The sequence below is a fragment of the Thalassobaculum sp. genome (assembly GCF_040219615.1).
Classification (GTDB): Bacteria; Pseudomonadota; Alphaproteobacteria; order Thalassobaculales; family Thalassobaculaceae; genus Thalassobaculum_A.
Window position 1 is genome coordinate 53,365 of the sequence record NZ_JAVJSE010000033.1, and the last position, 55,258, is coordinate 108,622.

Annotated in this window: 55 protein-coding genes and 1 tRNA gene (2 of these 56 running past the window's edge); 35 read left to right on the forward strand and 21 right to left on the reverse strand. The window is 71.1% G+C overall.

Annotated elements, in window-relative coordinates; genetic code table 11:
• On the reverse strand, positions 1–331 hold the 5' portion of the coding sequence (locus RIC31_RS17565; protein ID WP_350110618.1) for a cupredoxin domain-containing protein. Its footprint begins 65 nt before the window's first position; the window shows 331 of its 396 coding nt (coding positions 1–331); its start codon is at positions 329–331; the stop codon falls past the left edge of the window.
• A gap of 133 nt (positions 332–464) precedes the next feature.
• Here RIC31_RS17565 and RIC31_RS17570 point away from each other — a divergent pair, with 133 nt between their 5' ends.
• Positions 465–1,952 (forward strand): tetratricopeptide repeat protein, encoded by a 1,488-nt coding sequence (locus RIC31_RS17570; protein ID WP_350110621.1) that lies wholly within the window; start codon positions 465–467, stop codon positions 1,950–1,952.
• Here the strand turns inward: RIC31_RS17570 and RIC31_RS17575 are convergent.
• Entirely contained in the window at positions 1,949–2,401 is a 453-nt protein-coding gene (locus tag RIC31_RS17575; RefSeq protein WP_350110624.1) for a VOC family protein, read from the reverse strand. The genes RIC31_RS17570 and RIC31_RS17575 overlap by 4 nt on opposite strands.
• A gap of 173 nt (positions 2,402–2,574) precedes the next feature.
• Between RIC31_RS17575 and RIC31_RS17580 the strand changes: the two genes are divergently transcribed.
• The 3 genes from RIC31_RS17580 to RIC31_RS17590 are packed head-to-tail and all read left to right on the forward strand — an operon-like array spanning position 2,575 to position 6,305.
• Positions 2,575–3,579 carry a thiamine pyrophosphate-dependent dehydrogenase E1 component subunit alpha gene (locus RIC31_RS17580; protein ID WP_350110627.1) on the forward strand — a complete coding sequence of 335 codons (1,005 nt, stop codon included), beginning with the start codon at positions 2,575–2,577 and terminating at the stop codon, positions 3,577–3,579.
• Positions 3,579–4,553: an alpha-ketoacid dehydrogenase subunit beta gene (locus tag RIC31_RS17585; RefSeq protein ID WP_350110630.1), complete on the forward strand. Its 975-nt coding sequence runs from the start codon at positions 3,579–3,581 to the stop codon at positions 4,551–4,553. Before RIC31_RS17580 ends, RIC31_RS17585 begins: the two co-directional genes overlap by 1 nt.
• Positions 4,554–4,571: 18 nt before the next feature.
• Positions 4,572–6,305 carry a thiamine pyrophosphate-binding protein gene (locus RIC31_RS17590; protein ID WP_350110633.1) on the forward strand — a complete coding sequence of 578 codons (1,734 nt, stop codon included), beginning with the start codon at positions 4,572–4,574 and terminating at the stop codon, positions 6,303–6,305.
• Positions 6,306–6,461: 156 nt separating this feature from the next.
• On the opposite strand, the gene RIC31_RS17595 is transcribed toward RIC31_RS17590, so the two are convergent.
• Positions 6,462–7,004 (reverse strand): hypothetical protein, encoded by a 543-nt coding sequence (locus RIC31_RS17595; protein WP_350110636.1) that lies wholly within the window; start codon positions 7,002–7,004, stop codon positions 6,462–6,464.
• 19 nt (positions 7,005–7,023) lie between these two features.
• Entirely contained in the window at positions 7,024–7,563 is a 540-nt protein-coding gene (locus tag RIC31_RS17600) for a PAS domain-containing protein (protein ID WP_350110639.1), read from the reverse strand.
• Between the two features lie 114 nt (positions 7,564–7,677).
• On the opposite strand from RIC31_RS17600, the gene RIC31_RS17605 reads away from it, so the two are divergent.
• From RIC31_RS17605 to RIC31_RS17615, 3 genes are all read left to right on the forward strand, one after another.
• A complete protein-coding gene (locus tag RIC31_RS17605; protein ID WP_350110642.1) occupies positions 7,678–7,983 on the forward strand; it encodes a hypothetical protein in 306 nt (101 codons plus the stop codon).
• A gap of 76 nt (positions 7,984–8,059) precedes the next feature.
• On the forward strand, positions 8,060–9,511 hold the full coding sequence (locus RIC31_RS17610) for an amidase (protein ID WP_350110645.1): 1,452 nt from the start codon (positions 8,060–8,062) through the stop codon (positions 9,509–9,511).
• An 86-nt stretch (positions 9,512–9,597) separates the two neighbouring features.
• Positions 9,598–10,518: a polysaccharide deacetylase family protein gene (locus RIC31_RS17615; RefSeq protein ID WP_350110648.1), complete on the forward strand. Its 921-nt coding sequence runs from the start codon at positions 9,598–9,600 to the stop codon at positions 10,516–10,518.
• Between the two features lie 12 nt (positions 10,519–10,530).
• Here the strand turns inward: RIC31_RS17615 and RIC31_RS17620 are convergent, their stop codons facing one another.
• Positions 10,531–12,021 carry a tetratricopeptide repeat protein gene (locus RIC31_RS17620; RefSeq protein ID WP_350110651.1) on the reverse strand — a complete coding sequence of 497 codons (1,491 nt, stop codon included), beginning with the start codon at positions 12,019–12,021 and terminating at the stop codon, positions 10,531–10,533.
• Positions 12,022–12,210: 189 nt separating this feature from the next.
• Here RIC31_RS17620 and RIC31_RS17625 point away from each other — a divergent pair, with 189 nt between their 5' ends.
• A complete protein-coding gene (locus RIC31_RS17625; protein WP_350110654.1) occupies positions 12,211–14,658 on the forward strand; it encodes a S8 family serine peptidase in 2,448 nt (815 codons plus the stop codon).
• A 6-nt stretch (positions 14,659–14,664) separates the two neighbouring features.
• Here RIC31_RS17625 and RIC31_RS17630 read toward each other — a convergent pair whose 3' ends face one another.
• Complete coding sequence (locus RIC31_RS17630; RefSeq protein ID WP_350110657.1) at positions 14,665–15,207, reverse strand: hypothetical protein; 543 nt, start codon at positions 15,205–15,207, stop codon at positions 14,665–14,667.
• Between the two features lie 95 nt (positions 15,208–15,302).
• Entirely contained in the window at positions 15,303–15,860 is a 558-nt protein-coding gene (gene greB, locus RIC31_RS17635) for a transcription elongation factor GreB (RefSeq protein ID WP_350110660.1), read from the reverse strand.
• A 116-nt stretch (positions 15,861–15,976) separates the two neighbouring features.
• On the opposite strand from greB, the gene RIC31_RS17640 reads away from it, so the two are divergent.
• Complete coding sequence (locus RIC31_RS17640) at positions 15,977–16,465, forward strand: CinA family protein (RefSeq protein ID WP_350110663.1); 489 nt, start codon at positions 15,977–15,979, stop codon at positions 16,463–16,465.
• Positions 16,462–17,112: a GNAT family N-acetyltransferase gene (locus tag RIC31_RS17645; protein ID WP_350110666.1), complete on the forward strand. Its 651-nt coding sequence runs from the start codon at positions 16,462–16,464 to the stop codon at positions 17,110–17,112. The genes RIC31_RS17640 and RIC31_RS17645 overlap by 4 nt, the downstream gene beginning before the upstream one ends.
• Before the next feature lie 24 nt (positions 17,113–17,136).
• On the opposite strand, the gene RIC31_RS17650 is transcribed toward RIC31_RS17645, so the two are convergent.
• A complete protein-coding gene (locus tag RIC31_RS17650; RefSeq protein WP_350110669.1) occupies positions 17,137–18,423 on the reverse strand; it encodes a GGDEF domain-containing protein in 1,287 nt (428 codons plus the stop codon).
• 164 nt (positions 18,424–18,587) lie between these two features.
• Positions 18,588–20,489: a molecular chaperone HtpG gene (gene htpG, locus RIC31_RS17655; RefSeq protein WP_350110672.1), complete on the reverse strand. Its 1,902-nt coding sequence runs from the start codon at positions 20,487–20,489 to the stop codon at positions 18,588–18,590.
• Positions 20,490–20,756: 267 nt separating this feature from the next.
• Here htpG and RIC31_RS17660 point away from each other — a divergent pair, with 267 nt between their 5' ends.
• The 10 genes from RIC31_RS17660 to RIC31_RS17705 all read left to right on the forward strand — a co-directional run bounded on the left by RIC31_RS17660 (position 20,757) and on the right by RIC31_RS17705 (position 32,942).
• Positions 20,757–22,022, forward strand: coding sequence for an MFS transporter (locus RIC31_RS17660; RefSeq protein ID WP_350110675.1), 1,266 nt, complete (start codon positions 20,757–20,759; stop codon positions 22,020–22,022).
• Positions 22,023–22,053: 31 nt separating this feature from the next.
• Positions 22,054–22,575, forward strand: coding sequence for a putative pterin-binding protein (locus tag RIC31_RS17665; protein WP_350110678.1), 522 nt, complete (start codon positions 22,054–22,056; stop codon positions 22,573–22,575).
• Between the two features lie 47 nt (positions 22,576–22,622).
• Positions 22,623–25,319 carry a PAS-domain containing protein gene (locus RIC31_RS17670; RefSeq protein ID WP_350110681.1) on the forward strand — a complete coding sequence of 899 codons (2,697 nt, stop codon included), beginning with the start codon at positions 22,623–22,625 and terminating at the stop codon, positions 25,317–25,319.
• Between the two features lie 151 nt (positions 25,320–25,470).
• Positions 25,471–25,869 carry a response regulator transcription factor gene (locus tag RIC31_RS17675; protein ID WP_350110684.1) on the forward strand — a complete coding sequence of 133 codons (399 nt, stop codon included), beginning with the start codon at positions 25,471–25,473 and terminating at the stop codon, positions 25,867–25,869.
• A gap of 83 nt (positions 25,870–25,952) precedes the next feature.
• On the forward strand, positions 25,953–26,603 hold the full coding sequence (gene folE, locus RIC31_RS17680) for a GTP cyclohydrolase I (RefSeq protein ID WP_350110686.1): 651 nt from the start codon (positions 25,953–25,955) through the stop codon (positions 26,601–26,603).
• A gap of 17 nt (positions 26,604–26,620) precedes the next feature.
• Positions 26,621–27,244 (forward strand): hypothetical protein, encoded by a 624-nt coding sequence (locus RIC31_RS17685; RefSeq protein WP_350110689.1) that lies wholly within the window; start codon positions 26,621–26,623, stop codon positions 27,242–27,244.
• A 94-nt stretch (positions 27,245–27,338) separates the two neighbouring features.
• Positions 27,339–30,128, forward strand: coding sequence for a helicase-related protein (locus RIC31_RS17690; protein ID WP_350110692.1), 2,790 nt, complete (start codon positions 27,339–27,341; stop codon positions 30,126–30,128).
• Entirely contained in the window at positions 30,125–30,568 is a 444-nt protein-coding gene (locus RIC31_RS17695) for an RNA-binding S4 domain-containing protein (protein ID WP_350110695.1), read from the forward strand. Before RIC31_RS17690 ends, RIC31_RS17695 begins: the two co-directional genes overlap by 4 nt.
• 57 nt (positions 30,569–30,625) lie before the next feature.
• A complete protein-coding gene (locus RIC31_RS17700) occupies positions 30,626–31,807 on the forward strand; it encodes an aminotransferase class V-fold PLP-dependent enzyme (RefSeq protein ID WP_350110698.1) in 1,182 nt (393 codons plus the stop codon).
• A 199-nt stretch (positions 31,808–32,006) separates the two neighbouring features.
• Complete coding sequence (locus RIC31_RS17705) at positions 32,007–32,942, forward strand: IS110 family RNA-guided transposase (RefSeq protein ID WP_350110702.1); 936 nt, start codon at positions 32,007–32,009, stop codon at positions 32,940–32,942.
• 129 nt (positions 32,943–33,071) lie between these two features.
• On the opposite strand, the gene RIC31_RS17710 is transcribed toward RIC31_RS17705, so the two are convergent.
• Both RIC31_RS17710 and RIC31_RS17715 read right to left on the reverse strand, forming a co-directional pair.
• Positions 33,072–33,869, reverse strand: a complete 798-nt coding sequence (locus RIC31_RS17710; RefSeq protein WP_350110705.1) for a DUF547 domain-containing protein — start codon at positions 33,867–33,869, stop codon at positions 33,072–33,074.
• Positions 33,870–33,942: 73 nt separating this feature from the next.
• Positions 33,943–34,392, reverse strand: coding sequence for a hypothetical protein (locus RIC31_RS17715; RefSeq protein ID WP_350110708.1), 450 nt, complete (start codon positions 34,390–34,392; stop codon positions 33,943–33,945).
• Positions 34,393–34,528: 136 nt separating this feature from the next.
• Between RIC31_RS17715 and RIC31_RS17720 the strand changes: the two genes are divergently transcribed.
• From RIC31_RS17720 to RIC31_RS17735, 5 genes are all read left to right on the forward strand, one after another.
• The gene (locus RIC31_RS17720; protein WP_350110711.1) at positions 34,529–35,485 is read left to right on the forward strand and encodes an AEC family transporter; all 957 of its coding nucleotides are present in this window, start codon (positions 34,529–34,531) and stop codon (positions 35,483–35,485) included.
• Between the two features lie 27 nt (positions 35,486–35,512).
• Entirely contained in the window at positions 35,513–36,175 is a 663-nt protein-coding gene (locus RIC31_RS17725) for a GmrSD restriction endonuclease domain-containing protein (protein ID WP_350110714.1), read from the forward strand.
• 24 nt (positions 36,176–36,199) lie between these two features.
• A complete protein-coding gene (locus RIC31_RS27820; RefSeq protein ID WP_502990133.1) occupies positions 36,200–36,379 on the forward strand; it encodes a hypothetical protein in 180 nt (59 codons plus the stop codon).
• Positions 36,325–36,645 (forward strand): type II toxin-antitoxin system RelE/ParE family toxin, encoded by a 321-nt coding sequence (locus RIC31_RS17730; RefSeq protein WP_350110717.1) that lies wholly within the window; start codon positions 36,325–36,327, stop codon positions 36,643–36,645. The genes RIC31_RS27820 and RIC31_RS17730 overlap by 55 nt, the downstream gene beginning before the upstream one ends.
• Positions 36,646–36,753: 108 nt before the next feature.
• Complete coding sequence (locus RIC31_RS17735; protein WP_350110720.1) at positions 36,754–37,965, forward strand: MalY/PatB family protein; 1,212 nt, start codon at positions 36,754–36,756, stop codon at positions 37,963–37,965.
• A gap of 22 nt (positions 37,966–37,987) precedes the next feature.
• Here the strand turns inward: RIC31_RS17735 and RIC31_RS17740 are convergent, their stop codons facing one another.
• Entirely contained in the window at positions 37,988–38,416 is a 429-nt protein-coding gene (locus tag RIC31_RS17740; RefSeq protein ID WP_350110723.1) for a CBS domain-containing protein, read from the reverse strand.
• A 466-nt stretch (positions 38,417–38,882) separates the two neighbouring features.
• On the opposite strand from RIC31_RS17740, the gene RIC31_RS17745 reads away from it, so the two are divergent.
• The 7 genes from RIC31_RS17745 (at position 38,883) to RIC31_RS17775 (ending at position 44,418) form a co-directional block, all read left to right on the forward strand.
• The gene (locus RIC31_RS17745; protein WP_350110726.1) at positions 38,883–39,773 is read left to right on the forward strand and encodes a fatty acid desaturase; all 891 of its coding nucleotides are present in this window, start codon (positions 38,883–38,885) and stop codon (positions 39,771–39,773) included.
• 67 nt (positions 39,774–39,840) lie between these two features.
• Positions 39,841–40,632, forward strand: coding sequence for a class II glutamine amidotransferase (locus tag RIC31_RS17750; protein ID WP_350110729.1), 792 nt, complete (start codon positions 39,841–39,843; stop codon positions 40,630–40,632).
• Between the two features lie 156 nt (positions 40,633–40,788).
• On the forward strand, positions 40,789–41,829 hold the full coding sequence (locus RIC31_RS17755) for a hypothetical protein (RefSeq protein ID WP_350110732.1): 1,041 nt from the start codon (positions 40,789–40,791) through the stop codon (positions 41,827–41,829).
• A 4-nt stretch (positions 41,830–41,833) separates the two neighbouring features.
• On the forward strand, positions 41,834–42,244 hold the full coding sequence (locus RIC31_RS17760; protein WP_350110734.1) for a hypothetical protein: 411 nt from the start codon (positions 41,834–41,836) through the stop codon (positions 42,242–42,244).
• Positions 42,241–43,251, forward strand: coding sequence for a hypothetical protein (locus RIC31_RS17765; protein WP_350110737.1), 1,011 nt, complete (start codon positions 42,241–42,243; stop codon positions 43,249–43,251). Before RIC31_RS17760 ends, RIC31_RS17765 begins: the two co-directional genes overlap by 4 nt.
• 21 nt (positions 43,252–43,272) lie before the next feature.
• The gene (locus tag RIC31_RS17770; protein WP_350110740.1) at positions 43,273–44,283 is read left to right on the forward strand and encodes a hypothetical protein; all 1,011 of its coding nucleotides are present in this window, start codon (positions 43,273–43,275) and stop codon (positions 44,281–44,283) included.
• Between the two features lie 58 nt (positions 44,284–44,341).
• A tRNA-Arg gene (locus tag RIC31_RS17775) sits at positions 44,342–44,418 on the forward strand.
• Positions 44,419–44,440: 22 nt separating this feature from the next.
• Here the strand turns inward: RIC31_RS17775 and hpnE are convergent.
• The 5 genes from hpnE to RIC31_RS17800 form a co-directional block, all read right to left on the reverse strand.
• The gene (hpnE, locus tag RIC31_RS17780; protein ID WP_350110742.1) at positions 44,441–45,712 is read right to left on the reverse strand and encodes a hydroxysqualene dehydroxylase HpnE; all 1,272 of its coding nucleotides are present in this window, start codon (positions 45,710–45,712) and stop codon (positions 44,441–44,443) included.
• A complete protein-coding gene (hpnD, locus tag RIC31_RS17785; RefSeq protein WP_350110745.1) occupies positions 45,709–46,569 on the reverse strand; it encodes a presqualene diphosphate synthase HpnD in 861 nt (286 codons plus the stop codon). Before hpnD ends, hpnE begins: the two co-directional genes overlap by 4 nt.
• Positions 46,566–47,459, reverse strand: a complete 894-nt coding sequence (gene hpnC, locus RIC31_RS17790; protein WP_350110748.1) for a squalene synthase HpnC — start codon at positions 47,457–47,459, stop codon at positions 46,566–46,568. Before hpnC ends, hpnD begins: the two co-directional genes overlap by 4 nt.
• Positions 47,460–47,533: 74 nt before the next feature.
• The gene (locus tag RIC31_RS17795) at positions 47,534–48,427 is read right to left on the reverse strand and encodes an FkbM family methyltransferase (protein WP_350110751.1); all 894 of its coding nucleotides are present in this window, start codon (positions 48,425–48,427) and stop codon (positions 47,534–47,536) included.
• Positions 48,428–48,539: 112 nt separating this feature from the next.
• Positions 48,540–49,175 (reverse strand): CGNR zinc finger domain-containing protein, encoded by a 636-nt coding sequence (locus RIC31_RS17800; protein WP_350110754.1) that lies wholly within the window; start codon positions 49,173–49,175, stop codon positions 48,540–48,542.
• A 120-nt stretch (positions 49,176–49,295) separates the two neighbouring features.
• On the opposite strand from RIC31_RS17800, the gene RIC31_RS17805 reads away from it, so the two are divergent.
• On the forward strand, positions 49,296–49,673 hold the full coding sequence (locus RIC31_RS17805) for a VOC family protein (protein ID WP_350110759.1): 378 nt from the start codon (positions 49,296–49,298) through the stop codon (positions 49,671–49,673).
• A gap of 25 nt (positions 49,674–49,698) precedes the next feature.
• On the opposite strand, the gene RIC31_RS17810 is transcribed toward RIC31_RS17805, so the two are convergent.
• Both RIC31_RS17810 and RIC31_RS17815 read right to left on the reverse strand, forming a co-directional pair.
• Positions 49,699–51,267 (reverse strand): DHA2 family efflux MFS transporter permease subunit, encoded by a 1,569-nt coding sequence (locus RIC31_RS17810; protein WP_350110762.1) that lies wholly within the window; start codon positions 51,265–51,267, stop codon positions 49,699–49,701.
• An 8-nt stretch (positions 51,268–51,275) separates the two neighbouring features.
• Positions 51,276–52,460: an HlyD family secretion protein gene (locus tag RIC31_RS17815; protein ID WP_350110766.1), complete on the reverse strand. Its 1,185-nt coding sequence runs from the start codon at positions 52,458–52,460 to the stop codon at positions 51,276–51,278.
• Positions 52,461–52,692: 232 nt separating this feature from the next.
• On the opposite strand from RIC31_RS17815, the gene RIC31_RS17820 reads away from it, so the two are divergent.
• Positions 52,693–53,733 (forward strand): hypothetical protein, encoded by a 1,041-nt coding sequence (locus tag RIC31_RS17820; RefSeq protein ID WP_350110769.1) that lies wholly within the window; start codon positions 52,693–52,695, stop codon positions 53,731–53,733.
• 15 nt (positions 53,734–53,748) lie between these two features.
• Here RIC31_RS17820 and RIC31_RS17825 read toward each other — a convergent pair whose 3' ends face one another.
• Positions 53,749–54,420, reverse strand: a complete 672-nt coding sequence (locus RIC31_RS17825) for a rhomboid family intramembrane serine protease (protein ID WP_350110772.1) — start codon at positions 54,418–54,420, stop codon at positions 53,749–53,751.
• Between the two features lie 42 nt (positions 54,421–54,462).
• Positions 54,463–54,963: an acyloxyacyl hydrolase gene (locus RIC31_RS17830; protein ID WP_350110775.1), complete on the reverse strand. Its 501-nt coding sequence runs from the start codon at positions 54,961–54,963 to the stop codon at positions 54,463–54,465.
• A gap of 207 nt (positions 54,964–55,170) precedes the next feature.
• Between RIC31_RS17830 and RIC31_RS17835 the strand changes: the two genes are divergently transcribed.
• The coding region annotated (locus RIC31_RS17835; RefSeq protein WP_350110778.1) for a flagellar motor switch protein FliG crosses the window boundary (this coding region is incomplete at its 3' end): on the forward strand, positions 55,171–55,258 show 88 of its 819 nt. The annotated region continues 731 nt past the right edge of the window.

A 55,258-nucleotide genomic window follows, 5' to 3' on the forward strand; every position in this document is an offset into this window, starting at 1 on the left:
CGATGCGCTGCTTGTCGCGCTCCATGATCGACAGCAGGGTGCCGCAGTTCTGCTGGCCGATGGTGATGTCGTACCAGCCGGCGCGGCGGATGCCGGCCTCGTCCCTCGTGAGCTGCGGCGGCCCCAGTTCCTCGACACCGTCGGCGATGCTCCAGTCCTCGACCTCGTCGCCGATGTCGCGCAGGGAAATCCCGCGGGTGGTTTCGCCGCAGGCCTCGCGCGGCTCGGCGCCGTAGGGGGCAAGCCGCGCGAGTTCGGCGCGGTTGGAACCGCAGCCGGCGAGCATGCCGGCCGCGAGGGCCAGGACGGTGAACGAGCGGATCGGCGGCATCGTCGGTCTCCGGTTGTCGGCGGCGTTCCCCGCCATCACTCAAGCGCTTCCGGCCCCGGCGGGCAAGCTTCGGCCTTAACGTCACCCGACGGCTATGGCATCAGGAAGGCGAGATTCCCCACCGGCCCGTTAGATGACTGCCACCGCACCCGTTCCCCCGACCGTCGCCGCCGCCTACCGCCAGTACCGCGACGGCCGCCCGGCGGCCGCCCTGGCGGCGCTGGCGGCGGCCGGCGACGACGCGCTCGGCCATCCGGCCGGGCCGTTGCTGCGCGGCGCCCTGGACCTGGACGAGCGCCGTCCCGAGTCGGCGCTCCGGGCGTTCCAGCACGCGGCGGTTCTCGATCCCTCGCTCGGCGGGACCTACGGCAATGCCGCGGTCGCGCTCCGGCGGGTGAACAGCCTTGAAGCGGCGCTGCGGTTGGCCCGCCGGTCGGTGGTGCTCTCGCCGACCGGCGCCGTCGCCCGCAACGCGGTGACGGCGGTGCTGCTCGACCTGGACCGTCCGGCCCCTGCGCTGGCGGTCGCCGAGGCGGTGCTGTCCGACCATCGAGGCGATGCCGAGGCCGACCTGAACCGCGGGCTCGCGCTGCAGCGCCTGGGCCGGCTGGACGAGGCCCGGGCGGTGCTGGATGCGGCCGTGCGCCGGCGGCCGGGCGATCCGGCGCCGCTGCACGCCCGCGGCTACCTGCGGCTGCTGCAGGGCGACTTGCCGGCGGGCTGGCGCGAGCGCGAGGCGCGCTGGTCGCTGCCGAACCAGATGGCGATGCGTACCGAGCCCGGCATTGCGTTGTGGAACGGCGAGCCGCTGGACGGCCGGCACCTGCTGGTGATCGCCGACGAGGGCCGCGGCGACATGATCCAGTATGTCCGCTTCCTGCGCCGGCCGCCGCTCGCCGAGGCCCGGCTCACCCTGCTTGCCCGGGCCTATATGGTTCGGCTGTTCGCGCCGGCCTTGCCGCGCGTGGATGTGCGCGCCGCTCCGCCGGAGGCGCCGGCCGACTTCCAGACACCGCTGTCGCGTATCCCAGCGGTGCTCGGGACCGGTCTCGCCGAGATTCCCGCCGATATCCCCTATCTCGCCGCCGAGCCGGACCGGGTCGAGCGCTGGCGCGCCCGGATCGGTGACCGGGGTTTCCGGATCGCTGTGTGCTGGCAGGGCAATCCGGGCACTCCGGTCGACCGCGGCCGCTCGATCCCGCTGGCCGCGTTTGCGCCGCTGGCCGCTGTCCCCGGGGTTCGATTGATTGCGCTGCAGGCCCGCCACGGCACCGAACAGCTCGTCGACCTGCCCGCCGGCATGACCGTCGAGACCCTCGGCCACGACTACGACCGCGGGCCGGATTCCTTCGTCGACCCGGCGGCGGTCGCCTGCGCCGTCGACCTGGTGGTCAGTTCAGACACCGCGCTGGCCCATCTCGCCGGGGCGCTCGGCCGGCCGGTCTGGCTGGCGCTCCGCAAGATCCCCGACTTCCGCTGGTTGCTCGGGCGCGAGGACAGCCCCTGGTATCCGACCGCCCGGCTGTTCCGGCAGCGTAGCGAGGGCGACTGGGCCGAGGTCATGGCGCGGATCGCCGAGGCGGTGCGGCAGCGCATGGCCGCCGCCGGCACGCCGGGCTAACGGGAAGCGCCCGGTCCGTACAGCGCGTCGTAGCGGCGCTGCATCTCGGCCGGCTCTACCTCCTCGATGGAATGCCCGATCATCCAGTCGTAGCCGAACGGGTCGCGCACCGTCCCGGACCGCTCGCCGTAGAAATGGTCCCGGGGCGCGCGCACCACCGTCGCGCCGGCGGCGACCGCGGCGGCGATGGTGGCATCGGCGTCGTCGACATGCAGGTGCAGGGCGAAGCCGCCGGCCGCCTGCGGGTCCGATGCGCGGATGCCGTGCTCCGGGAATTCCGCCGAGAGCATCAGGATCGCCGGGCCGATCTGCAACTCGGCATGGCCGATCCGGCCGCCGGGCTCGACCAGCCGGAATTTCTCGGTGGCGCCGAAGGCCTCGGCGTAGAACGCGATCGCAGCTTCGGCGTCGGCGGCGCGCAGATAGGCGAACAGTTCGTGGACGGCCATGGGAGCCTCCCTCGGTTTCGGGTACCCCCGCAGGATCGGGCCGCCCGGGCCGGCGGTCTTGTAAGAATGATACCGGCCGGTCGCTTGACCCCCGGTCGCGAGGGTTCCTAGACTTCCGCCGCCCGCATCCCAGAACAACAGATGCAATCGAGCGCGGGTCAGGAGGAACGCCCTTGCCCGCGACACAAGTGCCGCGCAACCTCGACGTCGACCGTCTGCTCTCCCACCATCGCCTGATGTGGCGGATCCGCGCCTTCGAGGAGGCCGCCCTGCAGGCCAATACCGAGAAGCTGGTGCTGGGGGCCATCCACCCGTCGATCGGGCAGGAGGCGATCGCCGTCGGCGTGTGCGGCAACCTGAACCGCGACGACATCCTGTCCTCGACCCATCGCGGGCACGGCCACACCCTGGCCAAGGGCGCCGACGCCAGGGCCATGATGCGCGAGCTGCTGGGCCGCGAGGGCGGCACCAGCCACGGCAAGGGCGGCTCCATGCACATCGCCGACTTCGCGGTCGGCATGCTCGGCGCCAACGGGGTGGTCGCCGCCAACATCCACATCACCGCCGGCGCCGCCCACGCCATCAAGCTGCGCGGCGAGAACCGGGTCGCCTGCTCGATCTTCGGCGACGGCGCGATCAACCGCGGGCCGTTCCTGGAGGGCCTGAACTGGGCCAAGGTGTTCGACCTGCCGGCGCTGTTCGTGTGCGAGGACAACGGCTTCGCGTCGACGACGCGGACCGCGGCGATGACCGGCGGGCCGGGACCGGCGGCCCGCGCCGAGTCGCTGGGCGTGCCGGCGGTCGAGGTGGACGGCAACGACGTGCTGGCGGTCGACGAGGCGGCGCGCGAGGCGGTGGCGGCGATCCGCGCCGGCGGCGGCCCGCGCTTCATCGTAGCCAAGACCTACCGGCTGACCGGCCACACCGCCGCCGATGCCGCTCCCTACCGCCCGCAGGACGAGGTGACCGAGGCCTGGAAGCGGGAGCCGATCGCCCGGCTGGCCCAGGCGCTGGCCGACGCCGGCGTGAAGGGCGAGGTGCTGGCCGGGCACGAGCGCGACGCCCGCGAGGAGATGGACGCCGTCTACGCCGATGCCAAGGCGGCTCCCTGGCCGCCGTTGAGCCGCGGGTTCGAGGACGTGCAGGACGCGGGCGACCCGCGGGAAGGGGCGTTCTGATGGCGACCATGACCTATGCCGAGGCCGGCAAGCAGGCGCTGGCCGAGGAGATGCGGCGCGACCCCCTGGTCTGGGCGGTCGGCGAAGACCTGGGCCGCGGCGGCGTGTTCGGCCAGTACAAGGGGCTGGTCGAGGAGTTCGGGCCGCTCAGGATCTCCGACGCGCCGATCTCCGAGGCGGCGATCCTGGGGGCGTCGGTCGGCGCCGCCATGACCGGCACCCGGCCGGTGGTCGAGATGCGGTTCGCCGACTTCGCGCTGTGCGCGGTCGACGAACTGATCAACCAGGCCGCCAAGGCGCGCTTCATGTTCGGCGGCCAGACCAAGGTGCCGTTGGTGGTGCGCGAGCCGATGGGCATGTGGCGGTCGTCGGCCGCCCAGCACTCGCAGTCGCTGGAGGGCTGGTACACCCACATTCCCGGCCTGGTGGTGGTCTGTCCCGCGACTCCCGCGGACAACAAGGGGCTGCTGAAGACGGCGATCCGGTCCGACGACCCGGTGGTGTATTTCGAGCACAAGAACATGTGGGCGCTCGAGGGCGAGGTGCCGGATGAAGACGTGACCATCCCGTTCGGGGTGGCGCGGACCGCGCGCGAGGGCCGGGACCTCACCATCGTGTCCTGGTCGGCGACCGTGCACGCCGCCACCGAGGCCGCCGGGACCCTGGCCGGGGAGGGCATCGAGGCCGAGGTCATCGACCTGCGGACGCTCTGGCCCTGGGACCGGGACGCGGTGTTCGCCAGCGTCGCCAGGACCGGCCGGCTGCTGGTCGCCCACGAGGCGGTACAGGTCGGCGGCTTCGGGGCGGAGGTCGCGGCGACCGTCGCCGAGCACTGCTTCAAGGCGCTGCGCGCGCCGGTCAGGCGCCTCGGCTCGCCCCGGGTGCCGATCGCCTACGCCCCACCGCTCGAGGATCTGCTGCGGGTCACCCCGGACAAGATCGCCGAAGCCGCCCGCGCGCTGGTCGCGGCCTGAACGCACAAGAGGAACACCATGCCGACCAACGAGATGACCGGGGGCGAGGCGCTCGCCCGGATGCTGCAGGCCTTCGAGGGCGGGCCGATGTTCGGCATGGGCGGCTTCCAGCTGCTGCCGTTCTACGACGCCGCCCGCCGGCTCGGCCTGAAGCACTACCTGATCAACGACGAGCGCTGCGGCGCCTTCGCCGCCGACGCCTATGCCAAGGTGACCGGCCGGGTCGGGCTGGTCGACGCCACCCTCGGACCGGGCGCCACCAACTTGGTGACGGCGCTGGTCGAGAGCCTGAACGCCGGGGTGCCGATCGTCGCGATCGTCGGTGACAGCCACCGCATGCACTCCTGGAAGAACATGACCCAGGAGAGCCGGCAGCTCGACATCCTGCGCCCGGCGGTCAAGGAGGTGCTGCGTGTCGAGTATATCGAGCGCATCCCCGAGCTGGTGCGCCGGGCCTTCGCGGTCGCCACTTCCGGGCGGCCGGGCCCGGTGGTGCTGGACGTGCCCGAGGACGTCTGCCACGCCACCTATCCGTTCGACGAGGCGGAGTTCGTCGTCGACCCGATCCACCGTGCCGCCCCGGCGCTGCGGGTGCGGCCCGACGCCACCGCGCTCGACACCGCGGTCGACATGCTGAAGTCGGCGCACCGGCCGCTGATGCTGTGCGGCGGCGGCGTCCACATCAGCCGGGCGGCCGAGGCGGTCACCGCCTTCGCCGAGGCCACCGGCATGCCGGTGGCCCATACCATGAGCGGCAAGGGCGCGGTCGCCTGCACCAGCGCGCTGTCGGCCGGGCTGTTCGGGCGCTACGACCGGATTGCCAACAAGCTGATCGACGAGGCCGACCTGCTGTTCGTGGTCGGCTGCAAGCTCGGCGAGATCGCCACCAAGCGCTACACCATCCCGCCCAAGGGCAAGACCGTCATCCACCTGGACATCGTGGCCGAGGAGATGGGCCGCACCCTGACCCCGGCGCTCAGCCTGTGGGGCGACGCCCGCGCCACCCTCGACGAGCTGCGCGCCGCGCTCGCCGGCTCCGGGATGAAGGAGCGGCTGGCCGGCTGGGCGGCCGAGGTGCCGAAGCGGATGGCGGCGTGGCGCCAGGACGTCGACGCCCGCCTGACCTCCGAGGAGCGGCCGATCAACATGGCGCGGCTGATGCACGAGCTGAACCGCAACCTGCCGGCCGACGCCACCCTGGTGGCCGACGGCGGCTTTGCGGCGCATTGGGGCGGGCTGCTGTACGACACCAAGCAGCCCGGCCGCGGCTTCGTGCCGGACCGCGGTTTCGCCTCGATCGGCTACGGCGTGCCGGGCGGCATCGGCGCGACGCTCGGCGCCGCCCACGACAAGCTCGGCCCGGTGGTGGCGCTGACCGGCGACGGCGGCTTCAACATGGTGATGGGCGAGCTGGAGACCGCCCGCCGGCTCGGCCTCGCCTTCACCGTGGTCGTCGTGAACAACGCCGCGTCCGGCTACGTGAAGGCGCTGCAGCACCTGATGTACGGCGAGGGCGCCTACCAGTCCTCCGACCTGGCCGAGACCAACTACGCCAACGTGGTCGAGGCGTTCGGCTGCAAGGGCATCCGGGTCGAGCGCCCGGAGGATCTCGCCCCGGCGCTGCAGGCGGCGATGGCGGAGAAGGGCCGCCCGACCCTGCTGGACGTGGTCGTCACCCGCGACCCGGCGAAGATGCTGCCGGCGGTCGACAACCGCACGGTGCAGGTGAAGAAGGGCGACCGGGTGGCGTGAGTTCCAGGCGGCGGCCCGTCGCATCGTGGGTCCCGGAGCCGACCGCTGGCGCGGTCCCTCCGGGATGACGGAGGTGCTGGGCCGGACTCCTATCCTTTCGTCATTCCGGACGGTCGCGCCGTCCTCGGCGGGGCCGAGCCGGAACCCACCCGCCGCCTACGACACCAGGCAGTTCTCCCCCCGCCCCGTGTCCGCCGTGCTGTCCGTCTCGAAGGTCGCCGAGCGCTCGACCTCGTCGCCCTCGCGGGTGAACACCGCGTGCACCCGGCCGCCGGCGATCTCGGCGCCGTCGACCCAGGTCTGGGTGCCGCCGGGCAGGGTGTCGTCCAGGTCGATGGTGAACAGGAAATGCTCGCCCGGGCCGAACCGCGCGAAGCCGATGTTCAGCAGGCTGTCGCCGTCGGTCACCTCGGTGCGGGCGACCGACACGGCGGTGCCGCCGGCCTCGGCGTAGGACCGCCAGCCGCTCACCCCGGCGCCGCTCTCGGTCACGTCGAAGATCAGCCGGCCGGCGCTGTCGCGCAGGTCGATCTCGACCCGCTGGACCGACCAGCCGGGCTCGCTGGCATTGCGCAGCTCGAAATAGTCCGCCGCGTCCTCGACGAATGCCACGGTCAGCCGGGGCCCGCAGGCGTCGGCGCGGACGCCGGACGGCGCCAGCATCGCCAGTGCGATCAGGACGGCGGGAACCAGGCGCATGCCGTCCTCCTCTCCGCAACTACCCGCAGCTGCGCTCGGCGCCGGCGACGACCGGCGGCGCGCGGTGCACCTCGATCATGCCGCCGTCGTCGGCGCGTGCCGAGATCGCGTCGGCGATCCGCGCCACCATCATCCCCCCGTACACGAACCGCACCGTCCCGTCGGTATCGGCCACCGGCAGCAGCAGCCGGCCGCTCTCCCGGTGGTCGTGGCCGATCACGCCGAGCCGGGCCCGGTAGTACAGCGCCCGCGGGGCCTCCACGCATTCGGCGAACAGCTCGATGCGGCGCCGGCCCGGCCGAGTGTCGAGCCGGCTGTCGATGTAGCGGCCGGTCGGCTCGTAGCCGAGTTCCTCGGCGAACCGGGTGCCGGCCAGCCGGCACTTGAAGCGACCGTGGGCCTCGCGCTCGTAGATGAAGGCGTGCGGCAGCAACCGCGTCGGCCAGTCCAATACGTCGAGGTCGGCGCGCCGGGGCAGGCGCCGGCCGTCCTCGCTGCGTGCCCGCCAGTGCGCGTAGAGCGCCCGCAGCGGCTCCTCCCGGATGAACCCGGTCAGCATCTCCCCCTCCCGCGATTTCTTCGCCGGACCTCCGAGGCTAGCGTATCTTCGATCCCGGTACCACGCGCCGCAGGTCATGAGCCGGCGCGCCGGGCGGCGGGGCTGGAGGAGGGGATGCGCTTCGGAACGCTGATCGCGATCGCCGTGGTGGTGGTCGGCCTCGGTCTCGTCCTGCTCGACGTCCTGGCCAACGGCTTCGGGTGGGAGCCGCTGCGCTACCTCCTCCTCTACATCTTGATGGCCGGCGGCATCGACCTGCTTGACCAGGGCCTGCGCTCCGGCTCGCTGGTGGTGCCGCACGGAAGGTTGAGCCGGGAGGCCCAGCCGGTCGCCTACTGGAGCTTCGCCGTGTTGCAGCTCGTCGTGATCCTGGCCGCGATCCTGGGTGCCATGGGCATGCAGGCGGAAACGCTGTTCTGAGGCTGACCGTCGCCGACCGCGATTGACCGCGCCCCGCCGCCTTGCTTGAGTTCGCCTGGGCTTCACGGAGGGTGACATGGCACGCGGCGAGGAACTGACGCGGCTGACGGCGCGCGAGGCGGTGCGGCTGCTGGCGGCGGGCGAGGTGTCGCCGCTGGAACTGATCGACGCGGCGGCGGCGCGGATCGCCGCGGTCGAGCCGGCGATCAACGCGCTGCCGACCCTGTGCCTGGAGCGGGCGCGGAACGCCGCCAAGAACCTGCCGGCGACGCGCCCCGACGGCGGCGGCGGCTGGCTGGCCGGGCTGCCGGTCGCGATCAAGGACCTGATGGACGTGGAGGGGGTGCGCACCACCTACGGCTCGCCGATCCACGCCGACCACGTGCCGACCGCCTCGCACCCGCTGGTCGGGCGTATCGAGGCGCGCGGCGGCGTGGTGATCGCCAAGTCCAATACCCCGGAGTTCGGGGCCGGCGGCAACACCTACAACGAAGTCTTCGGCAAGACCCGCAACCCCTGGAACACCGCGCTGACCCCCGGCGGCTCGACCGGCGGCGGGGCGGCGGCACTGGCCGCCGGCGAGGTCTGGCTGGCGCACGGCTCCGACCACGGCGGCTCGCTGCGCGGCCCGGCGGCGCACTGCTCGGTGGTCGGCCTGCGCCCGACCCCGGGGCGGGTGACGCGGGGCACCGCCAGCAACCTGTTCAGTCCGAGCTCGGTCGAGGGCCCGATGGCACGCAACGTGCCGGACATCGCGCTGTTCCTCGACACCATGGCGGGCGAGTGCGTGCACGACCCGCTGACCCGGCCGGCGCCGGCGCGCGGCTATGCCGACACGGTCGACGCCGCGCTGGCCGAGGCCAAGGCGTGGTGGCCGAAGCGGGTGGCCTGGACCCCCGACCTCGGCGGCTCGGCCCCGGTGTCGAAGGCGGTGCGCGCGGTCTGCGAGGCGGCGGTGCGCCGGCTGCAGGGCGCCGGCGTGCCGGTCGAGGAGGCCTGCCCCGAGGTCGGGGGCATCGGCGAGGCGTTCCAGATCCTGCGCGCCATGATCTTCGTGGTGACCCATGGCGAGCGCCTGAAGACCCACCGCCACCTGGTCAAGCCGGACATCATCTGGAACACCGAGAAGGGCCTGAAGCAGACCCCCGAGCAGGTCGCCTGGGCCGAGCGCGAGCGGGCCGCCTTCTACCGGCGCGTGGTGGGGTTCTTCGGGACCTACGACCTGCTGCTGCTGCCGACCACGGTGGTGCCGCCCTACGACGTCAACAAGACCCATATCGACGAGGTCGACGGCGTGAAGTTCGACAACTACATCGCCGCCTCGATGACGACATCGTCGATCACGCTCTCGGCCTGCCCGTCGCTCAGCCTGCCGGCCGGCTTCACCGAGGACGGCCGCCCGGTCGGCCTGCAGCTGGTCGGCCGGCCGCACGACGAGGCCGGGCTGCTGGCGGCGGCGGCGCTGATCGAGGAGCTGACCGGCCTTGCGAAGCTGCTGCCGATCGACCCGCGGGCCGGGACGGCGTAGAGGCGGGTCCGACCGTCTGGCGGCGGCAGAGGGGCCATGCTTAGGTATTCGCCCCGCTGCCGCGTTTCCGCCCGTGGAGGCCAACGATGCCGATCGACCTGCTCGACAACGCGCCGCCCTGGCCGAACGGCGCGCGCTGCGCCGCGTGCTTCACCTACGACCTGGACGCCGAGAGCCTGCTGCACATCTACCACCGGGAGTCGGCGCCGAAGCGGGTCACCGCGTCGTCGACCCTGCGCTACGGGCCGCAGGTCGCGATACCGCGGCTGATCCGGCTGTTCGCGCAGCACGACATCCGGCAGACCTTCTTCGTGCCGGGCTGGTGCGTCGAGACCTACCCGGACGCGGTCAGGGCGCTGGCCGAGGCCGGCCACGAGATCGCCCACCATTCCTGGCTGCACGAGCGGCCGAACCAGCTCACCCCGGCCGACGAGCGGGCGATGATGGAGCACGCCAGCGCGGTCTGCGAGACGGTGCTCGGCAGGCGGCCGGTCGGCTACCGGGCGCCGTCGGGCGCGCTGTCGCCGGACACCCACGCGATCCTGGCCGGGAACGGCTTCCTGTACAGCTCGTCGCTGCACTCCGACGACGTCCCGTTCCTGGTCGAGACCGGGGCCGGGACGATCCTCGAGCTGCCGACCGACCCGGCGCTCGACGACTGGCCGCAATACGTCAACATGAAGGAGTTCGGCTTCGCCATGCCGACCAGGGCGCCGGCCCATGCCTTCGACCTGTTCCGCGAGGAGTTCGACGCCGCCTGGAAGCATGGCGGGATGTGGATCACCATCTGGCACCCCTTCGTGTCCGGCCGGCTGGGCCGGGTCGAGGCGACCGCCCGGCTGATCGAGCACATGCAGGACAGGGGCGGGGTCTGGTTCGCGACCCTGGAGGAGATCGCGACCCACCTGCAGGGCCTGATCGCCGCCGGCACCTGGACCCCGCGGCGCGAGCGGGTGCCGTACTGGACCGAGCCGGTCGACCACCTGGTGCCGATGCACCCGCTCTGAGGTTGCGGGGGACTACCCCCCGCCGTCCCCGAACAGCATGGTGATGTTGATGCGGCGGTTCTCGAAGCCCGGGCGGAACCGGAACACGTCGGTCTCGTGGAACAGCCGGCTGTCGAACAGCAGCGCCCGGTTGGCGCGGTGCGGCACCCGGATCACGTCGTCGCGGCGGTCGCCGAGATAGTCGTAGATGAATTCCGCCGAGGTGGTGTTGTAGGTCCGGAAGTCCCACTCCGGCGGGGCCGCCTTGCGGTACACCAGCAGGCCGCCGGTCTCCGGGTCCAGGTTGGCCTCGTCTTCGGTGATCCAGAAGTTCATGTTCACGGCTGCGAAGTCGGCATGCGGGTTGATGCCGACCATGCCCTGGTCGTAGCTGTAGGCCCAGATCACCCTGACCGGCAGCCCGCCCAGGACCCGTGGCATCGCGGCCCGCAGCTCCTCGGCGATGCGCACGACCAGCGGGTCGTTGAAGCCCTCCCGGAAATACGCCCCGAGATAGCCCGCCCCCTTGATCTGGTGCCAGAAGGTCGAGGCCCGGCAGACCCGCCGCAGGGCGGCGAGTGCCTCGGCGTTCAGCACCCCGTCGATGGTCACGGCGCGCGGATCGCCGGCCAGGAACGCCGCCTCCATGGCACTCCAGTCGACCGTGTCGGAGAGCGCCGGCCGGTCGCCCCAGCCGGACGGCTCCAGCCGGACGAAGCGGTTGTAGCTGCGGGCGATCGGCGCCAGCCGGTCGTCCGGCAGGGTGAAGCTGATCGCCGACCGCTCGTCGTCGCCGAGGCCGTCCAGCACCGCCTGGTAGGCCTCGGGTTCGTCGGCGAGTTCCGCTGGCAGCAGTCCGTGCGCGCGCAGCCAGCGCAGCTGGTCGCGGTCGTGCTCCAGCCGGTGCCGGCAGGTCAGGCCGGGGACCGGCCGGACCGGTTCGGCGGGGAGCCCGGGGAACGGGTCGGCGGCCGCCTGGTTCGCCGGGTCCTGGTTGAAGGGGCGACCGCGCAGCAGGCGGCCATGACGGCGATAGGCGGCAGCCGCCTCGGTCAGCCGGTCGGCCTCGACCAGGGCGACGCCGAGGTTGTACCAGAGGTCCGGATCCCGCGGCGAAAGGGCGGCGGCGGCGCGCAGGGCCGAGGCGGCGAGCGCCGGTCGGCCGGCCTGGCTGGCGGACAGGCCGAGGGCGGCATAGGGGGCGCCCGGCCCCGGGTTCAGCAGTGCCGCGCGGCGGAACGGCGCGACCGCCCGGTCCGGCCGGTCCAGCCGGCGCCGCGCCGTCCCGAGATTGCCGTGCAGCGCGGCGAGACGGGGCAGGGCGCGTGCGGCTTCAGTCAACAGCGGCTCGGCGCGCACGGCGTCGCCGCGCTGCAGGGCCAGCACCCCCAGCTGGGCCAGCGCGGCCGGCGTCCCGGGAGCGCGCGCCAGGATCGCCTCATACGCCCGCTCGGCGTCGTCCCGGCGGCCTTCGGTCAGCAGGCGGCCGGCTTCGGCGAGGGCGGATTGCAGCGGCTCGGTCATGCCGGTCGTCCAGGGTGGGTTCAGGCCCGCGATACTGGCGCAGGACACCGTCGGAGGGTAGCGGGGCGTGGATACGGCATCCGGCGTCTCAAACTCTCGACGCTCCGTCTCAGCCGCCGCTTCGAGGCTTGCAGCCGCCTCCACAGCGGTTTCCGATTCCGCCGGAAGGAGTCTTGGGGGGCGAGCGCCATGTCGTACACACCGACCGATCCACTTTTCGGCGACCAGTGGTATCTCCGGAACACCGGGCAGTCCGGCGGGACCGCCGGCATGGACATCCGGGTCGACGGCGCCTGGCGCGACTACACCGGCGAGGGCGTGACGGTCGTCGTCATCGACGACGGCGCGTTCTACGAGCATCAGGACCTCTCGGCCAACTACGATGCGGGTGTCGACTTCAACTTCGCGTCCGGCATCGACGACGGGGTTGCGATCGCCGGGGGGTACTCGCACGGCACGCAGGTCGCGGGATTCATCGTGGCGGGGCAGGACGGGGCCGGGGCGGTCGGCGTGGCCTACGATGCCACGTTCACCGCCTTCCGAACGTCGGACGGCACGGGTGCGCTGGTCGCGACCGAGGATGCACTCGCCGCCGCCGGCAGCTTCGACGTCGCCAACAACAGCTACGGCAACGAGGTCTTCAGCCAGCAGGCGGGCGGGTTCGCGGCGCTCGAGGACACCGCGACCCTGGGCCGCGACGGCCTCGGTACCGTCCACGCCTTCGCCGGCGGCAACGAGCGCTACCAGACCGTCCTGTCGACCTATGGCGGCGAGCAGAACTCGCCCTATCAGATCGCGGTCGCGGCTACCGACGACGACGGCCGCGTCGCCGCGTTCTCGTCGCCCGGCGCCAACATCTTCGTCTCGGCGCCAGGGCAGGCGGTCGTCGGCCTCGACGGCCTCGACAGCTTCGGCTACGACGTCACCAAGGGGACCTCGTTCTCGACCCCGATCGTCTCCGGCGTCGGCGCCCTGGTCCTGCAGGCCGGTCCGGGGCTCGGCTACCGCGACGTCTTCGAGATCCTCGGATACTCCGCCTACGACACGGACGACACGCCGCTCGCGGCCGAGGACGTGTATCTCGATGTGTTCGGCAGCGCCACGGTCCCCGACGACGTCCCGCAAGGCGTTGTCGACGCCGTCGACGACGCCATCGCGCTGATCACCAGCTACCCGTGGACGACCGTCACCAACGGCGCCGTCGACTGGAACGGCGGCGGTCTGACGGTCAGCCACGATTTCGGCCTGGGGCAGGTCGACGCACGGGCCGCCACGCGCCTGGCCGAGACCTGGAACGCGGACGCCAAGACCGCAGCCAACCTGACGATCCTGGAAACCGGGGTTGCCGGCCCGCAGGCGGTGCCGGATGCCGACGCTGGCGGCATCACCCAGACGGTCACGGTCTCCACCGACATCCGGGTCGAGTCGGCGGTCGTCGAGATCACGCTCCCGCATGGCGACATCGGCGATCTGCGGATCGAGTTGGTTTCGCCGCAGGGCACGGTCAGCTACCTGGTCTACACCCCCGACTACGACATCTACGGGGCACTGAGCGCCCGCGGCCCGCTGCCGGACGAGATCCTGGAGGGCGGCACCTTCCTGGTGGGCGGCGACACCGCGACACTGATGACGACGCAGGTCTATGGCGAGAGCTCGTTGGGCGAGTGGACCCTGCGCGTGGCCGACACCGAGGCCGGCACCGCCGGGACCCTGGAGGAGTGGACCCTCGGCCTGTACGGCGGCGAGCAGTCGGCGGACGACCGCTACGTCTACACCGACCAGTACGGCGCGCTGTCCGGATCAGAGACCGCCCGGGCCTCGCTGTCCGACACCGACGGCGGCACCGACACCATCAACGCCGCGGCGGTGTCCGGCGACGTGGCCATCGACCTGACGGCGGGGACGCCCGGCACGATCGCCGGCTCCGCCTTCTCGATCGCCGACGGCACCGACATCGAGAACCTGTTCACGGGCGACGGCGACGACACGCTGCTGGGCTCGGCGGCGGCGAACCACCTGATCGGCGGCCGCGGCGACGACCAGCTGTCGGGCGCCGCCGGCGACGACACCATCGACGGCGGGCGGGCGCTCGACGTGGCCACCTTCGCCGGCGACAGTGCCGGCTACGCCCTGACCGTCGGCGACGACGGGGCCGCCACGATCAGCGGCACCGACGGCAGCGACACGCTGGAGAATATCGAGGTCCTGGGCTTCGGCGACGGCTACACGGCGACCCGGTCGCCATCGTCGCTCTCGGACATCGGCTTCGACCCGGCCCTGTACCTGGCCATGAACCCGGATGTCGCGGCCGCCGGGTTCACGACCGATACCGCCTACGAGCACTATTTCGCCTTCGGCATCGACGAGGGGCGGTCGGCCAACGCGTTCTTCGACACCGCCGGGTATCTTGCGACCCACCAGGACGTCGCGGCGGCGGGCGTGAACCCGCTCGAGCACTACTTCGAGTTCGGCTGGCTCGAGGATCGCGATCCCTCGGCGTTCTTCAGCACCGCCCTGTACCTGTCGCAGAACCCGGACGTGGCGGCGGCCGGCCTCAATCCGCTGGACCACTTCCTGCGCAACGGGATCGCCGAGGGCCGGATGGCGCAGGCGGCCGCCGACTGGATCGCGGGCTGACCGGCCTCACAGATACGGCCAGAACACCCGGGTGACCGCAATGGTCGACAGCTCCAGGTAGAGCACCATGGACGCCAGCATGCCGTAGCGCTGCACGTCGCTCATGCGCTTCGACTTGCGGCGCCGGGCGGCGGCGGTGAAGCTCGACCATTTCGCGGCGATGTAGTCGATCTTGTCGTGCTCGCTGCCCTGCCACCATTGCAGGCTGAGCAGGATCCCGACCGACATCAGGCTGAACAGCCAGACGATCACCAGCAGGTAGAAGCTCAGCTTGGCATCGGCCCAGTGCGACATATGGCCGTAGGTGGTGACCGCGATCGCGCCGATCGTGAAGTACAGCACGGTCCGCCACTGCTGTTCCTTGGCGAAGCGGATGTTGGCCGAGGCGTCGTTGTAGACCGCGATGAACTCGGCGTGGGTCAGCTCGTCGAGACTGCTCGGCAGGTTGTCGATCGGGTTGAGCGGATCGTCGGGCTGCTCGTCCGTCGCGCCGGAAGGAAAGGCGGGTCTGCCGCCCGTCGTCGTCGGTCTCAGTTCCCTGGCGACCATGGCGGCCTCCGTGACCGTGAGGCGTCAGTATGCGCCTGTCGGGCGGGTCGGCCAATCCATTGCTTTACAAGATGTCGCGGTGCCGGTTGCCGGGCCTACACACCCTCGTATTCGATCGCCACCACCTCGATGCTCTGAGGGCCGGCCGGGGTGCGCAGTTCGACCACGTCGCCCTCGCGGGCCTTCAGCAGGGCCCGGGCGATCGGCGAGATCCAGCTGACCTCGCCGCGGGTGGTATCGGCCTCGTCGATGCCGACGATCCGGACCGTGCGCTCGTTGTCCTCCTCGTCGGCATAGGTGACGGTGGCCCCGAAGAACACCTGGCTGCGGTTCTTCTGCTGCGACGGCTCCACCACCTCGGCGATCTCCAGGCGCTTCAGCAGGAACCGGATGCGGCGGTCGATCTCGCGCAGCCGCTTCTTGCCGTAGATGTAGTCGCCGTTCTCCGAGCGGTCGCCGTTGCCGGCGGCCCAGGAGACGATCTCCACGACCTTCGGGCGCTCGACCCGGCGCAGCTGCTTCAGCTCGTCCTGCAGGGCCCGGAATCCGTGCGGCGTGATGTAGTTCTTGGTGCCGGTCGGCTGCGGGGACGGGGTGTCCTCCTCGAGCTCCTCGACCTCCTCGTCGGTTTCCTTGGTGAACGCCTTGCTCATGGTCCTGGGCCTGATCTGCCGGGGCGGCTATCGGGTGTTCGAAGTTCGCGGGAGCCGGCTAGTATTGCAGGACAGGCCCGGCGCGCAAACCGTGCGGGCACGATACGGAGGTGACGATGCGGTCCCTGACCAGCCTGGGCGAGACGGTGGGCGGCCTGCTGAAGGCGCGCGGCGAGACGGTGGCGGTGTCGGAATCCTCGACCGGCGGCCTGGTGTCGGCGGCGCTGCTGGCGGTGCCCGGGGCATCGGCCTACTTCATGGGCGGCGGGGTGATCTACACCCACCCGGCGCGCAAGGCCCTGCTGGGCGTGCGCCTGCGCGACCATCCCGGCATCCGGTCCGCGTCGGAGCCCTACGCGGCGATCGCCGCGGCCGCGATGCGCGACAAGCTGGAGACCACCTGGGGGCTGGCCGAGACCGGGGCGGCCGGGCCGACCGGTAACCGCTACGGCGATGCCGCCGGCCACACCTGCGTGGCGGTCGTCGGGCCGGTCGAGCGGCGCTTCACCCTGGAGACCGGGTCCGGTGACCGCGAGGCCAACATGTGGGCGTTCGCCGAGGCGACCCTGGCCGAACTGGAGGCGGCGCTGCGGGCCGCCGGGTGACCGCAGGCCGGATCCGCGGCGGCGCGGCGATCCGGGCATACCGCCCGGCCGATCTGGACGCGCTCTACGCGGTCTCGCTGGCGACCGGCGACGGCGGCGGCGACGCTGCGGCCCTGTATGACGACAAACGCCTGATCGGCCATGTCTATGTCGGGCCCTACGCGGCGTTGGAGGCGGGGCTGGTGCGGGTGGTCGAGGACCCGGAGGGCGTCGGCGGCTACATCCTCGGCACCGCCGACACCCGCCGCTTCGAGGCCCGCCAGGAAGCCGAGTGGTGGCCGGCGCTGCGGACCGCATACCCTGACCCCGAAGGCCCGCCCGACCGGTGGAGCGCCGACCGGAAGCGCTGCCATCGCATCCACCATCCGCCGCGCATGCCCGAATGGCTGGTCCGGCCCTACCCGGCGCATCTGCACATCAATCTGCTGCCGCGACTGCAGGGCCGGGGCATCGGCCGCCGGCTGGTCGAGGAGTGGGTGCGGGCCGTACGGGCGGCCGGCGCGCCGGGCGTCCATCTCGGGGTCGGCGAGGCCAACGCGAAGGCGATCTGCTTCTACCGGGCCTGCGGGTTCCGCGAACTGGACGCGCGCGCGCCGGAGATGCCGCAGGCGGTCTGGTTCGCGATGTCGCTGGGTCCGGTGCGGTAGGTCCGGCGCGGTAGGTCCGGGGCGTCAGGTCCGGGCCACCAGCGGCGTGCCGTCGTGCTCGGCGCGGCCGGCCACCCGGTCCCGCCCGGCATGCTTGGCGATGTACAGGCGCTCGTCGGCCACCTCGAACAGATGGTCGATGTCGATGGCGTCGTGCGGGCAGGTGGCGACGCCGATGCTGGCGGTCAGCGGTCCGCCGGGCTGCTCCGCCGTCGCGAAGATCACGGCCCGCCGCAGCTGCTCGCCGAGCGCGAAGGCGGGCCCGTGCGAGAGGCCGTCGCACAGCACCACGAACTCGTCGCCGCCATAGCGGAACAGATGGTCCTGCTTGCGCAGCTTGGCGGCGAGGCTCTGGCTGATGCGGCGCAGCACCTCGTCGCCATGGCCGTGCCCGTACTGGTCGTTCATCACCTTGAAGCCGTCGAGGTCGATGACCAGCAGGCTGACCGGCCGGCCGGACTGCAGCGCGGCATCGACGATCGCGCTGCCGCCGGCCTCCAGCCGCCCGCGGTCGTAGGCGCCGGTCAGGCTGTCGCGCCCGGACCGCGCCAGCAGGTCCTCGTAGCGTTCGCGGTAGGTCAGGGTCTGGAACACGTCCGACAGCCGCATCGGCACCGGTACCGGCCCGCTCCGGGCCTCGAACCAATGCAGATAGGCGCCGACCAGCAGGCTGTAGACCAGGGCAGCGCCCATCTTCGCGCACCAGCCGCCGAACATTACGTACCAGGGCGCGCCCGACACGTAGTGCAGGGCCAGGAAGAAGCCGACCTGGTCGAAGCTGAGGATGGCGGCCAGCGTCAGGAACCCACGGGCCGTCGGCCAGCGCCTCAGCCAGGTCCCGAGCCGCTCGTACAGCAGGATCATCGCGATCGAGTCGATGAACAGCAGGGTGGTGCCCCACACCATCAGCCAGCCCATCTCGTCGACGAATTTGAAGTCCGGCAACCGGCCGGGCACTGCCGAGACCACCTCGTGGTTCCGCAGCACCATGACCAGCGCGACCATCAGGAAGTTGCCGATCAGCAGCCCGTAGATCGGCTGCCGCACCACCGCGGCGTCCTCCCGGATGTACATCATCAGGATGATCGCCAGCTTGCCGGAGAACAGCACGGTCGAACCCGGCGAGATGATTCCGAACGGCAGCTCGATGTAGAAGACGCTGGCGAGATAGGTCTCGAGGAAGTGCATGACCCCGAGCGCGCACAGGAAGGCGCCGAGGCCGAATCGGTCGCGGGCCCGGAACAGCGCCGCCATGACACTGAAGTAGACGATCGCCTGGGCAACCAGCAGGACTGTATTCAGGATGGTCATCGACGGAAAGCGACCGCGATTGTGGGGAAGGCGGGGCGGCGGCACCGCCGGGCGACGCATCCTAGCGCCGCCCCGCGGTCTTTTCACCCGTCTCTACGCGTGGTCGTAGCGAAGGGCGAAATGCAGGCCCCGCGGGAGGAACCGCGACCCGCTCTCGCGACCGCTCACATGGCCTTGGTCATGACCGCCGACAGCCGACGGGTGAACGCCTTGGCGTCGGGCACCGGCTCGCCCTCCAGGATACGCGCCTGGTCGAGCAGCAGATGGGCGGCGTCGTCGACCGTCGGCCCCGAGGCGCCGCCCTTGACGCGGTCGGCGAGGGTGCGGATCAGCGGATGGTCGGGGTTCAGCTCCAGCACCCGCTTGGCGGCCTGGTCGAGCTGCTTATGCTGGCGCAGCATGCGTTCGAGGTTCATGTCCATGTCGCCTTCGTCGGCGACCAGGCAGACCGGGCTGTCGGCCAGGCGGTCGGTGGTCCGCACGTCCTTGACCGCATCGCCGAGCGCCAGCTTGACGCTCGCCACCAGCGCGGCGACCGCGCCCTGGTCGGCCGCGGCGTCGTCCTTGCCTTCCTTGTCGCCGTCGGCGGGCGTCTCGGCGTCGGCGATCGACTTGAGGTCGGCGCCGCCGCGGGTGATCGACTTCAGGGGCTTGCCCTCGAAGCCCTCGAACAGCATCGGCACCCAGAACTCGTCGATCGGGTCGGTCAGGTACAGGACCTCGACGCCCTTCTTGCGGAAGCCCTCCAACTGTGGCGAGGCGGCGGCCGCCTCTTCGCTCTCGGCGGCGATGTAGAAGATCGCCTCCTGGCCGTCCTTCATGCGGGCGACGTAGTCGGCGAGGCTGGTCAGCCCGTCCTGGGTGCTGGAGCGGAACCGGACCAGCGACAGCAGCGCCTCGCGATGCTCCAGCCCGTCGCCATACAGCCCTTCCTTGAGCACGGCGCCGAAGTTGTTCCAGAACGTGGCGTAGGTCTCGGCGTCGCCTTCCGCCTTCTTCTTCAGCTCGCCCAGGATGCGCTTGGTGACCGCCTGGCTGACGCTGGCCACCACCGGATTCTTCTGCAGCATCTCGCGGCTGATGTTCAGCGGCAGATCCTCGCAGTCGATCACGCCCTTCACGAAGCGCAGCCAGGACGGGACCAGCCCCTCGGCATCGTCGGTGATGAACACCCGCTTCACGTAGAGCTTCACGTGATGGCGCCGCTCCGGGTGGAACAGGTCGAACGGGCGTTGCGACGGCACGAACAGGAGGGCGTGATACTCGATCCGGCCTTCCGCCTTCCAGTGCACGGTCAGCCAGGGCTCGTCGGCGGCGTGGCCGACATGGTGGTAGAACTCCCTGTAGTCGTCGTCGGAGACATCCGACTTCGATCGGGTCCACAGCGCCGACGCCTTGTTCAGGGTCTCGCCGTCGGCCTCGCCCTCGGCGAACACCACCGGGAACGGGATATGGTCGGAGTAGGTCCGGACGATCTGCTGCAGCCGGCTGCGCTCCAGGAACTCGCCGGCGTCCTCCTTCAGGTACAGGGTGATCACCGTGCCGCGGGAGGCCTTCTCGGCCGGCGCGACGGTGTATTCGCCGAGCCCGTCGGACGTCCACAGATGCGCCTGCGCCTCGCCGGCCCTGCGGGTCAGGACCTCGACCTTGTCGGCCACCATGAAGGCGGAATAGAAGCCGACGCCGAACTGGCCGATCAGGCCGACGTCCTTCTTGGAATCGCCGCTCAGCTCCTCGACGAAGGCGGCGGTGCCCGACCGCGCGATGGTGCCGAGGTTGTCGTGCAGGTCGGCCTCCGACATGCCGACCCCGTTGTCGGCGATGGTCAGGGTCCGGGCCTCCTTGTCGACCGAGAGGCGGATCGAGAAGGCCGGGTCGCCGGCGCTCAGGTCGGGCGCGGACAGCGCCAGGAAGCGGAGCTTGTCGCAGGCATCGGCGGCGTTGGAGATCAGCTCGCGCAGGAACACTTCGCGTTCGCTGTACAGCGCGTTGGCCACGATCTTCAGGAGTTTGGAGACCTCGGCCTGGAACGACCGGGTCTCGGCGGTGGGTTTCTTTGCGGTCATCGCGAGACTTCCGTTTTCCTGGCTGTTGAGAGGTTGCGGAGCGCGCGCCGGAGATATGCGACGGGGGGAATGCGAGCGCAAGTGCATCCGCATCGCGCTCGCCGTCGGTCGATCCTTGAATTTTTAGGCTTTGTTAATCGGTTTGCGGTTGAGTCCGCTTTCGGGATCCGGTTGGGACTGATCAGGTGGGACGAGATGGCGCGACGCGGCGCGATTGAAGGCGCGGTCGGCGGCTTGGCTGGAGGGGCCAGGCCGTCGGGCAATCCGATGATTTCCGGACAGACCTGGCTTTCGGCACGGCCACAGCAGACGACCGTCATGCTGGCGGCGATGATCGTGCTGGCCGTGCTGAGCCAGTTCTTCCGGTCGTCGAACGGCGTGATTGCGCCGGAGATCATGAGCGAGCTGCAGTTCGATGCGCAGGCGATCGGTCTGTCGTCGGGCGCGTTCTTCGTGATCTTCGCGGTGCTGCAGTTGCCGATCGGCGTGTTGTTCGACAGCTACGGCCCGCGTCGCGTGGTGTCCGGGATGCTGGTCTTCGCGGTGCTCGGCTCGGTCCTGTTCGCGGTCGCGCATTCGCTGGGCCTCCTGGTGGCCGGCCGGTTCCTGATCGGCCTCGGCTTTGCCGGCGGCATGGTCGGGTCGCTGGTGGTGCTGTCGCGCTGGCTCGATCCGACGGATTTCACCAGGGCGATGACGATCCTGTTCGCCTCGGCCAACCTGGGCAGCCTGCTCGCGACCTCGCCGCTGTCGGCGTCGACCGAACTGCTGGGCTGGCGTGCGACCTTCGTGTCGTTGTCGGTGATCACCGCGGTGGTGGCGTTCGGCTTCTGGTGGGTCGTGCGCGACGAGCCGGAGGGCCGTCGCGACCGCCGCGGCCGCCCGGATTCGCTGGCGGCGTCGATCCGGGGGGTGTCCGAGGTCTTCCGGGTGCCGGGCCTGATGCGCATCCTGCCGCTGATCGCGCTCGGCTATTCGTCGATCATCACGATCATCGGCCTGTGGGGCGGGCCGTTCCTGCACGACGTCCACGGCGTCGACGGACTCGAGCGCGGCAACCTGCTGTCGGTGCTGGCCGTGGCCTTCGTGGCCGGAACCCTCACCTACGGACCGATCCAGCGCCGTGTCGGCGCCTTCCGGCCGGTGGTGATCGGCGGGGCGGTCGGTTCCGCCGCCCTGCTGCTGGTGCTGGCCGCCGTCAGTCACACATCGCTGTCGATCACCCTGCCGCTGCTGGTCGTGACCTGTTTCGTCGGCGCCTTCAGCGTCGTTCTGATGGGGCACGGCGTGGCGCTGATCCCGGCCGAGCTCAAGGGACGCGGCACCACCGCGCTCAACGCGGTCCTGATGGGCGGAACCGCGCTGCTGCAGATCGGCAGCGGGGCGGTGGTCGAGGCGGTGCACGGCTATGTCGGCTCGCCGTCCTCGGGCTACGCGGCCTTCTTCGCCGTGCTGGGGGCTCTGATTCTCGTCGCGACCGCCGGATACCTGGCGACGCCCGAACCGAAGGCTGCGGCGCGCGAGCGCACGTAGCGGATACAGCCAATCCCGAAAGGAGATCGGAATGTCGAACTTCCTCAAAGCATTCGCGGGCGGCGTGCGCACCGTCGCACTGCTCTGCCTGTTCGCCGGAGTGGCGCAGGCCGAGAACCTGCCGAAGCCGACCGGGCCGGTCCTGCTCGACGTGACCGGGGCGATCGGCACGACCAACAGCGACGGCAAGGCGTCCTTCGACCTCGAGATGCTCGAGGCGATCGGCAAGGCCACGACCGTCACCACCACCGCCTGGACCGAAGGCAAGGCGACCTTCGAGGGCGTCCTGCTGAGCAAGCTGATGGAACGGGTCGGCGCCAGCGGCAAGACGGCCGTGACCATCGCGCTCAACGACTACAAGGTCGACATCCCGGTGGAGGACTTCGCCCGCTACCCGGTGATCCTGGCCTACCGGATGAACGGCGAGCGCCTGAAGATCCGGGACAAGGGCCCGCTCTGGGTCGTCTATCCGCAGGACGATTTTCCCGATCTGAAAACCAAGCAGACGCAGGCCAAGTGGGTCTGGCAGGTCAAGGAAATCCGCTTCAAGTAACCAGAGCCGGGGTCGACCGACCCGCCTTTCAAGGAGTGCCTGCGATCATGATGGGCTTCAAGAATCTCGGATGGTTCATTCCCCGATACGGGATCCTGATCATCGGATTCGGCTCGTTTCTCGTGGGCGTGTTCTTCATCTTCCAGGGCCTGATCCAGCAGCGCGAGATCATCGAGAAGGAAAGCCGGATCTCGGTCTGGTTCCTGGCGCAGACCGAGATCGAACTGCTGCGCTTCACCGAGTCGCTCAAGGATTTCGAACTGGCGCGGACCCCGGCGACGGCCCAGGAGGCGAACGAGCGCTTCGAGATCTTCTGGAGCCGGCTTCCACCCCTGCTTGCAGGGTCGCAGACCGCCGAGCTCCGGTCGATCGAAGGCCTGGTCCCCGCGGTCAAGGCGCTGATCAAGGTGCTGGAGGCGCTCGAACCGGACATGCAGCGCCTGATGGCACTGCCGCGTTCGGAGATGGCGTCGATCAACGCCCGGCTCGACGAACTGCGCGGGCCGATCCACGACCTCGTGAGGCGGGCCCTGCTGTACGAGTCGAACGAGGTGAGCCGGGCTCGCGAGCGGCACAACGAGCTGTATATGCAGCTGCTCGGGCTGTTCGGACTGACCGTGGTGGTGGGCCTGGTGATCTTCGGCCTGCTGTTCCGGCAGATCGTCAAGACCAATAGGGCGATCGTCGAGAAGGACGTGGCGGCCACCCAGGCGATCGCCGCCAGGAACGAGCTCGAGCTCGCGATCAACAGCATCTCCGAAGGCTTCATCGTCTACGACCAGGAGGATCGCGTGGCCTTGTTCAACAAGCGCTACGTCGATCTCCATCCGATGCAGGCCGACGACCTGCAGGTCGGCGTCTCGTTCTCCGACCTGCTCCGGGCCGCTGTCCGCAACGGTGGCGTCAAGGTCGCCGACGGCGATGTCGAGGGCTGGATCGAGTCGGTCCTGGAGAAGCGGCGCGGGGCGCCGGAAGCAACCTTCGAGAGCCGCCTGTCCGACGGCAGTTGGCTGAAGATCAGCGAGCGCTGGACCGTCGACGGCCGACTGGTCGGGGTCCATACCGACATCACCGCCCTGAAGGAACGCGAACAGCTGATCGAGCAGAAGAGCCGTCTGCTGGAAACGACCCTGGACAACATGAAGCAGGGCATCGCCGTCTTCGACGCGGATTCCAGGTTGGTGCTGTTCAACAACCAGTTCCTGACGATCAACCAGTATCCCGAGTCGATCGTCGCCGAGGGGGCGTCGTACCGGACGTTCGTCGAGTATGCCGCCGAACGCGGCGATCTGGGGGCCGGCGCCCCGACGGCGCTGGTCAGGTCGCAGATGGGCGCGATCGAGCGCCTGATGCGAACGCGCACCGGAAGCCTCCGCCAGCAACGCAAGCTGGACGACGCGCGGGTGATCGAGACCATCGCCTCGGCGCTGCCGACCGGCGGGATCGTCAAGACCTACGAGGACATCACCGACCGCATAGACTCCGAGGCCGAACGGTCCCGCCTCATGGAGATGTACCATGCCGCCCAGAAGACCCAGGCGCTGGGGACCCTGGCCGGCGGTATCGCCCACGACTTCAACAACATCATCGGCGGCATCGTCGGCAACTGCTCACTGCTGATGGCCGACAGCCCGCAGGACGAGCCGACCCATGCCCGGCTGCGGCTGATCATGGATTCCGGGACGCGCGCGCGCGACCTGGTGCGCCAGATCCTCACCTTCAGCCGCAACGCCGAGTCGCTGCGCAAGCCGCTCGATCTTTCGGCGACCGTCCAGGAGAGCCTGAAGACCCTGCGGCCCCTGATGCCGAACAACGTGGCCCTGAGGACGGAGGGGGTCGACCCCTGTTACGTCGCGGGTGACGCCACGCAGATCCACCAGATCATTCTGAACGTATGCATCAACGCGGCCCAGGCGATCGGGGACCGTGACGGCCGGGTGTCGGTGTCGATCCAGCAGGTCGACGTCGACGACGGCTTTCCGGGCAATGACGTCTCGGCACGCGACCGCGCGGGTCAGCCGTCGCGGATCCGGTCGGGCGCCCTTCCCAACGGGGCCTATGCACGGATCACCATCATCGATACCGGCTGCGGTATTCCGGAAGAGGTCATGCCCCGCATCTTCGAGCCGTTCTACACCACCAAGGAGGTCGGCGACGGCACCGGCCTCGGTCTGGCGGCCGTGCAGGGCATCGTGCGCAGCCACGAGGGCTGCATCGAGGTCGAGAGCCTGCCGGGTGTCGGGACCCGGGTCGATGTCTATCTGCCGGCGATCTCCGCGACCCTGCCGGTAATGCAGCCGAAGGTGGTCGAGCAGCAGGCGCCCCAGGGCAGCGAGCGGATTCTCCTGGTCGACGACGACCGGATCCTGCTGGCGGCCACCAAGGAAATCCTGATGCGCCTCGGTTACACGGTCGAGGCGCACAACGAGCCGCAACTGGCGTTGTCGGTGCTCGAGGAGGATCCCGAAGCCTGGGACCTGGTGATTACCGATCGGTCGATGCCGAAGATGAACGGCGAGGAACTGGTACGTTCCCTCAAGGGCCTGCGACCGGACCTGCCGGTCCTGATGCTCAGCGGCTTCGTCTCGACCGAGGACTCCGAACTGCTGGCGACCCTCGGGCTCGCGGCGGTCATCGGCAAGCCGGTATTCCCGGACGAGTTGGCGACGGCCGTCCGCAGGGCGCTCGTGCCGGTCGATGCGGCGACCCGCCAAGTTGAGCCGGCACGGGCGGCACAGCCATGACCGGGCGGGTAGCACTGCGGTTCGGTGCCGGCCCCGGTTCGGGTTGCGGGAGATCCGGAAAGTTTACGGATAATTTACCTGAAATCGGTAATTTCGACCTCGGGGCCGGTGTCCCGCCGGGCCGAGACTGTGGGGATCTCGGGAGGGGGCTGTGCGAATTTATCTGATCGACGACGACGAAGCCTTGCGGAATGGCCTGCGCGAGGTGCTCGAGCGGGCCGGTCACGAGGTCAGGGTCGCCGAGAACGGGCTGTCGGCGCGGCGAACACTGCGGGACTGGCCGGTCGACCTCGTCATCTGCGACATGCTGATGCCGGACGCCGAGGGGTTCGAGGTGCTGCGCACCGTCCGGACCGGTTCGCCCGGCGCCAAGTTCGTCATGATCTCGGGCGCCAGCGGTGAACTATCGGGCTTCCTGGACAGGGCGCCGATGCTGGGGGCCGACGCGGTCCTGCAGAAGCCGTTCGCGCCGCAGGAGCTGTTGACGCTGATCGACGCGGTCTGCGGCGACGCGACGGTCTCGGGTTCACCCGTCAAGAGCATGGGGTGAGATCCGGTGGAGCCGGGTGCCGGTCGCGACGACGGGCATCGGCGCCGAAGACTTCCAAGGAAACGGATGTGGCGAGGCGGGGCATGAACGACACTGGCATCACGAGGCTGCGCGGCGGGCCGGCGCCCGTGCTCGACATCGACGACGAAGCGGAGGTCGTCGGAGACGCGTGCCACGCCGCCGCCGAGGATGGGATCCGGAATCTGCTGCGCGCCATCGGCGAGGATCCGGAGCGCAACGGGTTGCGGGAGACGCCGGCGCGTGTGGTCCGGGCGTTCGCCGAGTACTGCGCCGGCTATGCCGTGGATCCGGTGGCGCTGCTGCGCAAGACCTTCGACGAAGTCTCGGGCTACGAGGGGCTGATCATCCTCACCGATATCGATTTCGTGTCGCACTGCGAGCACCACCTGGCGCCGATCGTCGGCCGGGCGCACGTCGCCTACCTGCCGTCCAAGGCGGTCGTCGGGATCAGCAAGCTGGCCCGGGTGGTCGACGCCTACGCCCGCCGCCTGCAGATCCAGGAGCGGATGACCGCCGACGTCGCGCAGTGCATCGAGACCGGGCTTTCCCCGCTGGGGGTCGGCGTGGTGATCGACGCCGAGCACGGCTGCATGACCCTGCGCGGGGTCAACAAGCGGGCGCCGCGCCTTCGCACCCAGACCTTCAAGGGCCTCCTGGCCGACGACCCGGCCCTGCAGCAGCGGTTCCTGGACGCGATTCCGACGTCCTGGTAGGCGGCGAGGGGCGGGCGATGGGGCTCGATACCCAGGATGCGGACGGGCGGGACACCCGGTCGCAGGCGTTCCGCGTGCTGGGCGGCGGGGTCGGGATGCTCGACGCCGAACGGGGCCTGGCCGGCGCGGACATCCCGTTCCTGACGCTTCACGGAGTCGCGGCGGACGGCGACTACCGGCGGGCGCAGCCCGACGGCAGGCGCTGGCCGGCCACCCTGTCGTCCCTCGGCTCGAGCCTAGCCGAGAGCGACGGTGCTGCCGTCGAATCGGCCTGGACCGCCCTGATCGACGGTGCGTCGGGCTCTGCCGGAGCCCGCGACGTCGTCCGCCTGGCGGACGGCCGGGCGCTGGTCATCGGCTGCGCGCCCCTGCCGGGGTCGGGAACCCTGCTGCTGGCCGCGGAGTATCCCGGGGACATCGGGTCCGAAGTCGGCCGGGGCCGGCTCGCACATGACGTGAACAACGCCCTCGGGGGCATGCTGGCTCATCTGTACCTCGCCCTGCTGGACCTCGAGGCGGATCATCCGGCCCGCCAGTGGGTCGAAGCGGTCAACGATGCGGCCGCCCGGATGCGCGAGCATCTTCTGCAGGTCCGGACAGCGAAGGATGCAAGGCAGAACGGCCCGGCTTTCGGGGCCTGACCGCGACCGTACGGACCGTTCCGGAACGCTGCCCGGGACACTATTCGCCGACAGCCTCTTGCCACGGCGGCCCCGACCCGGAATCCTGGCGCCGATGATCACCGCCGATCCCCCCTGCCTGGTCACGGCCGTCCTCGGTCCGACCAATACCGGCAAGACCCATCTCGCGATCGAGCGGCTCCTGGGCCACGAGAGCGGGATGATCGGATTCCCGCTGCGCCTGCTGGCCCGCGAGAACTATGACCGCGTCGTCGCAGCCAAGGGTCCGCGCCTCGTGGCGCTGATCACCGGCGAGGAGAAGATCGTCCCGCCGGAGGCGCGGTACTTCATCTGCACCGTCGAATCGATGCCGCTGGACCGCGAGGTGGCGTTCCTGGCGGTCGACGAGGTCCAGATCGCCGGCGATCCGGAGCGCGGCCATGTCTTCACCGACCGGCTGCTGCATGCCCGGGGCGCCGAGGAGACCATGTTCCTCGGCGCCGAGACCATCCGGCCGCTGCTGCAGCGCCTGGTCCCGGAGGCGCGGGTGGAGACCCGGCCGCGGCTGTCCAGGCTGGAATATGTCGGGCCCTGCAAGATCACCCGGCTGCCGCGGCGCAGTGCGGTGGTGGCGTTCTCCGCCGCCGACGTCTACGCGATCGCCGAAGTGGTCCGCCGCCAGTGCGGCGGTGCCGCGGTGGTGATGGGCGCGCTCAGCCCGCGTACCCGCAACGCCCAGGTCCGGCTGTTCCAGGAGGGCGAGGTCGACTACCTGGTGGCGACCGACGCCATCGGCATGGGCCTGAACATGGACGTCGACCATGTGGCCTTCGCCGAGGATTCCAAGTTCGACGGCCGGATACCGCGCAAGCTGACCCCGGCCGAACTGGCCCAGATCGCCGGCCGCGCCGGCCGCCACATGAACGACGGCAGCTTCGGCGTGACCATGGACTGCCGCCCGTTCGACGACGAGGTGGTGGCGGCGATCGAGGAGCACCGCTTCGATCCGGTGCGCCAGCTCTACTGGCGCAGCGCCGCGCTGTCTTTCGCGACCGTGCGCGACCTCAAGCGCACGCTGGAAGAGCGCCCGACCCACGACTTCCTGATTCGCAAGCGCGATGCCGACGACCAGCAGGCGTTGGAGGCGATGTCGCGGATGCCGGAGGTCATGGACCGCACCACCGTGCCGTCGCGCGTCCGGCTGCTCTGGGAGGTCTGCCAGATCCCGGACTTCCAGAAGACCATGTCGGAGGCGCATGCCCGGCTGCTGGCCCAGGTGTTCACCCACCTGACCGAGGGTGCCGAGCGGCTGCCGTCCGCCTGGGTCGACGAGCAGATGGGGCGGTTCGACCGGACCGACGGCGACATCGACACCCTGGCCGCCCGCATCGCCCATGTCCGGACCTGGACCTACATCACCAACCGCGGCGACTGGATCGACGATCCGGTCGACCGGCAGGCCCGCGCCCGCGCCATCGAGGACCGGCTGTCGGACGCCCTGCACGACCGCCTGACCCAGCGCTTCGTCGACCGCCGCGCCGCCACCCTGTCGCGCCGGCTGAAGGACGAGGACGCCGACCTGATCGCGGCGGTCGCAGCCGACGGCGCGGTGCTGGTCGAGGGCCACCGGGTCGGCCATCTGGAGGGGTTGAGCTTCGTGCCGGAGGCGACCGACGCCGCCGACGCCAAGGCGGTCCTGGCGACCGCGCGGCGGGTGCTGCCGGCCGAGATCGCCCGCCGGGTGGCGCGCATCGAGGAGGCCGACGACGCCGCCATCAGCCTGGACGACGGCGGCCGCTTCCTGTGGGAGGGCTCGGCCTTCGCCCGCCTGGTCGCCGGCGACGCGGTCTGGCGCCCGGAGATCAGGATCGCGCGCAACGAGCTGGTCGAATCGGCGGCCCGCGACCGGCTGCTGGCCCGGCTCCGCGTCTGGTTCGAGCGGCACCAGGAGGCGGTGGCGCCGCGGCTGATGCAGCTGCAGCGTGCCGACCTGGACGGCCCGGCCCGCGGCATCGCCTTCCAGGTTCTCGAAGGCCTGGGCGGCGCCCCGGCCGGCGCCGTCGAGGCCCTGGTCAAGGATCTGGACGAGGAGGGCCGCAAGACCCTGGCGCGGGTCGGCATCCGGCTCGGCACCGAGTCGCTGTATGTGCCGGAGCTGCTGAAGCCGCGGGCGGTCCGGCTGCGCTCGCTGCTGTGGTCGGCGGCCAGCGGCCGGCAGCCGGAGGAGGGACCGCCGCCCGAGGGCCGGGTGCAGGCGGCCCGGGCCGAGGCGACGCCGGCGGCCTATGACGCAGCACTCGGCTATGCCCGGCTGGGCGGCCGCGCGGTCCGTGTCGACATGGTCGAGCGGCTGGCGGCGCTGGTCCGGCGCGCCGGCAAGGACGGGCCGTTCGCGATCAGCGCCGAGATGCTGTCGCTCGCCGGGGTCGACGCTGAGACCTTCGGGGCGATGCTGCAGGATCTCGGCTGCAGGCCCGCCGATCCGGCCGAGGACGGGACCGCGCGCTTCGAGCGCCGTCGCAACCGGCCGCGGCCGAAGCCGGAGGGCGAGCGGCGCCGGCGGCGGCGCCCCCAGGGGCAGAACCGGAACCAGGGCCAGCCGGGGGCCGCCCGGCCCGACGCGACGGCGGTTGCGGCGCCGTCCGCCGTCGCCGACGGGACGGCCCCGGCCGCCGTGGTCGCGACCGCAGCCGCGCCCGAGACCTCCGGCGGTCCGGCAACCCCGGCCGCGCCGGCGGGCGAGGGCAAGCCGCGCTCGCACCGCCAGCGCCCGCGCCGCGGCAAGGGCGGCGAGAAGCCGGCTAACACCGACCAGCCGGCACGCCCGCCCCGGCAGCCGGTCTACGACCCGAACTCGCCGTTCGCCGTGCTCGCCAAGCTGCGGTTCGGCAATTCCGGGAGATGATCCCCGACGGCTCGGCCGGCGACGAGAGCGGGGGCGACGGCCACGGGCCGGCCCAGCGCCTCGACAAGTGGCTGTGGTGTGCTCGGTTCTTCAAGTCGCGCAGCCTCGCCAACGCCCTGCTGTCGGCCGGCCGTCTCAGGCTGTCGGGCACGGTGGTCAGCAAGGCCCATCAGCGGGTCCGGGTCGGCGACGTGCTGACCTTCCCGCAGGGGCCGCATGTCCGGGTGGTCAAGGTGCTGTCGCTGGCGGTACGCCGCGGCCCGGCGCCGGAGGCCCAGGGCCTGTACGAGGACCTGTCGCCGGTGCCGGCAGGACGGCCGCAACCCTCGGATACCGCGATGTTCGAGCCGGCGGTGCCGGCGCGCGACGCCGGCGCCGGACGCCCCACCAAGAAGGACCGTCGCGACATGGACCGGTTCTCGGGCGACGAGCAGGGCTGACATCGGCGCCGGCCGGGGCTAGCGTCCGGGCTCGCTGATCCGACCGGAGCCCCGACCATGCCCATCGACCTCGCCCGTGCCCGCGCCGAGACCCGCGCCTGCGCCGACCTCGTGCATCTGAACCACGCCGGGGCGTCGCTGATGCCGGCGCCGGTCGCCGATGCCTTGGTCGACTGGCTGCGCGAGGAGGAGATGACCGGCGGCTACGAGACCGCGCGCCGGCACGACGGCAGACTCGAGAACTTCTATGACGCGTCGGCCAAGCTCCTGAACTGCCACCGCGACGAGATCGCCTGTGTGGAGAACGCCACCCGGGCCTGGGACATGGCGTTCTATGCCCTCGACCTGCGGCCGGGCGACCGGATCCTGACCGCCGAATGCGAGTACGGCTCGAACATGATCGCCTATCTGCACCGCGCCAGGCGCGACGGCTGCGAGGTGGCGGTCGTGCCGAGCGACCAGCACGGCCAGCTCGACGTCGCGGCGCTCGAGGCCATGATCGACGCGCGCACCCGGCTGATCTCGATCAGCCACATCCCGACCGGCGGCGGCCTGGTGAACCCGGCCGAGGCGGTCGGCGCGGTCGCCCGCAAATACGCCATCCCCTACCTGCTGGACGCCTGCCAGTCGGTCGGCCAGATGCCGGTCGACGTTGAGAAGATCGGCTGCGACTTCCTGTCGGCGACCGGGCGCAAGTACCTGCGCGGCCCGCGCGGCACCGGGCTTCTGTATGTGAAGCACCGCTGGATCGCCGAGATGGACATCGATCCGCCGCTGCTCGACCAGCATGCCGCCACCCTGGTGTCCGAGACCGAATACCGGATGCGCGGCGACGCCCGCCGGTTCGAGAACTGGGAGTGCTATTTCGCCGGCAAGGCGGCGCTCGGCACCGCCATCGACTACGCGTTGGGCTTCGGCATGGACGCCATCCACCAGCGGGTCACCCTGCTGGCCGACGGGCTGCGCGCCAGGCTGGCGGAGATCCCGGGGGTCACGATCACCGACCAGGGCGTCGACCGCTGCGGCATCGTCACCTTCACCAAGGCGGGCGAGAAGCCGGTGGAGATCCGCGACCGCTGCATCGCGAAGGGCATCAACATCAGCGCGTCGTCGGGCTCCGGCAGCCGGGTCGGCTTCGACCGCCGCGGCCTGGACGCGGTGGTGCGCGCCAGCGTGCACTACGTGAACGATGACCAGGACATCGACCGGTTCGTCGAGGAGATCCGGCGCGGTGGGTGAGAGCCGGTCCGGGCGCCCGTCGCGCCGTGGGTTCCTGTGTGTTGGAAGTGTGGTTTTGTTGGAGGTGGGGCGGGAGGCCGCTGGGTTCCCGGTGCATGACACCCTGATCCGGCGCGGACCCCCGCCCGCCTTTGGACTTCCAACCTGAACAGTTGCGCGAGGCCGTTGCCGCGGACCTCACATCACAGGGACAGGCGGAATGACGATACCAGCTTCCTGGATTGGGATCGACGTGTCGAAGGCACGTCTGGATGTCTACGACGCGGGTAACCGCAGCCTGGGTGTTCTCGCCAACACCACCGAAGCCCTGGCGGCGGCGAGCGCCGCCTGGGCGGAGCGCGGCGTCGGCGTGGCGTTCGAGGCGACGGGCCGCTACGACCTGGCGCTGCGCTGCGCACTGCAGGCGGCCGGCGTGCCGTTCCAGCGGCTGGAACCGGCTCGGGTGCGGGCGTTCGCCAAGGCGATCGGCCGCCACGCCAAGACCGATGCGGTGGACGCCCGGGTGATCGCCACCATGGCGTCGAACCTGGAGGGCGAGGCGCAGAGCCCGTCGGATCCGCAGCGCGACCGGCTCACGACCCTGGTCCGCCGCCGCGACCAGCTGGTCGCCATGCGGGGCCAGGAACGCACCCGCCGCAGCGAAGCCACACCCGATGACCCGCTCGACAGCTATGAGCGGATCATCGCCCTGCTCGACGCCGAGGTGGCCACCTACGAGCGCCTGATCGCCGAACAGGTCGCCCAGTCCGAGCGGCTCCGCCACCTCCAGCGCATCCTCGCCTCGCTGCCCGGCGTCGGACCCGTCACCGCCACCGTCCTGATCGCCCTGCTCCCCGAGCTCGGCAACCGCTCCAGCAAGCGCATCACCGCCCTCGTCGGCCTCGCCCCCTTCAACCGGGACTCCGGCACCCACAGGGGAACCAGGCGCATCGCAGGCGGCCGAAGCCGCGTACGACGCGCCCTCTACATGGCAGCCCTCGTCGCCGCCCGCAGGGACGGACCATTCGCAAACTTCTACCGCCACCTCATCGCCGCCGGAAAGCCCGCCAAGACCGCCATCATCGCCGTCGCACGAAAGATGCTCATCACCCTCAACGCAATGCTGCGCGACAACCAAACCTTCAAGATCACATGAACTCAAAAACACTGTTGCCGGATCGTCGCTTCGCGCCGTCCGGAATGACGGCTCAATGATTTCGTCATTCCGGAGAGGCGCGCCACGGCGCGGCTCATCCGGAACCCATGGTGCGACGGGCGCTCTTCCCTACGTTCCCGGCCACTCGTTGAGCCGGCGGTCGTCGATCCAGCGGACCGGGCGGCCGGGCTGCAGGGCGGCGCGCAGCTCGCGGTCGGCATAGACCGCGACGTGGTCCAGCACCGCCGCGTCGCTGCCGCCGAAATCGTCGCGAAACCGCCGCCAGAACGCATTCAGCACCAGGGCGTCGGCCTCGACCCGGACGGCGCGCGGGTTGTTGACGAAGCCGATGGCGGCGTCCTCGAGCGCCCGGTCGACGGTCGGCCCGGCGAAGGCGGTGCGCGGCAGCGACGGGCCGCCGAGCGTGGCGTCGCACAGCCCGTAGTGCCAGCGCGGATCGCGGAACACCGGGCGCAGTGCCGCGGTCCGGATCGCCTGCAGCGAGACCGGGGCGCCGCCGACCCTGGCCAGGGTGGCGGCCCATGGCCCGGGCGCCGCGAACGGCCCGCCCAGGTCGATGTCGTCCGGGCTGCTCGCGATCAGGTGGCCGAGCACGACGCGCACCATCAGGGCGTTGTGCAGGTTCAGCCAGAACGCCAGCTGCTCGGCCCGGTCGAGCCGGCCGACCGGCACCCGCTCCAGCCCGGCGAGGTACTGGTCGAGCAGCTCGCGGTCGGTGCCCGGCACCCCGGCATAGGCGACCCGGGTCACCCCGTCGGCGCCGGCGAAGCTGTGGCGATCGAGGAACAGCTGCCAGGCCCGGTGGTCGACGGTCGCCGTCGAGCCTGGGGTGTGCGCGGTCCAGGCGGCACCGCCGCCACCGCCGGCGCAGGCCGCCAGCGGCAGGGCGGCGAGGGCGAGCAGCACGGGGCGGCGCGAGCAGGGCGTCATTCCGCGAGTGTAGTCGGGGACCCGGTCGCTGGCACCGCCGGCGTCGCGGTCATTCGCGTCCCGGTCTGAAGGTACCGTGGTGCACGTATCTCTGCGCTTCGTAGGTGCCGCCGAGACTGCCGTCGCCGCGGAACACGAAGCGGGTCAGCGCGCCGTTCGGGAACCGGTCCAGGATCATGGTGTCGCCGGCGATCCTGGCCTGCCAGCGCACCCAGTCCCGCGTGGCCTTCCACGGGGCGTAGTCGCCCCAGGCATAGACCAGGGTGGCCTGCCCGGAGGGCTCGATCCGTTCGACGATCACGACGGTGTCGAGCTTCCCGCTCCATTGGCCGGACCACTTGCCCTGGAAGCGCCGCAGCGCTTCCGGGACGGCGGCATCCGGCGCGACGATCCGGATGTCGTCCGGCAGCGGCACCTCGGCAGCCGTCGCGCGCGGCGTCGCCGGCAGGCAGAAAGCCAGGATAGCTGCGGCGACCGCGGCGGTCCGTACGATGCTCATCACCCCCTCCGGCCGGGTCGTGGTCCGTTCGGGCGATGCTACCAGAAGCTGTGTTTCGCGGCCAGCGAGTTGGCCCCCGCGTTGACGCGCCCGCGCCCCGCCCGCTAGAAGTCGCCCTCCCATCCGGAGGCCGCGCTTGGCCAGCATCCTCGACGCCGTCGTCCCGCTGTTCGCCGTGATCTTCGCCGGCTATCTCGCCGGGCGGACGCGCATGCTCGGCGAGGACGCGGTGCGCGGGCTGAACCGCTTCGTGTTCACCTTCGCCATGCCGCCGATGCTGTTCCGGCTGATGGCCACGACCGACGTGACCGCGCTCGGCCAGGGCCGGTTCCTGTTCGGCTATTTCTGGGCCGAACTGATGGTGTTCCTGACCGGCGCCATCCTCGGCGGCCTGGTGCTGCGCCAGGGCTTCGCGGCGATGGTGATGCAGGGCTTCGGCTCGTCGTTCTCGAACGGCGTGCTGATCGCGCTGCCGCTGCTGATCAGCCTGCACGGCGAGCAGGGCGCGGTGCCGGCGCTGCTGCTGTTCACGCTCGACGTGGTGATGTTCAGCGCGATCACCACCATGCTGGAGGCGGCGCGGGCTCGCGAGGGTGCGGGGGCCGGGTCGGCGATGGCGGCGGTCCGGACCTCGGGCCTGGCGATCCTGCGGAACCCGATCATCATGTCGACCCTGCTCGGCATCCTGTGGGGCATTGCCGGGCTGCCGGTGCCGTCGCTGGTGTCCAAGACCTTCGGATTTCTGGGCCAGGCCGGCCCGCCGGCGGCGCTTTTCGCGCTCGGCGCCACCCTGGCCTTCCGGCGGGTGCGCGGCAGCGTCGGCAGCGCCTCGGTGATGGTGGCCCTCAAGCTGGCGATCCACCCGGCGCTGGTGTTCCTGACGCTGACCCTGCTGGTGCCGGTCGAGCCGTTCTGGGTGCATTCGGCGGTGGTGTTCGCGGCCTGCCCGGTCGGCGCCAACGTCTACGTGTTCGCCCAGCACTACGGGGTGCAGGTGACCGCCGCCTCGGCCGCCATCCTGGTGTCGACCGGCCTCGCCATGCTGACCATCACCGCCCTGCTGGTCGGCTACCCGCCGCCGGTTCCGCTGTGAGGGGCCCGCTGTGAGGGGCCCGCGGTAATGGCGCGGCGGGTGCGGCGCGGCGGCAGGCAGGCCGCCAACTGGGCGCGGGCGGCGCTGCTGCGTGGCCGGCTCGGCTGGACCGTGCGGATCCTGGCGCTGGTCGGCATCGCGCTCGCCGGGATCGGCGAGCTGCGGCAGTCGGAGATGTTCTACCCGCTCGCCCGGCCGTTCGAGCGGGCTGCCTGGCCGCACTGGATCGACGCCGACGGCGACTGCCAGGACACCCGCACCGAGGTGCTGGTGCAGGAGAGCCTGGAGCCGCCGAGGCTGTCGGTCGATGGCTGCGAGGTGCTGGCCGGGCGCTGGTACGACCCCTACACCGACACCAGCTTCACCGACCCGCGCGACCTCGACGTCGACCACCGGGTGCCGCTCGGCGAGGCGCACCGCTCGGGCGGCGACCGCTGGGACCGGGCGCGCCGGCAGGCCTATGCCAACGACCTGTCGCACCCGGACAGCCTGATCGCGGTCGACCGCTCGGCCAACCGCTCGAAGGCCGACGGCGACCCGCTTTCCTGGCTGCCGCCGGCCTGGGGCTACCGCTGCGCCTATGTCGAGCGCTGGCGCGATACGAAGCGGCGCTGGAACCTTGCCGAGGATCGCCTGGAGGGCTGGTGGAACGACGCGGTGCTGTGGGTGTGCGCCCGGGTCGACGGGTGAGCGGCTTGGGCCTATATTCCAGGAATGAGCAATTCGTTGCCGAACGTCCCACGGGACGATCCGGAGAACGCTGCCAAGCGGGCCGCGGTCCGCGAGGGCGTTGCCGCGGCTGATACCGGTCGGGTGGTCCCGCACGACGACATGCGGCGTTGGCTGCTGTCTTGGGGTACCGATCGCGAGTTGCCGCCGCCGCGGCGCGAATAGTCTGGACGGAACCGGCGCGCGACGATCTGTTGCGTATCCGGGCCTACATCACCGAGTTCGAGCCAAGTGCAGCCAGCCGAGTTGCCGCGCAGCTGGTTGCCGCGGCCGACAGTCTCGAACGTTTGCCGAGTCGTGGACGTCCTGGCACGGAGCCGGGCACGCGGGAAATCGTTGCCGTCTATCCGTATGTGATCGTCTACCGGGTCGCCGAGGCCGTGGAGATTCTGCGCGTTTGGCATGGCGCCCAGGATCGGGCGACCGATTGAGCGCCTCGGCAGTGTGCATACGTGGCTGTCGCAGGCCCCTTGGCCGGCCGGGCCGGGCGCGCTACAGATTCCATCCCACCCGGATTTCCAACGCCAAGGCAGCGCCCCATGTATGTCGACTTCGATTCCGAGATCGATCGGGAAGGCACCAACTCGATCAAATGGGAATACCATAACCACGGCGGCGTCTCGCAGCCCTGGGACAAGGCGAGCCGCCGGCACGGCGACGATCGCACGCTCGCCATGTGGGTCGCGGACATGGACTTCCGCTGCCCCGAGCCGGTGATCCAGGCGCTGCGCGACCGGGTCGAGCACGGCATCTTCGGCTACTCGAACAAGACCGACAGCTATTTCGAGGCCGTCACCGGCTGGTTCGCCCGGCGCCAGGACTGGCGGATCGAGCGCGACTGGATCGTCAGCGTCCCCGGCGTGGTGCCGGCGCTGAACGTGGTGGTGCGCGGCTTCACCCAGCCCGGCGACCGGGTGATCGTGCAGCGGCCGGTCTACTACCCGTTCTTCCGGGTGACCAACAACAACGGTGCCGAGGTGGTGTCCAACGGCCTGGTGTTCGAGAACGGCAGCTACCGGATGGATCTCGAGGACCTGGAGCGCAAGGCCGCCGACCCGAAGGCCAAGCTGCTGATCCTGTGCTCGCCGCACAACCCCATGGGCAAGGTCTGGGGCGCCGACGAGCTGCGGGCGGTCGCCGAGATCTGCGCGCGCCACGGTGTGCTGGTGGTCGCCGACGAGATCCACGGCGACCTCCTGCACCCCGGGGTCCGCTTCACCCCCTTCGCCACCCTGGGCGAGGCCGCGGCGAACAACTGCATCGTGTGCACCGCGCCGTCCAAGACCTTCAACCTGGCCGGCCTGCACACCTCGAACATCGTCATCCCGAACAAGGCGATCCGCGAGCGCTACCAGCAGGCGCTGGCGGCCCAGAGCCTGCCGGGGATGAGCCCGTTCGGCATCGTCGCCACCGAGGCGGCCTACCGCGAGGGCGAGCCGTGGCTGGACGCGGTCATGCAGTACGTCGCCGGCAATGCCCGGCGGATGACCGAGTTCTTCGCCGCCGAGCTGCCGCAGTTCCAGGTGATCCAGCCCGAGGGCACCTATCTGCTGTGGTTCGACTGCCGCAGTCTGGGACTGGACCAGGACGCGCTCGAGGACCTGATGCTGAACAAGGCGAAGATCTACTTCGACGAGGGCTACATCTTCGGGCCCGAGGGCGCCGGCTTCGAGCGCATCAACATCGCCTGCCCGCGCCCGCTGCTGGACGAGGCGCTGGTCCGCATGCGCGACGCGGTACGGGCGCTCTGACGGGGCGCCTCGCTCCCGACGGCTACCCGCCGGCGACGTAGGCGGCCATCTGGCGGACTTCCTCCTGCGCTTCCTCCAGCCGCCACTTCACCACGTCGCCGATCGAGATCATGCCGGCGACCCGGCCGTCGTCGACCACCGGCACGTGCCGGAACCGGCCGGTGGTCATCATCTCCATGACGTCGGCGATCGTCTGCCCCGGCGTGCAGGTGACGACCTTTTCGGTCATCAGCCGCGACACCGGGCCGTCCAGGCAGCTCGGGCCTTCATTGGCGAGCGTGCGCACGATGTCGCGCTCCGACAGGATGCCGGCGACCCTGTCGCGCTCCATGATCAGGATCGAGCCGATCCGCTTCTCGGCCAGCAGCCGGGCGGCATCCGCCACCGGCAGCGAAGGCGGGGCCGAGACCACGGTATTGCCCTTGGATTTCAGGATGTCGGAAACCAACATGGCGCTTCTCCCGTCCATCTCTCTTGGCGGGCCGCCATGGTGCCGACGACAGGCGTCGTCCTGGTCCTGGGAAATCCGAGGTCTCGGTGTCCAGGACGGCAAGCGCATCGTCGACGCGGACGGCCCGATCTAGTTGGACCCCGATCGGTGGGCCGTTCATCCAATCATCGCGCCGAACCGCCGGTCGTGGCAAACTCCAAGTTGGGGAGATATGGAGGGCGCGTTGCCATCGTTCGGCCGTGATCGCGGTCCATAGGACTCCCGACGAACCGACGACGAGGGTTCTACCATTTCGACCGTTATCTCCCGTGTCGAGACCGCGCCGGAGCAGGCCGAGGTCGAGACATCCCGCCAGCGCGCCCTGCGCTGGCGAAAGATCGCCGCCGGTTACGGGCAGCCCCGGCTCCGGCGCAGTCTTACGCAGCTGGCGATCACCCTGGCGGCGTTCGTCGCCCTGTGGGCGGCGATGAGCCTGACCGCGAGCGAGGCCTACTGGGCCAGCCTGCTGCTGGCGCTGCCGGCGGCGGCGTTCCTGATGCGGCTGTTCATGATCCAGCACGACTGCGGCCACCGATCGTTCTTCCGGTCGGCCTGGCTGAACGACCTGCTCGGCAGCGTCATCGGCGTGCTGACGCTGACCCCGCACGGCTACTGGCGCAAGGCCCACAACATCCACCACGCGACCTCCGGGCATCTCGAGAAGCGCGGCATCGGCGACATCTCGGTGCTGACCGTCCGGGAGTATCTCGGGCTGCCGAAATGGCGGCGGCTGGCCTACCGGATGTACCGGCACCCGCTGGTGTTCCTGGGCATCGGCCCGCTCTACGTGTTCGTGGTCAAGTACCGGCTGCCGCTCGACCTGCTGCGCGAGCACCGCGACATGATCCCCGGGGTGGTCGCCACCAACCTGGCGATCGCGGCCCTGGCGGTCGGCCTCGGCCTGTGGATCGGCTTCGCCGAGGTGATCATGGTCCACGCCCCGATCATCCTGCTGTCGGCGGTCGCGGGGGTCTGGCTGTTCTACGTCCAGCACCAGTTCGAGACCACCTACTGGCGGCACGGCGGCGAGTGGGACTTCCACGAGGCCGCAGTCCATGGCAGCTCGTTCTACGACCTGCCGCAGCCGCTGCGGTGGCTGACCGCCGACATCGGCATCCACCACATCCACCACCTGTCGAGCCGGATCCCGAACTACCGGCTGGCCGAGTGCCTGCACGACAACCCGGAGATGCGGAACGTCAGCCGCCTGACGCTTCGGGACAGCCTCGACTGCCTGCGGCTCGCGCTGTGGGACGAAGAGGCCGGCCGCCTCATCGGCTTCCGGGCCCTGTCGAAATCGCTTCCGGCGGCCGCCTGACGGAGCGCTGTCGGCGGCCGGGATCTGGTATCATGCCACCCTGTCGCCGACCGTTCGCGAGGACCGCATGTGCCGCTGGCTGGCTTATCTCGGAGCCCCCCGCTATCTCGAGACCCTGGTCACCGAGCCGGCCAACTCCCTGGTCCGGCAGTCCCTGAGCGCCCAGCGCGGCACGGTGCCGACCAACGGCGACGGCTTCGGCCTGGGCTGGTACGGCGACCGCGAGGTTCCCGGCGTCTATCGCGAGACCCTGCCGGCCTGGAACGACCGCAACCTGCGCTCGCTGTGCCAGCAGATCAGCTCGCCGCTGTTCTTCGCCCATGTCCGGGCCTCGACCGGCACCGCCACCACCCGGGCGAACTGCCATCCCTTCGTGGTCGGCAACTGGCTGTTCATGCACAACGGCAAGATCGGCAACTACGAGCGGGTGCGCCGACGGCTGGAACTCGACATCCAGGACGCCCATTACGGGTTCCGCGAGGGCACCACCGACAGCGAGCTGTTCTTCCTGCTGCTGTTCGCCGACGGCCTGGCTGACGGCCCTGGGACCGGCGGCGCCGGGATCTGCGAGGCGCTGGCGCGGACCACCCGGCGGGTGCTCGACGCCATGGACGCGGCCGGGGCCACCGAGCCGCTGCGGCTGACCGCGGCGCTGACCGACGGCCGGCGGATCGCGGCGATCCGCTACGCCAGCGACGACCAGCCGCCGAGCCTGTACTGGGCGCGTTCCGGCGACCACACCATCATCGTGTCGGAGCCGCTGGAGGCCGACGGCGCCGAGGCCTGGGACGAGGTCCCGAACGGCCGCCTGCTGCTGGCCGAGGGCGACGCCGTCGAGCTCCGGCCGTTCCACGCCTGAAGCCGGGCCCGGCTGACGGATCCGCCAGGAGATTCAACCTCGACGCGTCGCGCGGGCGAATGCTACCGTTTCCGGGCGATGTGTGCGCTGGCCTGGACCGCGCTGGTCTGGGCCCCGGGGGATGCGTCCGATGGCAGTCACGGGTCGGTGTCGGTCATGAAGCTCGTCCAGCCTGAATCGGGACAACTGGCGGTGGTGGTGCAGGCGCTGTACGCGGTCGCCTCCGCCGAGGGTGCGGTCGCGCCGATTCCGGTCGAGATCCGCAGCATCGACGCCATCCAGCGCCATCTCCTGAACCGGCCGGACCCGGTCGCCGGAACCCCCGGGCCGCTGCCGGCCGACCTGGAGACGATGCTCGACGGTCCGGACCTGCGCCGCATGACGGTCCGTCTGATGACCATGCTGGCGGTGATCGACCGCCGGGTGCGGCCGGAGAAGGTGGCGGTGGTCGAGGCCGCGGCCCGCCGGCTCGGGGTCGAGGAGCCCGGCGTCGCCATCCTGCGGCGCGCCGCCCGCGGCCAGAACAAGCGGATCGCGCTGTCCTTGATGAAGCGCTTCGTCGACTGGTGGTCGCCGACCGGCCGGGCCGGCCCGCGCGACTGGCTGCGGTTCCTGTGGTGGATGCTGCCGCAGCTGCACGGCGCCGGGACCGCCCGCAAGAACCGCGAGATGCTGGCGCGCTACGAGGCGCTGGCGGAGCTGCCGCCCGGCACCTTCGGGCACACCCTGTACCGGTTCTACGCCGAGAACGAGATCACCCTGCCCGGCGGGCCGAAGAGCGTCCCGTGGATCATGCACGAGGTCTACCACGTGCTGAGCGAATACGGCGTGGCCCTGGAGGCCGAGCTGCTGCTGACCGCCTTCATCGGCGGCACCCAGGAAGAGACCTGCATGGACCAGATCCTGTTCGGCCTGCTGTCCTACCAGGCCGGCCAGCAGATCGTCGGCGGCGTGGTGTCGGAGGGGCTGCTCGATCCCGAGGACTATTTCCGGGCGATGGCGCGCGGCGCCCGGGTCACCGTCGACCTGGTGCATGGCTGGGACTTCTGGGCGGTCGCCGAGGTCGACATGGCCGAGCTGCGGGCCCGCTACAACCTGCCGCCGATCTCCGCGCAGGAGCGCCGGCGGGTCGGCGGCTACAACGGGCTGCTGACCGGCAGCGGCCATTCGACGCCGGCCGACGCGGTGGCGGCGTGATCCGATGACCGGAGACCTGAACGTCCGGCCTGCGGAAGCCCCGGTCTCGACCGGCCGGGTGTGGCAGGACGCGGCCTTCAAGGCCGGGCTGCTGGCCGACCCGAAGCCGGCGCTGCGGGCGCTGGGCATCCCGGTGCCCGACGACGTCTCGGTCCGGACGGTGACCAGCAAGGGGGCCCCGGGCGACGTCGACGACCATTCGCTGATGCAGTTCGTCCTGGAGCGCGGCGACGAGTTCTCGCACTTCTTCCTGCCGTCGCCGCGCAGCCCGTGTTCGCAGCAGGCGGCCTATGGCCGGATCCTGACCAGGCAGGTTGGCGACCCGGCGCTGGACGCGCGGATCCGGGCGGATGCGCAGGCCGCGCTGCGCCGGCTCGGCGGCCCGGACGCGGCGACCGGCGAGGCGGCGGCATGAAGCTGCTGGAGCTGACGCCGGCGCAGGCTGCCGCGGTCGTGCAGGCCGCCTGGGCCGTGGTGTCGGCCGGCGGCGGCGCCACGCCGGCGGCGATCGAGGTCGAGTGCATCGAGGCGCTGCAGCGCCACATGCTGCGCCGGGACCCGGCGCTGCCCGGAGCGCCCGGGCCGCTGCCGGACGACCTGGAGGCACAGCTGGACACCCCGGACCTGCGGCGCCAGACCGTGCGCCAGCTGGCCATCCTGGCGACCGTCGACGGCGTGGTTCGACCGGACAAGGTGGCGGTGGTCGAGGCGGCGGCCCGGCGGCTGCGGGTCGACGAGTTCGGGCTGCTGGTGCTCGGCCGGATCGCCCGCGGCCAGTATCGCCGCAACGGCTTCGGGCTGATGAAGCGGATCGTCGCGCACTACTGGTCGCCGACCGGCCGGGCCCGGCTGCGCGACTGGCTGGCGATCCTGTGGACCGTGGCGCCCTGGTTCCCGGGGCTGCGCGGCTATCTCGGCCAGGACGACCTGCGGGCCCGCTACCTGGCGCTCGCCGAGCTGCCGGACGACACGCTGGGCCACCAGGTGCACCGCTACTACGCCCGCAACGGTTTCCCGGTGCCGGGCGAGCCCAGGAGCATCCCCGAGGGTTGGGCGCGCCACGAGGTCTACCATGTGATCAGCAGCTACGGGATCACCCTGCAGGGCGAGCTGCTGCTGGCCGGGTTCATCGCCGGCAACACCGAGGAACTGGCCCTCGACCTGGTGCTGCCGGCGCTGGTGCAGCTGCATGCCGGCAAGACCTTCGTGCCGGGGCCGACGGCGTCGGGCCTGCTGCGGCCGGACGCGTTCTTCCGGGCGATGGCGCGCGGGGCGGCGATGCGGGTCGACCTGCTGGCCGGCTGGCGGCTGTGGGACGTCGCCGACATGAAGCTGCGGGACCTGCGCGAGCGCTACGGGCTGCCGCCGCTGACGCCGGCGGAGACCGAGGCGCTGACGCAGGAGAAGGCGCTGCTGGCGTAGCCGGGCGGCCGAGGAGGGCGCATGCGGATCATCCACCCCGACGACCGGCAGGCGGCGGCCATCGTGCAGGCCATGCACGCGGTCGCGAGCGCCGAGGGCACGGTCGAGCTGCTGCCGGTCGAGCGCGACAGCATCGCCGCGATCCAGCGCCACCTGCTGCACCGCGAGGCGCCGCTCGAGCCGGCCTCGTCGGCACTGCCCGCCGACCTGCACGAGCTCCTCGACGACCCGGCGATGCGGCGCGAGACGGTGCGGATCCTGGCACTGCTGCCGGTGATCGACCGGCGCATCATGCCGGCCAAGGTCCGGGTGGTGGAGGCGGCGGCGGCCCGGCTCCGGGTCGAGGACCGCGGGCCGGCGATCCTGCGGCAGGCGGTGAAGGGGCAGATCCGCCGGCTGGCCTTCGGGCTGATGATGCGCTCGGTGGCGCATTACTGGTCGCCGACCGGCAAGGCCCGGCTGCGCGACTGGCTGGACATGCTGCGGATCGGCATGCCGGAGATCCCCGGGCTGTACGCGATCCTGACCGACCGCAGCCTGCTGGCGAAGTACCGCGGGCTCGGGGAGCGGCCGGCCGGCACCCTCGGCCACGGCCTGTACCGGTTCTACCGGGACCGCGGCTTCCCGATGCCGGGCGAGCCGAAGAGCTTTCCCGAGGGCTGGTCGAAGCACGAGGCCTATCACGTCATCGGCGAGTACGAGACCAGCGACCAGGGCGAGATGCTGAACGCCGCGTTCAGCGCCGGCAACACCGAGGTGCTGTGCATGGACCTGCTGCTGCTGACCCTGCTGCAGTTCCAGGCCGGCATCCAGGTGATGCCGGGACCGTGCCTGACCGACGCGCTGCGGCCGGACCCGTTCTTCCGGGCGGTCGCCCGCGGCATGGCCATGCAGGTCGACCTGCTGGCCGGCTGGGACATGTGGGAGGTGGTCGACCTGCCGCTCGACGAGCTGCGCCGGCGCTACGCGGTGCCGCCGCTCAGCCCGCAGGAGCGCGCCTGGCTGACCGAGGCCGGCGCCCTGCTGGCATAGTCCCGGACGCGCCCGAACGGTGGCGAAAGCCGCCGGTTTGCGCTAAACAGGCGGCGACGTCCTCGTAGCTCAGCAGGATAGAGCACCAGATTCCTAATCTGGGGGTCGCAGGTTCGAATCCTGCCGGGGACGCCATTCTTTTCAAGCCTTACAGCCTTCACCCCAGTACCGCCGCCGCCGCCGCGCGGCCCGAGCGGATCGCGCCCTCGATGGTCGCCGGCAGGCCGGTGGCGGTCCAGTCGCCGGCCAGCACCAGGTTCGGCCACGCGGTCCGGCTGGCCGGGCGGCGGGCGGCCTGCTCGGGGGTCTGCCGGAACGTCGCGCGCTTCTCCTTGACGATCCGACCGGGCGGCAGCGCAGCGCCCGGCGTGCCGAGGGCGGCGGCGGTGTCGCGCCAGAGAAGCGGCAGCAGCGCCTCGGCCGGCTGCCCGGCCAGGTCGTCGGCGGCGCTGACCGTGGCGCTGGCCAGCCGGTCGCGCAGGAACACCCAGTCGACCGTACCGCCGAGCAGCCCGAGCAGCGGCGCGCCGCCCGGCAGCCGCCCCGGCCGGTCGAGCAGGAAATGGGCGTTGACGATCGCCGAGCTGCCGCGCGGGACCGTCAGGTCCGGCAGCAGCCCTTCGGCGACCGGTGCCGGCACCGCCAGCACGACCGCGTCGGCCGGGCCGAGGGCGACCGGCCCCTGCGCGAAGTCGAGGGCGACGACCCGGCCGTCGCGGCGCTCGAGCCCCCGCAGCCGGCGGCCGAAGCCGATCGCGACACCGCGCGTCGCCAGGGTCGCCAGCGCCGGCTCGACGAAGGCGGCGGCCAGGCCGTCGCGGGCGACCAGCGGCCGGCACCGGCGGCCGCCCCGCCCGAAGCTCTCGCGCAGCACCGGCAGCAGCAGGCTGGCCGCCGCGACCTCCGGCCCGGCGTTCAGCGCGGCGACCGTCAGCGGCCGCCAGAGGCGCTCCATCAGCGGGCCCGGGCCCAGCACCTGCATCACCGTCGCGCCAGGCCGGGCGGCCAGCAGGCGCAGCGCCTTCAGGTAGTCGAGCGCGCCGCTGTCGGGAACCCGCCGGCCGGGGGCGAATATCCACCAGGGCAGCGGGCCGGGATTCGGCCGCAGCGTCCAGGACCGGCCGCCGGCGAGGTCGAGGAACGGGAAGGCGGCCTCGGCCGGGCCGACCAGGCTGCCGGCGGCGCCGGTCTCGTCCAGGTAGTCGAGGGCGGCGCGGTTGCCGGCCAGCAGCAGGTGGTTGCCGTTGTCGATGCGGCAGCCGAGCGCCCTGTCGTCGTAGGAGCGGCAGCGCCCGCCGGCCTGGCCGGCCGCCTCGTGCACGGTCACCGCCCGACCGGACCGGCTCAGCGACAGCGCGGCGGCGAGCCCGGCCAGCCCGGCGCCGACCACATGGACATGCCCGGCCCGGGAGGCGGCGGCGGCGGTCACGGGATCAGGTGGCGGAGCAGCAGCAGCTTCCGCCAGGCCGGCAGCGCGATGCGCCGGCGCGGCTCGCGCCAGCCGGCGGCCTCCAGGCGGTCGAGCAGCGGCTCGTAGCTGGCCGTCATCAGCACCACCGGCCGCAGCCGGCGGCGGTCGCAGCGCGCCATCAGCGCCCGCGCCTCGGCATAGCGCTCGCGGGCGACCGCCGCGAGGTCGCGGCAGACCGCCGGCAGGGCGGGGTGATCGAGCACCGCCTCGGGCACGCGCGCGGCGATGCCGTGGTGCTCCAGCAGCTCGGCCGGCAGGTACAGGCGGCCGTCGGCGGCGTCCTCGCCGAGGTCGCGCAGGATGTTGGTGAACTGCAGGGCCTCGCCCAGCACCACCGCCAGCTCGGCGGCGGCCGGCTCGTCGGCGCCGAAGCAGCGGACCGACAGCAGCCCGACCGCCCCGGCGACGCGCCGGCAGTACAGCCGCAGCTCGGCCATGGCCGGCGCGAGGTTGCGGGCGTCCAGGTCCATCTCCATGCCGTCGATCACCGCCTCGAACTCGGCGCGCGGCAGGTCGTAGCGGCGGATCGCCGGCTGCAGGGCGAGCGCGATCGGGTCGGCCGGCGGCCGGCCGTCGTACAGGCCGTCGATCTCGGCCCGCCAGGCGTCGAGCCGGGCCCGCTGTTCGGCCGGCTCGCCCGGCTCGTCGACGATGTCGTCGACCGCCCGGCAGAACGCGTAGACGGCGTAGATCGCCCGCCGCCGCGCCGGCGGCAGCACCCGCATGCCCCAGAAGAACGACGACCCGGCGCCGCGGACCACCGCCTCGGCGCGGGCGGCCGCCGCCTCGGCGTCGAGGATGGCGGCGGCGCTCATGCCGGCCGCCGATGGCCGGCCAGCCGGCGGAGCAGGCACAGCGCCGCCGCGGTGCCGCCGTGCCACAGCATTGCCGGCCGCGACAGCCGGACCGGCCCGGCCAGCGGGTCGCGCGTCTTCAGGGCGGCGCTCAGCACCTCGGCCAGCCGCAGGATCGCCGCCGCCTCCAGGGCCAGCCGGGTCGAGCGCAGGGCCAGGGGCAGCGGCCGGGCGGCGGCGAGCAGCCCGTCGACCCGGTCGAGGCAGCGGTCGAGCACCCGGCGCAGGCCGGGGCCGGCGGCGTCGGCGGCGAGCTGCTCGACGGTCGCGGCCTCTGCGGCCAGCCAGTCGGCGGGCAGGTAGACCCGGTCGAGCGTCCGGTAGTCGTCCCGGCAGTCCTGCAGGTGGTTGATCACCTGCAGCGCCGCGCACAGGGCGTCGGAGGCCGGGACGCAGGCGGCGTCCTCGCCGTGCAGGTCGAGCAGGAAGCGGCCGACCGGAGCGGCGGACGCGGCGCAGTAGCCCATCAGGTCGTGCCAGTCGTCACAGCGCCCTGTGACGGCATCACGCTCGAAGGCGTCGAGCAGCCGCAGGGCGTGCGCCACCGGCACGCCGGCCGCCGTTAGGGCCCGTCGGGCCCGGGCCGCGACCGCCGGGGCGTCCGTCCGGCCTTCCAGGGCCTGCCGGAACGCCCCGAGACGCAACAGCTTGTCCTGCGGGGCGAGGCCGGGGTCGTCGGCGACATCGTCGGCCGCCCGGGCCACGGCATAGAACGCCTTGACCGTCGGGCGCAGCCGCGCGTCGATCAGGAGCGAGCCGACCGGGAAGTTCTCGTCGTCCGCGCCCTTGCCGGACGGGACGGCGGCTTCCGGTACTGCGGCGGCGGGGCCTTGGGGGTCCGTCGGGGTCATGTCGCCGGGCGATGTCTGCCGAGTCCGGACGCTATCACCCGGTCGGAGCGGGCGGCAACCGGCCGGCGCCACCGTCACCCGACCGGCCCGCCGCCGTCGACCGTCCGCCCTGCCATGAAATGGGTCTCCACCACCAGGTCGAAGTCCTCGATCGACCGGACCGGCCAGAGGCCGCGAACGATCGGAAGCCAGTCCGGTACCGGGCCGGCGAACCCGATCAGGTGGATGTGCAGGGTCCGGCAGTGCCGGTTCTCCGGGTCGAAGCGGGGATTGTCGGGCGCGATCGCCCGGAACAGCGCGACATGACAGCTGCAGCCGAGCGCCTGCAGCGCCGCCAGGATGTCCGGCACCAGTGGGCGCCGGTCGGCCTCGGCCGAGATCACCAGGCGGTCGTGCACCAGGCCGGTCATGCCAAGCAGGATACGCGCCTCCATCCCCTCGGCGTCGATCTTGACCAGCCGCGGCCGCGGCGCGCGCGGGGCGAGGAAATCGTCGAGGCGGACCGACGGGCAGGGCAAGCGTCGGTGCCATTGCCGGTGCTCGTCGATGTGGTTGCTGCCGTAGTTGGCAGTGCGGGTCAGCTCGAACTCGTCGATGGTGACGGTCCCGGCGCTGTCCGCGACCGCCAGCGGATAGACCGTGACGCCGGGGTTGTGGAACGTGTTCGCGCTGGCCAGCCGGTAGCAGTCGGGCTGCGGCTCGAAGCCGATGATCGTCGGGTGCGGCGGCTGCACCGCCAAGGCCCGGGTGATTACGCCGATGTTGCAGCCGACGTCGATCACAGTGTCGCCGGGCGAAAGCAGCCGCTGGTAGAACTTTACCTCGTTCGAGCCGTACTCTCCGAACCGCCGCAGTGCCTCGGACACGCCGCTGTCGTTCTCGAAGCCGTACATCGGACCCCAGCGGGTCCGGAGCAGTTCGATGCCGGGACGCGGGGGCAGCGCCTGGGTCGGATTCGCCTGCGCCATTCCGGTCACGCTCCCGCTGGTTGGAGGGCGATCTAAAGACAGGGCCGCCGCCTGCCCGTCAATCCCTGTTCCGCTCGGGGCGGCGCCGGTCCCCGGTGCGTGGGGCCCGCCGTCAGCCGCCGGCCTGTCCGCGCCGCCTGACGTAGTGCCGGTGCGCCTTGGCGCGGTTGCCGCATTGGCTCATGGAGCACCAGCGACGGTTGGCACTCTTGCTGTCGTCCAGGAACAGCCAGCGGCAGCGCTCGTTGGCGCATTGCCGGACCCGGGTAAGCCGCGGACCGGTCAGCAGGTCGCCGGTCGACCACAGCACCGGCGTCAGCAGGGCATCCAGGCCCGACGGTACCGGAATGCGCCAGGCGAAGCGGTCGCCATGCGGCTCCAGGCGGACCCGCGCCGGGGCCCGTGCCAGCCCGCCGTTGATCGCCAGGAGGTCGTCGACGGCCGGCTCGCCGCCGCCGGTGCGCGCCGCGAACACCGCGTACAGGGCTTCCCGCAGGCGCAGGGCGTCGTCGAGCCGGCGCCGGCCTTCGCCGGGATCGCCGCGCCAGCGCTCGCGCAGGGCCGCGATGACCGCCGGCAGGCCGCCGGTCGACTCCGCCCAGTCCAGCAGCGACTCCGGTTCCGTCAGCGTCTCGGTCGCCGGGTCGCTGCCGCGCCAGAACCGGGTGTTCGCGAAATCCAGGCAGAGATCGTCGCGCGGCGCCGGGACGATCACGCCCGGGGACGCGGCCAGCGTCGGCATCGTCATGGCCCGACCCTACTAACCGGCATGGCGGTTGACAAGATGTCGATCCCAAGGCATATAACCATCATGATGGTTATCAATGATCGGCATCCCGCCGGTCGGTCTGCAAGAGGGAGGCCCCGCATGCTCGACCACGTCTCCATCGGCGTCCGCGACATCGCCGCGACCCGCCGCTTCTACGACGCGGCCCTGGCGCCGCTCGGATACAGCTGCCTCAGCGCCGGGGCGGACACGCTCGGCTACGGCCGAGGCGACGTAGCGTTCTGGATCTCCCAGAGCCCGCGCCCGGTGCCGGCCGACGAAGGGTCGGGGCTGCACTTCTGCTTCACCGCCGGCAGCCGGGCGGCGGTCGACGCTTTTCACGCCGCCGCGCTGGCGGCCGGCGGCCGGGACAACGGGGCGCCGGGGCTGCGCGCGAAGTACGGCGCCGACTACTACGCCGCCTTTGCGGTCGACCCGGACGGCTACCGGATCGAGGCGTATTGCGGGAAGGCGGGATAGCGGCGGCGACCGGGCCGCCGGCCGGTTACTGCCGGCGGGTGGTCCGGCGCATCAGCAGCACGGTGGTGACCAGGCCGGCCAGGAAGGCCGCGGTCAGCATCAGGAAGCCGTCGTGGAAGGCGAGCTCGTGCGCCTTCAGATCGAGCAGGCGGCCGACATAGGCCAGGGCGGCCCCGTGCCGGTCGCTCTCGGCCACACCGATCCGCGCGAGCCGCTCCGACAGCATCGCCAGCAGTTCGCCCAGCGCCACGTTGCCCGAGGTCTGGGTGGCGGTCAGGGCCTGCAGGTGGCTGGCGATCCGGTCGTCGATCAGGATCGCCAGCGCATTGACCCCGATCGCCGCACCGGTCATGCGGATGAAGTTGAGGGTGCCGGCGGCCGACGGCACCATGTCCCGGGGCACCGCCGACATTGCGCCCAGGTTCAGCGACGGCATCACCAGGCCGAGCCCGACCCGCCCGAGCGCCACTAGCAGCGCCAGCGTCCAGAAGCCGGTGGCGATCTCCGCCGTGGTCAGCCACAGGCAGGACAACGCGAACACCAGCAGCCCGAACGAGATCGGCCAGATCGGCGGCACGCTGTGCGACAGCCGGCCGGCGATCGGGAACACCGCCATCGCCACCATGCCGCCGGGCAGCAGCATCAGCCCGGCCTTGGTGGCGGTGAAGCCCTGCACCGTCTGCACCATCACCGGGACCAGGAACAGGGTGCCGAACATCCCGGCGCCGAAGACGAAGGCGACGATCGCCGAGGCGGTGTATTCCCAGACCGAGAACAGCCGGAGCTGGATCAGCGGCGCGGCATGGCTGGCCTCGCGGTACAGGAACCAGGCGAAGCAGGTCGCGGAGCCGACCAGCATCAGGAAGCTGCGATGGGCGTCCCATCCGTTGCGCTGACCCTCGGTGATGCCGTTCAGGAACAGCCCGATCGCCAGGGTGATCAGGGCGAAGCTGAGCAGGTTCAGTCCGGGGCGGCGGGCCGACGGATCCCGGGCCGGCAGGTAGACCCAGGCCATCGCCGCCGAGATCGCCATGATCGGCACCGGTGCGGTGAACACCCAGCGCCAGGCGACGGTGTCGACGATGATGCCGCCCAGGGTCGGGCCGATGGTCGGGCCGAGCACGATACCCATGCCGAACCAGCCCATGGCCCGGCCGCGCTCCTCCGGCGGGTAGGCGAGGAACACCGTGCTCATGGCCAGCGGCTGGATGATCCCGGCGCACACGCCCTGCGCGACCCGGGCCAGCACCAGGCCGCCATAGGTCGGCGAGGTCTGGCCGATCACCCCGGCGACCACGAAGATGGCGACCGCGCCCAGGAACGAGGCGCGCGGCCCGAACCGTCCGACCAGCCAGGCGTTCAGCAGCATCGACACGGTCATCGCCGACAGGAAGCCGGTGGCCATCCAGTGCGCCTGGTCCTGGCCGATGCCGAACGCGCCCATGATGTCGGGGATCGCGACGTTGACCATGGTCGACGACATGATCATCGAGATCATGGCGATCATGGTCGTGATGGTGACGCCGAGCTTGCTGATCGGGGGGGCGGGCGCCGGCGCTGCGGCGGCGGGTCGGGGGTCGGCGGTGGCGCTCACCCGGCCTCTCAGAACGACCAGAACCGCGGATTGGGCGCGTCGATGCTGACCTCGACCATCATGCCCGGCCGCAGCCGGCCGTCGTTCTGCGCCACCGCGATCCGCACCTCCAGGCGCTGCGTCACCTTGGTGAAGGTGCCGGACTCGTTGAGCCGGGGCAGCAGCGCATACTGGCTGTTGGCGGCCTGCCCGACCCGCTCGACCCGGCCTTCGAACAGCTCGCCCGGATAGGCGTCGACCGTGATGGACACGGTCTGGCCGGGGACGATGCGGCCGACCTCGGTCTCGCGGACGTTGGCCTCGACCCAGATCGCCGCCGGATCGTGCATCGACATCAGCCGTTGGCCCTGCTCGACCCGCTCGCCCGGCGACGCGAAGGTGCGGCCGATCACCCCATCGATCGGGCTGACGATGGTGTGCTGCTCCAATTCGACGCGCAGGCGTTCGCGACGGGCCGCGACCTCCGAGAGCTCGGCCTCCAGGCGGCTGCGCTCGGCCCGCTTGACGCCGATCTCCGCGAGCTCTGCCCTGGCTTCGGCGATCCCGGCGCGGGCGCTGGCGATCGCCGCCTCGGACCGGGTCAGCTCCTGGAGGGCCCGCAGGTAGTCGGTGTGGCTACGGTCCAGCCGGGCCGAGGAGATCGCGCCGGTCCTGGCGAGCGCCTGTGCCCGGTCGTAGTCGGCCTTGGCGAACTCCAGTTCGTGATCGTACAGCTCGCGCCCGGCCGTCGCCTCCCCGAGTTGCGCCTCGGCGCGCGCGATCCGGCTCTCGCTGCGTTCGCGGATCATCGCCACCTCGGCATCCAGCCGGCCGATCCCGGCCAGCAGGGTGGCCTGCTCGGCGTCGGTCTCCTCCAGACGCAGCCTTGCCTCGCGATCGTCGAGCCGCAGCAGCACCTGGCCGCGGGTGACCGTGTCGCCGTCGTCCACCAGCCGTGCGGTGACCCGGCCGTCGACCTCGCTGGCGATCGCGATCAGGTCGGCCCTGATCCGGGCGTCGGTCTCGTGGACGAACAGCAGCGTCGAGCGGCCCCACAGCGCCGCCAGCCCGGCCAGCAGGCCGAGCACCAGCAGGAACAGCGACAGCCGGACCCAGAACACGGTGGTGCGCCGCCGCCGCGCGGGCGCGGCGGCCGGTGCGGCCCGTTCGCTCAGGGTCGCGGGTTCTCCCGGTTTTGGTGACAGTTCGTTCATGGCTGGGCATTTCCAGCGTCCATTGTTCTTCAATTCATGGGATATGGCAAATCAATGAACGCGCGTTTCACCGTCTGCGGGTCGGCGCGCGGCTCAGCCGCGGCCCGCCGGGTCGTCGAGGGATGCAGGCGTGCAGGCAGGCGAGCAGGAATGATTCATCCTCCATTAACCGTTGCCGGGTGATAACGTCGGCGGTGGTCGTGAGAGGGGCGACGGAGCGAATGGGGCTGAGATGACGATCGTGACCGTCGAGCCGCCGAAGGTGCAGGACGACCTCAGCGAGGTCGATCGCGATTCCCTGCACACGCTACCCCTCAAGATCGTGCCGCTTCGGCTGGCAGCCCTGAGCCGTGCTCGCCTGATCAAGACCTCCCGGCTGGAGTCCGAGATCGAACTGTTCCGGGATGCCGGGGTCGGCCTGATCTCCATCAAGTCTCTGCCCGATTTCATCCAGGCCGATCCGGAGGACGTCGAGGCCGATCTCGAGATCCTGCACCGGCTCGGCGACCTGAACAGCTTCGACGTGTTCTCGCTGCGGAATTCGCTGCGCGACCTGAAGATCGACGTGCGCTCGGCCTCAGACCTCCAGCTGTCCGGCTCGATGGAGGAGAAGCTGACGGAGTACATGAAGTCGTTCACACGCCCGCTGGTCGTGAACGTGTTCGGCGCCACCAACGACAATATCAAGAATTCCGGCCAGATCATCCACATGTTCACCAACATCGACCGCGACGTCGCGTTGAAGAACATGCGCAAGATCGCGCAGATGATGGGCATCACGATCGCCGACATCCCCGACTTCCTCGAGAAGTACGGCGACATCTACCTGTCGCTCTCGTATTTCCGGCAGTGCCTGGACGAGATCGTGCCGAAGTTCGACCAGTTCACCGAATGGATGGAGGAGGTGAAGACCACCATCCTGCGTGAGAACCGGCAGCTGATGGACAAGTGCTCGTTCGTCAATGACGGGCTGAACGAGGTCCTGAGTTCGGTCACCGGCCGGTTCGAGTCGTTCGACCGGAACTCCCAGACGTTCTGGGAGAACATCTCGATGGACAGCTTCCAGGCCCTGCACCGGCTGATCATCGCGCATCACGAGACCATCGGCGGCGTGCTGTGCGGCCTCACCGTGAAGCTGAATTCCTGGGAGCAGAAGTTCCCGAACCACGCCGGCAGCCCCCAGAAGCGGGCCGACTTCATCCTGGCGGAGATGGCACCGGGCCTCGACCGGCTGATCCGGCTGGAACGGTCGGCGCCCTCGACCACCATGTGACGGCAAGGCCGTAGCCTAGCCGCCCTCCCGCCCTCCATCCCGATCCCGCCGGTTCGATCCGGCCAGCAGGGCTCCGGTCACGAAGCCGGTCGCATGCGCCAGGAATGCCACCGGCTCGCCCTCCTCGAAGGCGATCCCGGCGACCTGGAATATCAGCCAGACCGCCACCAGGGGCAGCACCGGGACCGCCAGGCGGCGCAACCCGAACCGACCGCCGCGGGTCCGGGTCGGCAGCGCCAGCGCGACCCGGGCGTGCGGCGCGCGTCTTGCCGCCGCCCCGATCAGCCCGGCCACCGAGGCGCTGGCGCCCAGGATCGGGATCGTGGAACTCGGGGTCGCGGTGGCCTCGACCGCCAGTCCGGCGACCCCGGCGATCAGGAAGACGGCGAGCAGCCGCCAGGGGCCGGTACGGGCCTCGGCCGGCGGGCCGACGAACAGCAGGGCGGCCAGGTTGCCGATCAGATGGCCGGCGCCGCCATGCAGCCACTGGGCGGTGACCAGGGTGGCGATGGGCGGAACCAGATCGATCTGCGGTGCCGGAATCCGCAGCCCCCACAGATGCGCCGGGACCACGCCGAGCGCCAGGATCGCCTGCATGTCCTGATAGGCGTCCAGGCGGAACTGCCACACGAACACGGCGGTCAGGGCGAAGGCCACCGCGAGCGTGGCGATCGGGATGCGGCTCATGGGGCCGAGGTGGGATCGCCGGCCGGCCGCGTCCAGTCCGGATCAGTCGTTGAAGAGCTTCTGGAACGGTATCGAGTACACGACCACCAGGGATTCGACGCCCGGGTTGCGCTCGTCCAGGCCGGCGTTCGAGATGTGCGTGAACGACAGGCCGAGCCGCGAATAGTCGTCGAAACGGTAGGCGACCTCCAGGCCCGAGCGGAACTCGACCGGGTGACCGAGGTCCTTGCCGTCGCCGTTGCCGTACACCCCGACCGCGAAGTTCGGCGTGGCCACCCAGCGCTTGCCGAAGAACACGTCGATCCCGACCCCCACATAGCCGTATGTGGCGGCGTCGGTGGTCGCAGCGACGCCGACGAACGGGGTGAAGAAGAACAGCTTGTTCTGTTCCGAGAACCGGTACTCCAGCCGCGCTTCACCGGCCCCCTGGTCGTCGAACAGGTCGTAGTAGCCGGCTCCCAGGCTGATGAAGGCCGGTTCCTCGGCGGTTGCCGGGACCGCGGTGGCGAGCAGGGCGGCCAGGCCGAGCAGCAGACGACGCACGATGCAGATCCCCCGTTCAGGTGAGCGGGCGCATCATACCGGCGCCCGGCGGGTCGGCAAGGGCCGGTGCCGCAGCGTCCACGAATTTGGCTCGCCCAGCGGTTGCGGGTCGTGACAAGTCGACCCGGTCCTGGGAGAATTGGCCCGATTCGGGTATATTCACGAATCGAGAATTCGCACCCCACTCGAGGATCGAGGATCGGCGCTATGGGTATGCGCGTTCGCGAGGACTACCGCAGCATCTCCGGCCCCGAGAAGGCCGCCATCCTGCTGATGTCGCTCGGCGAGGAACAGG

Bases quoted from the DNA above. Each gene is read 5' to 3' on its own strand.
- RIC31_RS17570 (WP_350110621.1), top strand. From the start codon at position 465: ATGACTGCCACCGCACCCGTTCCCCCGACCGTCGCCGCCGCCTACCGC.
- RIC31_RS17575 (WP_350110624.1), bottom strand. From the start codon at position 2,401: ATGGCCGTCCACGAACTGTTCGCCTATCTGCGCGCCGCCGACGCCGAA.
- RIC31_RS17585 (WP_350110630.1), top strand. From the start codon at position 3,579: ATGGCGACCATGACCTATGCCGAGGCCGGCAAGCAGGCGCTGGCCGAG.
- RIC31_RS17590 (WP_350110633.1), top strand. From the start codon at position 4,572: ATGCCGACCAACGAGATGACCGGGGGCGAGGCGCTCGCCCGGATGCTG.
- RIC31_RS17595 (WP_350110636.1), bottom strand. From the start codon at position 7,004: ATGCGCCTGGTTCCCGCCGTCCTGATCGCACTGGCGATGCTGGCGCCG.
- RIC31_RS17600 (WP_350110639.1), bottom strand. From the start codon at position 7,563: ATGCTGACCGGGTTCATCCGGGAGGAGCCGCTGCGGGCGCTCTACGCG.
- RIC31_RS17605 (WP_350110642.1), top strand. From the start codon at position 7,678: ATGCGCTTCGGAACGCTGATCGCGATCGCCGTGGTGGTGGTCGGCCTC.
- RIC31_RS17610 (WP_350110645.1), top strand. From the start codon at position 8,060: ATGGCACGCGGCGAGGAACTGACGCGGCTGACGGCGCGCGAGGCGGTG.
- RIC31_RS17615 (WP_350110648.1), top strand. From the start codon at position 9,598: ATGCCGATCGACCTGCTCGACAACGCGCCGCCCTGGCCGAACGGCGCG.
- RIC31_RS17620 (WP_350110651.1), bottom strand. From the start codon at position 12,021: ATGACCGAGCCGCTGCAATCCGCCCTCGCCGAAGCCGGCCGCCTGCTG.
- RIC31_RS17625 (WP_350110654.1), top strand. From the start codon at position 12,211: ATGTCGTACACACCGACCGATCCACTTTTCGGCGACCAGTGGTATCTC.
- RIC31_RS17630 (WP_350110657.1), bottom strand. From the start codon at position 15,207: ATGGTCGCCAGGGAACTGAGACCGACGACGACGGGCGGCAGACCCGCC.
- greB (WP_350110660.1), bottom strand. From the start codon at position 15,860: ATGAGCAAGGCGTTCACCAAGGAAACCGACGAGGAGGTCGAGGAGCTC.
- RIC31_RS17640 (WP_350110663.1), top strand. From the start codon at position 15,977: ATGCGGTCCCTGACCAGCCTGGGCGAGACGGTGGGCGGCCTGCTGAAG.
- RIC31_RS17650 (WP_350110669.1), bottom strand. From the start codon at position 18,423: ATGACCATCCTGAATACAGTCCTGCTGGTTGCCCAGGCGATCGTCTAC.
- htpG (WP_350110672.1), bottom strand. From the start codon at position 20,489: ATGACCGCAAAGAAACCCACCGCCGAGACCCGGTCGTTCCAGGCCGAG.
- RIC31_RS17660 (WP_350110675.1), top strand. From the start codon at position 20,757: ATGATTTCCGGACAGACCTGGCTTTCGGCACGGCCACAGCAGACGACC.
- RIC31_RS17665 (WP_350110678.1), top strand. From the start codon at position 22,054: ATGTCGAACTTCCTCAAAGCATTCGCGGGCGGCGTGCGCACCGTCGCA.
- RIC31_RS17670 (WP_350110681.1), top strand. From the start codon at position 22,623: ATGATGGGCTTCAAGAATCTCGGATGGTTCATTCCCCGATACGGGATC.
- folE (WP_350110686.1), top strand. From the start codon at position 25,953: ATGAACGACACTGGCATCACGAGGCTGCGCGGCGGGCCGGCGCCCGTG.
- RIC31_RS17685 (WP_350110689.1), top strand. From the start codon at position 26,621: ATGGGGCTCGATACCCAGGATGCGGACGGGCGGGACACCCGGTCGCAG.
- RIC31_RS17690 (WP_350110692.1), top strand. From the start codon at position 27,339: ATGATCACCGCCGATCCCCCCTGCCTGGTCACGGCCGTCCTCGGTCCG.
- RIC31_RS17695 (WP_350110695.1), top strand. From the start codon at position 30,125: ATGATCCCCGACGGCTCGGCCGGCGACGAGAGCGGGGGCGACGGCCAC.
- RIC31_RS17700 (WP_350110698.1), top strand. From the start codon at position 30,626: ATGCCCATCGACCTCGCCCGTGCCCGCGCCGAGACCCGCGCCTGCGCC.
- RIC31_RS17705 (WP_350110702.1), top strand. From the start codon at position 32,007: ATGACGATACCAGCTTCCTGGATTGGGATCGACGTGTCGAAGGCACGT.
- RIC31_RS17715 (WP_350110708.1), bottom strand. From the start codon at position 34,392: ATGAGCATCGTACGGACCGCCGCGGTCGCCGCAGCTATCCTGGCTTTC.
- RIC31_RS17725 (WP_350110714.1), top strand. From the start codon at position 35,513: ATGGCGCGGCGGGTGCGGCGCGGCGGCAGGCAGGCCGCCAACTGGGCG.
- RIC31_RS27820 (WP_502990133.1), top strand. From the start codon at position 36,200: ATGAGCAATTCGTTGCCGAACGTCCCACGGGACGATCCGGAGAACGCT.
- RIC31_RS17735 (WP_350110720.1), top strand. From the start codon at position 36,754: ATGTATGTCGACTTCGATTCCGAGATCGATCGGGAAGGCACCAACTCG.
- RIC31_RS17740 (WP_350110723.1), bottom strand. From the start codon at position 38,416: ATGTTGGTTTCCGACATCCTGAAATCCAAGGGCAATACCGTGGTCTCG.
- RIC31_RS17745 (WP_350110726.1), top strand. From the start codon at position 38,883: ATGAGCCTGACCGCGAGCGAGGCCTACTGGGCCAGCCTGCTGCTGGCG.
- RIC31_RS17750 (WP_350110729.1), top strand. From the start codon at position 39,841: ATGTGCCGCTGGCTGGCTTATCTCGGAGCCCCCCGCTATCTCGAGACC.
- RIC31_RS17755 (WP_350110732.1), top strand. From the start codon at position 40,789: ATGAAGCTCGTCCAGCCTGAATCGGGACAACTGGCGGTGGTGGTGCAG.
- RIC31_RS17760 (WP_350110734.1), top strand. From the start codon at position 41,834: ATGACCGGAGACCTGAACGTCCGGCCTGCGGAAGCCCCGGTCTCGACC.
- RIC31_RS17765 (WP_350110737.1), top strand. From the start codon at position 42,241: ATGAAGCTGCTGGAGCTGACGCCGGCGCAGGCTGCCGCGGTCGTGCAG.
- RIC31_RS17770 (WP_350110740.1), top strand. From the start codon at position 43,273: ATGCGGATCATCCACCCCGACGACCGGCAGGCGGCGGCCATCGTGCAG.
- hpnD (WP_350110745.1), bottom strand. From the start codon at position 46,569: ATGAGCGCCGCCGCCATCCTCGACGCCGAGGCGGCGGCCGCCCGCGCC.
- hpnC (WP_350110748.1), bottom strand. From the start codon at position 47,459: ATGACCCCGACGGACCCCCAAGGCCCCGCCGCCGCAGTACCGGAAGCC.
- RIC31_RS17795 (WP_350110751.1), bottom strand. From the start codon at position 48,427: ATGGCGCAGGCGAATCCGACCCAGGCGCTGCCCCCGCGTCCCGGCATC.
- RIC31_RS17800 (WP_350110754.1), bottom strand. From the start codon at position 49,175: ATGACGATGCCGACGCTGGCCGCGTCCCCGGGCGTGATCGTCCCGGCG.
- RIC31_RS17805 (WP_350110759.1), top strand. From the start codon at position 49,296: ATGCTCGACCACGTCTCCATCGGCGTCCGCGACATCGCCGCGACCCGC.
- RIC31_RS17815 (WP_350110766.1), bottom strand. From the start codon at position 52,460: ATGAACGAACTGTCACCAAAACCGGGAGAACCCGCGACCCTGAGCGAA.
- RIC31_RS17820 (WP_350110769.1), top strand. From the start codon at position 52,693: ATGACGATCGTGACCGTCGAGCCGCCGAAGGTGCAGGACGACCTCAGC.
- RIC31_RS17825 (WP_350110772.1), bottom strand. From the start codon at position 54,420: ATGAGCCGCATCCCGATCGCCACGCTCGCGGTGGCCTTCGCCCTGACC.